Source organism: Syntrophothermus sp. (assembly GCF_013314835.1).
Lineage (GTDB): Bacteria > Bacillota > Syntrophomonadia > Syntrophomonadales > Syntrophothermaceae > Syntrophothermus > Syntrophothermus lipocalidus.
The window spans coordinates 1-53633 of the sequence record NZ_JABUEX010000011.1 but is presented as its reverse complement, the minus strand read 5'-3'; the positions used below and the strand labels follow the sequence as shown (position 1 = coordinate 53633).

The following is a 53633-nucleotide window of genomic DNA, read 5'->3' as shown; positions in this document are numbered from 1 at the left end:
GCGGGGGCAGGGTCAAGGACCTGCCAGGAGTTAGGTATCATATAATCCGCGGAGCCTTGGACAGTTCCGGGGTCCAGAACCGGAACCAGGGGCGTTCTAAATATGGTACCAAGAGGCCAAAAGTCAAGAAATAGAAGGGAGGTAAACCATGCCTAGAAAAGGGCCGGTCCCCAAACGGGATGTCCTGCCTGACCCTATTTATCACAGTAAGGTTTTCACAAAGCTGGTAAACCAGGTTATGTGGGATGGAAAAAAGAGTCTAGCAGAAAAAACTTGTTATGGCGCCTTCGAGATAATAGAGAAGAAGACCGGTAAACCGGCTATCGAAGTCTTTGAAGAAGCACTGAAGAATTTGATGCCGGTCTTGGAGGTTCGCCCTCGGCGGGTAGGAGGTGCCAACTACCAGGTGCCGGTAGAAGTCCGACCGGAACGCCGTCAGACCCTGGCTATCAGGTGGCTGGTTAACTATGCGCGTAACCGGGGAGAAAAGACCATGATGCAGCGGCTGGCGGGTGAAATCTTAGACGCTTACAACAATACAGGTGGAGCTATAAAGAAGAAAGAAGACACCCACAAGATGGCGGAAGCCAACAAGGCATTTGCCCATTACCGCTGGTAGAGCTTTTCCCGTTTATGGGAGGTAGCAGCGTGAGCGATGCACATGAGTTAGAGAACACTCGCAATATAGGTATAATGGCCCATATCGATGCTGGCAAGACCACAACCACCGAGCGTATCCTTTTTTACACGGGAAGGGTGCACCGGATGGGAGAAGTGGACAAGGGAACCGCGACCATGGATTGGATGATTCAAGAACAGGAACGCGGCATTACCATAACATCAGCGGCCACCTCCTGTTATTGGAAAGGGCGGCGGATCAACATTATTGACACGCCAGGCCATGTGGACTTTACGGTTGAGGTAGAACGCTCGCTCAGAATACTGGATGGGGCAATAGCCATATTCTGCGCCGTAGCGGGGGTGCAACCCCAGTCGGAAACCGTGTGGCGGCAGGCGGACAGGTATAGGGTGCCTCGAATAGCCTACATCAACAAAATGGACCGGATCGGAGCCGATTTTTTTCGGGTGCTCGAAATGATCAACCGCAACCTAGGGCAAAAAGCGTGTGCGATTCAACTGCCTATTGGTGTTGAAGACAGCTTTATTGGGATTATCGACCTGGTCCGAATGAAGGCTTACACCTACCATGACGAAATGGGTTTGGATATCAGAGAGAGGGAGTTAACCGGCGAAGAGAAAGACCAGGCGCTGCAATGGCGAACGCGTCTAATAGAATTCTTGGCTGAGAAAGACGAGAATGTCTTAGAAAGATATTTAGAAGGGCAAGAAATTTCCGAGGTCGAACTCGTTACAGCCATACGTCAGCAGACTTTGGTTAATGAATTGGTGCCGGTATTGTGCGGATCTTCCTTTAGAAACAGGGGAGTCCAGTTTCTGCTGGACGCAGTCGTAGAATATTTACCGTCTCCTCTTGACATCCCGCCGGTGTCAGGTGTAGACCCGGTAACGGGAGAAAAGGCTGTGCGAGCGGCCAGTACAGAAGAACCTTTTAGTGCTCTCAGCTTTAAGATTACAGTGGATCCTTATGTAGGTAAACTGACGTATTTTCGTGTATACTCGGGGGTGGTGAAGACAGGGAGCCTGGTATATAATGTTAGGAAAGGCCGAAAAGAACGTTTAAGTCGCATTTTGAGAATGCACGCTAACCATCGAGAAGAGGTGGCTGAGGCCTCAGCCGGTGATATAGTGGCTGGGGTAGGGCTGAAGGAAACGACTACCGGAGATACGCTGAGCGATGAAAAGTGTCCTATACTTCTAGAAGCCATGACTTTTCCGGAACCGGTCATTTCTGTGGCCATTGAACCAAAGACCAAAGCAGACGAAGAGAGAATCAGCGAAGCTCTCCAGCGCCTAGCCGAAGAAGACCCTACTTTTAAGACCTTCATAGACCCGGAAACAGGGCAAAGCATTATTTCTGGTATGGGCGAACTGCATCTGGAGGTAATCGTTGACAGGTTGGTAAGGGAGTTCAAGGTAAATGCCAACGTAGGCAGGCCCCAAGTGTCCTATAAGGAGACTATTAAGGGGACAGGCAGAGGGGAAGGCAAATTTATCAGGCAATCCGGTGGCCGTGGGCAGTACGGGCACGTATTGCTACAGGTAAGCCCGCTGGCTCAGGGTGAGGGATTCAGATTTATCGATGCTACCAGTGGAGGGGTTGTACCCAAGGAATTTATTCCGGCGATTGAGGCCGGAATAAGAGAGGCCATGGAGGCTGGAATAATGGCGGGTTATCCGGTGGTAGATGTCGAAGTCAAACTCATCGGGGGTTCATACCATGAGGTGGATTCGAGCGAGATAGCCTTTAAGGTTGCGGCGTCGATGGCGTTCAAAGATTCTTTGGATAAGGCCGGGCCTGTTCTACTCGAACCTGTAATGGATATTGAGATAGTTGTTCCCGAGGAACATACTGGCGATGCTATTAGCGACCTCAATGCCAGGAGAGGCAGGGTGTTAGGACTCGAGGAGAACAAGGGAATCAGAACCATTAGGGGATATGTACCCCTGTCCGAGATGTTCGGATATGCGACCGATCTCAGATCCCTGACCCAGGGTCGGGGGACTTTCACCATGCAGTTTTCGCACTACGAGGAAGTTCCAGAGTATAAGACCAAGGAGATTATAGCCAGGCGATACGGCTTGCCTAATTAAATTTAAAAACACTTTAAGAAAGGAAAGGTGAACAAACCAATGGCTAAAGCGAAGTTTGAAAGGACAAAACCTCATGTTAACGTCGGTACTATTGGGCACATTGACCATGGGAAAACGACTTTAACGGCGGCTATTACTGTGTGTCTTTCCAAAGTCGGTAAGGCAAAAGCTACTAGCTATGAAGAAATCGATAAAGCTCCGGAAGAAAGGGAAAGAGGCATCACCATCAACACCGCTCACGTCGAGTACGAAACCGACAAGCGGCACTATGCTCACGTGGATTGTCCTGGGCATGCCGACTACATCAAGAACATGATTACAGGAGCTGCCCAGATGGACGGGGCTATTCTAGTAGTATCGGCGGCCGATGGACCCATGCCGCAGACCCGGGAGCATATTATTTTGGCTAGGCAGGTACAGGTGCCGTATATCGTAGTATTCATGAACAAGGTCGATATGGTAGACGATGAAGAGCTGCTTGAACTGGTGGAAATGGAAGTTCGCGACCTGCTTAACGAATACGGTTTTCCCGGCGATGATATACCGGTAGTCAAAGGGTCTGCTTTGAAAGCCCTGGAATGCGGGTGCGGCAGTCGGGAATGCGAGTGGTGCTCCAAGATATGGGAGTTGATGGACGCGGTAGACGATTATGTACCGCTGCCTGAAAGAGACATTGACAAGCCTTTCTTGATGCCGATTGAGGACGTATTCACGATTACCGGAAGAGGTACAGTGACGACCGGCAGAGTGGAGAGAGGTACTGTTAAAGTGGGCGACGAAGTCGAGATAATCGGTTTGAGAGACGAGACTCGCAAGACCGTCGTTACCGGTGTAGAAATGTTCCGCAAGATACTGGACTTTGCTCAAGCCGGTGACAACATCGGGACTTTGCTCAGGGGTGTTGACCGGAAAGAAGTGGAGCGGGGGATGGTTCTGGCGAAGCCGGGTTCCATTAAGCCGCATACCAAGTTTAACGCCGAGGTTTATGTTTTGACCAAAGAAGAAGGTGGCAGACATACCCCGTTCTTTGACGGGTACCGCCCGCAGTTTTATTTCCGTACTACCGACGTTACCGGTAGCATTCGGTTGCCCGAAGGGGTAGAAATGGTTATGCCGGGCGATAATGTTCAGATGACCATAGAGTTGATCACACCCATCGCTATCGAAGAAGGGCTCCGTTTCGCGATTAGAGAAGGCGGTCGTACCGTAGGCGCTGGTGTGGTAACTTCTGTTATCGAATAACTGGGTTCAAAGGTCTGGTCGGAAATCTAACCAGGAGCATGTCCCCGGTTAGGAGAAGGTAAGGCTTTTGCCGTATAGCGGGGGATGTGCTGCCTGGTAGCAAACCAGGCCGAAGGGTGTTTGTGACGTTTGCCTATTAACACGCCCGGATGCGTGGAATGGGAGTTACCTGTATAAGGAGGTAAAGCAAGAAGTGAAAGGCCAGCAGAAGGTCAGAATAAGGTTAAAAGCATTCGACCACAAACTTTTAGACCAATCCGCCAGCAAGATAGTCGAAACAGCAAAAAAGAACGGGGCTAAGGTTTCAGGGCCGATACCATTACCGACCGAGAAGAGTATTTATACGATTCTCAGGTCTCCACACGTTAACAAAGATTCGCGGGAACAGTTTGAAATGCGTACCCACAAACGTCTAATAGATATACTGGATCCTAATCCGAAGACTATCGATGCCCTGATGCATCTAGATCTGCCGTCCGGGGTGGACATAGAGATCAAGCTTTGAAGTCTTTAACAGACTCGGACATCGAACAAGGGCTACCGGGATTAGAAGGGCACCATCTAGTGGGAACTGAAGCCATGCCCCATCAACATGGGAGGTAAACGAAAGTGAGCAAGCATGTCGAGAAGGGTCTCTTAGGCGTAAAGCTAGGGATGACACAGCTTTTTGATGAAAATGACCGGGCTACCGCGGTTACAGTGGTAGAAGCGGGTCCATGCATAGTATTACAGAAAAAAACGGTGGCTACTGACGGCTACAATGCCATCCAAGTCGGTTTTGGTAGTGTAAAAGAAAGTAAGATAACAAAGCCTTTGAAAGGACACTTGGCTAACGCCAACGTGAAACCAGTTCGCTTTATCAGGGAATTCCGAGTGGAAAATATCGATGATTACCAGGTAGGACAGGAGATACGGGTTGATATCTTTAAGGAAGGCGACATAATTGACGTCACCGGCATTTCCAAAGGGAAAGGCTTTGCTGGGGGCATCAAGCGTCACAACTTCCAACGGGGAGCTATGGCCCATGGTTCAAAGTATCACCGCAGACCTGGAGCCTTGGGGGCGAAAGGACCGGCTCGGGTTTTTAAGGGACGTAAACTGCCAGGACGTTTAGGTGGGGAGAAGGTTACAGTACAACGTTTACGGGTGGTTAAAGTCTATCCCGAAAAAAACATCCTCTTGATAAAAGGTGCGATTCCAGGCCCGAGGCGGGGATTAGTCACGATTAAGAATTCCGCCAAGGCTTAAAGAGGTCGGGCGAAGGAGGTTAAAAAGATGCCAAAAGTGCCACTTTATAACATGAACGGAACTCAGGTAGGAGAAATTGAGCTCAGCGATGAGGTTTTCGGGATAGAGCCTAATCAGGCCGCAATGCATCAGGTGGTAAAGATGCAGTTGGCTAACCATCGGGTAGGCACCGCAGCTACTAAGACCCGAGGAGAAGTCAGAGGAGGAGGGCGTAAGCCCTATCGCCAGAAAGGAACCGGACGCGCCAGAGCGGGAAGTATCCGTTCTCCTCTATGGCGTAAAGGAGGAGTAGTGTTCGGCCCGCAACCCCGTGACTACTCATATACTCTTCCCAAGAAAATCAGGCGGCTGGCCTTAAAGTCTGCCCTTTCCAGCAAAGTCAAAGGGCGGAACATGATTGTGATGGATGAACTTACTTTAGAAGCTCCGAAGACCAAAAGAATGGTGGAAATCCTGAATGCTCTGCAGGTTGATCGAAAAGCCCTGATAGTTACGGCTGACGGGGATGTGAACGTGTATAAATCAGCGCGCAACATCCCTGGAATTAAGCCGGTCAGGGCCGACTTCATGAGCGTGTATGACATACTGAATCACGACAAACTGGTTATAACCAAGGATGCTGTCGCCAAGGTAGAGGAGGTATTGGCCCGATGAAGGATGCCAGAGACATTATCGTGCGACCGGTTATTACTGAGAAATCCATGAATCTCATGGCAGAAAACAAGTACACGTTCATCGTTGACAAACAGGCCAACAAGACGGAAATACGCAAAGCTATAGAAGAGATATTTCACGTAAAAGTAGACAACGTTAGAACAATAAACGTAAAAGGCAAGAAGCGGCGTATGGGAAGGTTTGAAGGGTACAAACCAGACCGAAAAAAAGCCATCGTGACACTAAAAGCGGGACACAAAATACCCCTGTTTGAGGGGATGTAAGAGTAGTCCATCCTAATAAGGAGGCAGTTTTGATGGGTATAAAAAAGTTCAAGCCTACCTCACCGGGAAGGCGGCAAATGACAGTACTGACATTTGAAGAAATAACTAAAGTTGAGCCAGAAAAAGCCCTGACCGTGTCCCTTAAAAAGACCGGGGGCAGGAACGCCGTGGGGCGCCAAACGGTCCGTCACCGGGGCGGCGGTCATAAGCGATTATACCGCATCATCGATTTCAAGCGCAATAAGGACGGCGTGCCGGCCAAGGTTGCGGCCATCGAATACGACCCCAACCGGTCGGCAAATATAGCGCTTTTGCACTACGCTGATGGAGAAAAACGTTATATTGTTGCTCCTAATGGGCTCAAGGTTGGGGACAAAGTGGTATCGGGGCCGGATGCCGATATCAAAGTAGGCAATGCCCTCCCCCTGAGGAACATTCCTGTAGGTACTACTATTCATAACATCGAACTGAGGCCGGGCAAAGGAGCGCAGATCGTCAGATCAGCTGGGGCTTCCGCCCAGCTGATGGCCAAAGAAGGAGATTACGCTCACGTAAGGCTACCTTCAGGAGAAGTGAGGTTAATTCATTTGAGTTGCCGGGCCACCATAGGGCAGGTAGGCAACCTAGACCACGAGAACATTACCCTGGGAAAGGCTGGACGTTCTCGCTGGTTGGGGATTCGTCCCACAGTTAGAGGAACGGCAATGAACCCCGTAGATCACCCGCACGGGGGCGGGGAAGGAAGGGCCCCTGTGGGAAGAAAATACCCGGTATCGCCTTGGGGTAAAATCGCCATTGGCGGAAAAACCAGGAAAAAGAAGCCGTCTGATAAGATGATAGTAAAGAAGAGGAAGTAGTTTGAAGGAGGTACGGACATGGGCAGGTCTCTAAAAAAGGGCCCTTACTGTGACGAGAAACTGCTAAAGAAGATCGAGAAAATGAATGAAACTGGCGAAAAAAGGGTTATCAAAACCTGGTCCCGCCGGTCGACGATACTACCTGAAATGGTGGGACACACGCTGGCCGTATATGAAGGAAGAAAGCACGTTCCCATCTATATAACTGAAGACATGGTAGGCCATAAGCTGGGTGAATTTGCCCCTACTCGGACTTACCGGGGTCACGCCGACAAGTCGGAGAAGACGAGCAAGCGCAGATAACAAAAAGGGGGGAGACCAGTGGAAGCAAGAGCAGTGGCAAAATACTTAAGGGTATCACCATTTAAGGCACGACAAGTGGCAGACCTTGTACGGGGCAAGAATGCGCAAGAGGCTATGGCTATCCTTAGGTACACCAACAAAAAGGGGGCACCGTTGATAGCCAAGGTTTTGAAGTCAGCTATGGCCAATGCCGAGAACAATTTCGACATGGACGTAGATGCCCTGTATGTGGCCGAGATCTATGTTAATGAAGGCCCGAGCTTGAAACGGCTTAAGCCCAGAGCCTATGGGCGGGCTGATGTGATGAAGCGGAGAACCAGCCATATAACGGTGGTAGTTAAGGAAAAGGAGGTTAGATAGTGGGTCAAAAGGTTCATCCCAAAGGGCTAAGGATAGGAATTATCAGGGATTGGGATTCCAAGTGGTATGCAGATCGGGACTACACTGACCTGCTCCATGAAGATTACCATATTCGAAAATATATCAAGGAAAATTTCTTCGCTGCAGGGATATCGAAGGTCGAAATCGAGCGTACGGGCAATCGGGTGCGCGTGTCAATTCACACGGCGAAACCCGGAATTATCATAGGCCGTGGAGGAACAGAGGTTGAACGGTTGCGTCAGGACCTGGGCAAGCTAACCGGCAAGACTGTAAATATCAATATAGTGGAGATTAAGAAACCGGAGCTAGACGCTCAGATAGTTGCTGAAAACGTAGCGGCTCAGATTGAACGACGGGTAGCTTACCGCCGAGCTATGAAACAGGCAGTCCAACGTACAATGAGAGCCGGAGCCGAGGGCATCAAGATAGCGGTATCGGGACGGCTGGCAGGGGCAGAAATTGCCAGAACTGAATGGTACGCTGAGGGTAGAGTACCGCTCCACACCTTGCGGGCTGATATCGACTATGGGTTTGCCGAGGCTATGACCACGTATGGCAAGATCGGAATAAAGATATGGATAAACCGGGGCGAAGTGTTACCAGCGGCCAAGCAACCAGCGAAGAAGACGGGGGAGGAAGATAAGTAATGCTGGTACCTAAACGTGTTAAATACAGAAAACAGCATAGGCCGAGTCTTAAGGGCAAGGCTACTAAGGGTAACTCCGTCACTTACGGGGAATACGGCCTACAAGCACTGGAGGCAGCATGGATAACTAACCGCCAGATTGAAGCAGCACGCGTGGCCATTACCAGGCATGTGAAACGCGGAGGGAAGGTATGGATAAAGATTTTCCCGGACCGACCCATTACAGCGAAGCCCGCAGAAACCCGAATGGGAAAGGGCAAAGGCTCGCCTGAATACTGGGTTGCAGTGGTCAAACCAGGGCGGGTCATGTTCGAGCTAGCTGGCGTGAGCGAAGAAGTGGCGAAAGAAGCGATGAGATTGGCCTCGCACAAGCTGCCGATCAAGTGCAGGTTTGTAAAACGAGAAGAATTGGGTGGTGAGGCTGGTGAAAGCTAATAAGCTGCGGGAACTGACTGATGAAGAATTGAGTAAGCGGGCAAATGATTTCAAGGAAGAATTGTTTAATCTCAGGTTTCAACTGGCAACGGGGCAACTGGACAACCCGATGAGAATACGTGAGGTCAAGAAGAACATCGCCAGGATTAAGACCATACAGAGAGAACGCGAGATTAAGCGGCTCAAACTGACCTAAAGGGGGCCTAAATGGTGTCAGAGACAAGAGGACAACGGAAAGTGAGAATCGGCACGGTTGTAAGCGACAAGATGGATAAGACAGTCACTGTCAAAGTAGAGAGAGTAATGCAACATCCCTTGTACCGGAAAGTTGTTAGAAGGAGCAAAAAATATATGGCCCACGACGAAAACAACGAGTGCAAGACAGGTGACGTGGTAAGGATTATGGAAACCAGGCCGTTAAGCAAAAGAAAGCGCTGGCGGGTAGTTGAAATTATCGAAAGGGCCAAGACCTTGCAGTAAACTTATCTGGAAGGAGGTAGCTGACATGATACAGCCCCAAACCATGCTCCGGGTTGGTGACAATACTGGTGCCAAACGGGCAATGTGTATAAAGGTGCTCGGTGGCTCCCACCGGAAGTACGCCACAGTTGGAGACATTATAGTGGTATCGATCAAAGAGGCAAGTCCGGGAGGGGTAGTGAAGAAAGGCGATGTGGTTAAAGCGGTGGTTGTTCGAACCACCAAGGAAATTCGGCGGCCGGACGGGTCTTACATCAAATTCGGAGAAAACGCAGCGGTGATCATAGACGACAACAACAATCCGAAAGGTACCCGGATCTTCGGTCCGGTGGCGAGAGAGCTTCGGGAAAAGAACTTCATGAAGATTATTTCACTCGCACCCGAAGTCCTATAGGATGGAGGTAAGGTTGATGGGTAAGTTAAAGATAAGAAAAGGGGATACGGTACAGGTCATCGCCGGTAAGGACGTGGGCAAGAAAGGCAAAGTGTTGAAAGTCGAACCAGCCAAGAACAGGATAGTAGTAGAAGGCGTAAACCGGGTGAAGAAGCATCAGAAGCCTACCCGCGCCTTGCCGCAGGGCGGGATTCTACAGATAGAATCACCTATTCACGTTTCGAACGTGATGCTGCTATGTAATAAATGTAACAAGCCCACTCGTATCGGTCGAAAGGTACTGGAAAGCGGGGAAAAAGTGCGCGTTTGCAAGAAGTGCGGGGAAATCGTGGACTGACGTTGTTACTAAAGGCAAACGGAGAGCGAAGGCGATAACTAATACCTCCCAGCCCTGTATCCGGTAGAGCACGCCTGACCCAATACCTGTACGTAATTTGGCAAAGAACCTGCCTGATGTAGGGAGAACCTGGGAGAAGGAGGAAAGAATACATGGTCAGACTAAAAGAAATATACAAGACTGAGATAGTCGATAAAATGATGGAAAAGTTCAATTACCGTAACCGAATGCAGGTACCGAAATTAGAGAAGGTTGTGCTCAACATCGGGGTCGGAGAAGCGATTCAGAATCCCAAGTCTTTGGACGGGGCGGTCAACGATTTGATGGCCATATCCGGGCAGAAGCCCGTTGTGACCAAGGCCAAAAAATCCATAGCCGGCTTTAAGCTCAGGCAAGGCATGTCTATAGGTTGCAAGGTTACCTTGCGCGGGGATAGAATGTACGATTTCCTCGATAAGCTTATTAACGTGGCTTTGCCTCGGGTCCGGGACTTCAGAGGAGTATCACCCACAGCATTTGACGGGCGCGGGAATTACACCTTGGGGATCAGGGAGCAGGTTATTTTCCCGGAAATAGACTACGACAAGATCGACAAGATTCGGGGATTGGAGGTTATCATAGTTACAACCGCTAAGACCGACGAAGAAGCGAGAGAGCTGCTCCGCCTGATGGGTATGCCATTCCGCGAACAATAAGGAGGGAAAAGCAATGGCCAAGAAGTCTTTGATCGCGAAGCAAAAACGTCCCGGCAAGTTTTCCACCAGACATTACAATCGCTGCAAAATATGTGGCCGGCCTAGGGCCTATATGAGAAAATTTGGCATGTGCCGTATATGCTTCCGCACCTTGGCGCATCGGGGCGAGATTCCTGGCATAACCAAGGCGAGTTGGTAAATGTAACTAGAAGAGGAGGTTTAAACTATGGTCATGACTGATCCAATCGCCGATTTGTTAACTCGCATCCGGAATGCTAATACCGTAATGCACAAAAGCGTAGAAGTACCGGCTTCCAAAATGAAGCTCGGAATCGTTGAGATACTGAAAGAAGAAGGCTATATCAAAGATTACGAGTTTATCGCTGACGGTAAGCAAGGGATCATCCGTATTTATTTGAAATACGGCCCCAACAAGGAAAAGGTTATAACTGGGATCAAACGTATTAGTAAACCAGGCTTGCGGGTGTACGTAGGTAAGAATGAAATACCGAAGGTTTTGGGCGGGCTGGGAACGGCTGTGATATCGACGCCCAAAGGATTGATGACCGATAAGAAGGCCCGTAAACAAGGACTGGGCGGTGAAGTGGTTTGTTACATCTGGTAGTCGTAGTCAAAGGGGGTAAATCAGAGTGTCTAGAATAGGCAAAAAACCGATCGAAAAGCCAGAAGGGGTTACAGTTACAGTGCAGGAAAATACCGTTTCAGTCCAGGGCCCAAAAGGCGGGTTGACATTAGGGATTCCGGCCGGGATAGAGGTTCAGGTGGAAGATAATCAGGTGTTGGTTACCCGGGCCAGCGATGAGAAGGAGCACAGGGCCTTACACGGACTGACGAGGGCCCTTCTTGCTAACATGGTTGAAGGGGTCACCAAGGGATTTGAAAAGCGCCTGGATCTGGTAGGAGTAGGTTACCGCGCTCAGGTGCAGGGTAGGAAACTGGTGCTCAGCGTGGGCTACTCACATCCCGTAGAGGTAGATCCCCCACAAGGCATCGAGATAGAAGTGCCGGCACCTACCAAGATTGTAGTCAAAGGTATTGACAAACAGCAGGTGGGAGAAATGGCCGCAAGGATAAGGGCTATCAGAAGACCTGAGCCTTACAAAGGCAAGGGCATCAAGTATGAAAACGAAGTAGTCAGACGCAAGGCCGGCAAGGCAGGCGGACGCTAAGACGATAAATTCTAGGAAGGGAGTGAACACCCGTGATTAAGAAACCTAGCCGTGCTAGCCTGAGACAGAAGAGACACAAGCGGGTAAGAGTTCGGGTTTCGGGAACAGCAGAGAAACCTCGGCTCTGTATTTATCGGAGTCTCAAGCATATATATGCTCAACTCATAGATGATTCTACTCACCGTACCCTGTTGACATGTTCGACTCTGGAAGGCGAGTTTAAAGACCTGCCGGGGAAGGACACAGTAGAAGGGGCCCGGGCCGTCGGAACGGCTTTGGCTAAGAAGGCTTTAGAAAAAGGTATATCCGAAGCAGTTTTTGATCGAAACGGTTACAAGTATCATGGCCGAGTTGCCGCTCTGGCCGATGCAGCCAGGGAAGCTGGCTTAAAGTTCTAGGCTGATATGAGGAGGGAAACGATGATCGAAAAAGAGCAGGAAGGCCGGGAGATTTCGGAGCGGGTCGTGGCTATACGGAGGGTTGCCAAAGTAGTAAAGGGCGGCCGGCGATTTAGCTTCAGTGCTGTAGTGGTAGTTGGAGATGGGAAGGGCAACGTGGGGGCCGGGCTGGGCAAAGCCGGAGAGGTACCAGAGGCCATAAGGAAAGGCATCGAAGATGCCAAGAAGAATATGATAGCGGTTCCCCTAATCGACGAGAGGACCATCCCGCATCCAATCATTGGCAGGTTCGGAGCTGGAGAAGTGTTGCTCAAACCGGCAGCACCTGGTACTGGAGTAATCGCTGGGGGACCGGTTAGAGCAGTTCTGGAGTTGGCTGGAATCAAAGATATTCTGACCAAATCCTTAGGTTCATCCAATGCTAACAACATGGTTAGGGCGACTATTGAGGCTCTGAAAAACTTGAAGAAAGCAGAAGAAGTAGCTAGGCTGAGAGGAAAGGCTGTTGAAGAAATCATCAAGTAGGAGGGAGTCAATTGGGCAAGAAGCTGAAGATTACATGGAAGAGGAGTACCATTGGCTGCCCTAAGACTCAGCGAGCCATCATCGCAAGCCTCGGGCTGCGAAAATTGAACCAGAGTGTGGTCAGGGAAGATACTCCGACGGTTAGAGGGATGATTGCCCGGGTTGGGCACCTTTTAGAGGTAGAAGATATCGACTAGCGAGGAGGATTAGCATGAGATTGCACGAACTAAAAGCGCCTCCTGGGACCAATAAGCGGGTCAAGAGGGTGGGCCGGGGCATAGGTTCCGGACATGGAAAAACCTCTACGCGCGGGCACAAAGGACAGAAAGCGCGTTCCGGGGGCGGGGTCAGGCCGGGCTTTGAAGGCGGGCAAATGCCCTTGCAAAGACGCTTGCCTAAGCGGGGATTTACTAATATATTTAAAAAGGAATTTGCCATTGTGAATGTCAGGGATTTGAATCGGTTTCCGGATGGAACCGAGATCACACCGGAATTGCTCTTAGAAAGTGGTTTGATCAAGAGGATAAAAGATGGAGTCAAGATTTTGGGAGAAGGCGAATTAGAGCGGACCCTGGTTGTTAAAGCTCACAAGGTCAGCCAGCAGGCGGCCGAGAAGATAGCGGCCCGGGGTGGCAAGGTAGAGGTGATTTAGTTTGTTCGGTTCGTTCCAACAGGCCTTAAAAGGAGGGGACCTCCGCAACAAGTTATTATTCACCCTGGGAATGTTGCTGGTGTTCAGACTGGGAGCACATATCCCGGTTCCCGGCATTAACGCCGATGTCTTCGCCAAACTACTCACTAACCAATTGTTTGGCTTCTATGACATAATTTCCGGAGGAGCGTTCAAGCGGTTTAGTATTTTCGCTATGAGTATAACCCCTTATATAAACGCTTCCATTATCATGCAGCTCTTGACCGTAGTAATACCTAAATTAGAACAGCTGCAAAAGGAAGGAGAAGAAGGACGTAAGAAAATAACGCAGTACGTCCGGTACGGCACGGTTATACTCGGATTTATCCAGGCCATAGGGATGGCCATTGCGATGGGGAGGTATCCTGGCGTTTTGCACAAGCCGGGCATCGGTGCTTACCTCATAATAGCTATCAGTCTTACTGCTGGTACTGCTCTCCTGATGTGGATAGGTGAAATGATCACCGAAAAAGGCATAGGGAATGGTATTTCTCTAATAATCTTCGCCGGAATTGTTGCCCGCATACCCAGCGGTTTAGACACCATGGTTCAACTGCTAAAGGCTGGAACCATCGGGTTTTTTAACATTCTTTCCTTTGTGGTTATCGCATTGGTCATCATTAGCGCGCTGGTAGCCGTTAACGAAGGACAACGACGAATCCCGATACAGTACGCGAAGCGCGTCGTCGGAAGACGGGTTTATGGAGGCCAGAGCACATTCTTGCCCTTGCGGGTGAACATGGGCGGGGTTATTCCCATAATCTTCGGAATGTCAATCATGATGTTTCCGGCTACCATTGCTTCCTGGTTTCCCAAGTCAGGCGTGAGCACCTTCATAAACACTTATTTCCATTTTGGTACCGTCTTGTACAATATACTGTACGCCTTGCTAATATTCTTTTTTACCTACTTTTACGTAGCTATAATCTTCAATCCCGCCGACGTGGCGGACAACATCAAGAAATACGGGGGATTTATCCCTGGTATTAGACCGGGGCGTCCCACTGCCGATTACATTGACAGGGTACTCTCTCGGTTGACTTTTGCAGGCGGAATCTTCCTGGCGTTCATAGCTATCTTGCCCAACTTTGTTATCAAAGTAACCGGGATTACTAGCCTATATTTTGGCGGTACTGCCTTGCTCATTGTGGTAGGGGTAGCTTTGGACACCATGAAGCAGCTGGAAGCTCATCTGTTGCTCAGGAGTTATGAAGGTTTTGTCAAGTAGGAGATGATAAGATGAACGTAGTATTGATGGGCCCTCCCGGGGCAGGCAAGGGAACGCAGGCAGAGATGATTGTACAGACCTTCGGTATACCTCATATCTCTACCGGGGATATGTTCAGGGAGGCGGTAGCCAAGGGAACCGAACTGGGGAAAAAGGCGAAGGAGTATATGGACGCCGGGAAATTGGTGCCGGACGAGGTCACTATAGGCATCATAGCAGAAAGGCTAAAGCAGGCAGATTGTGCACAGGGATTTTTGATGGACGGGTTTCCTCGCACTGTAAAACAGGCCGATGCGCTCGCAGACATTTTGAACCAGATGGGTCGCAGGTTAGACCTGGTGATAAACATTGATGTCCCGACCGATGTTCTGATTGAACGCATGACCGGCCGCCTGACTTGTCCTAACTGCAAAACAGTTTATCACAAGGTTTTTAACCCACCGCAAATAGAAGGAGTCTGTGATAAATGCGGTACCCTTTTACAGCAACGTAGTGACGATACCGCAACCGATACAGTAATCAAGCGACTCCAGGTCTATGCAGAGGAAACCAACCCTCTGCTCCAATACTATGAGCAGCGTGGCTTATTAGTCAACGTGGACGGACAGCGAGACCGTAGTGAGGTCTTCAGTGAAATCTCGGTTTACTTGGAGAAGTTAAAATGATATTGCTTAAGACCGAACGCGAACTGGCCCTCATGCGGAGAGCAGGACGCGCGGTTGCCATAACCTTAGAAGAGATAAGGATGTCAGTCAAACCCGGGATTACTACTGGCTACCTGGATGGACTTGCAGAGAAAACGTTGCGCAAATTAGGGGCCACCCCTGCGTTTAAAGGGTATCAAGGCTTTCCCGCAGTTATATGTGCCTCCATCAACGAGGAGGTAGTGCATGGGATTCCAGGTCCGAGAAAGCTTAAAAACGGGGATATTATCAAAATCGACATGGGTGCAGTGGTCGAAGGGTATTTCGGAGACGCTGCCATTACAGTCCCAGTGGGGGAAGCATCACTTGAGGCAGCAGAGCTCATTCGTGTTACAGAGGAGTGCCTTTACAAAGGTATCGAGCAGGCGAGAGTGGGTAAGCGTCTAGGTGACATCTCACACGCTGTTCAAAGAACAGCCGAGTCTCATGGGTATTCGGTAGTCCGGGACTACGTGGGGCACGGTATCGGCAGCAGAATGCATGAAGATCCTCCCGTTCCCAATTACGGACGGCCGTCACGAGGACCGCTACTGCGAGCTGGCATGACCCTGGCGATAGAGCCCATGGTGAACCTGGGTACGTACGAGGTATATGTCAAGGAGGATCAGTGGACAGTCGTTACACGCGATGGCAAGCTATCAGCTCATTTCGAGCATACGGTGGCTATAACTCCGGAAGGTCCTCTTATTCTCACCGTGGGTTAATGGGGGTGAAGTATGTCCGAAGAAAACCTGGTAGGCAGGTTGGTATATTCCAAGGCTGGTAGGGACCAAGGGCGGCCCTTGTTAGTAATAAGAGTCATCGACAACAGACTGGTTTTGGTGGTGGATGGCGATTTGCGACCGGTAGAAAAACCTAAGATTAAGAACCTGAGGCACCTGCAAACAACTAATCGCGTTGCATCAGCCATTGTAGAAAAGATGGCGCGGGGTGATCCGTTGAGTAACTCTGAGGTTAGGAAAGCCATCGAAGATTTACTCTATCGAGACTCAGGGGGGGGAGGACTGGAGGATGGCTAAAGAAGATGTAATCGAGGTCGAGGGCAAAGTGGTAGAGTCACTGCCCAACGCCATGTTCAGGGTTGAGTTGGACAACGGCCACAAGGTCCTCGCTCATATCTCGGGAAAAATGAGAATGAACTTTATCCGCATACTCCCAGGGGATCGGGTCATGGTGGAGCTATCGCCCTACGATTTAAACCGGGGAAGAATCATATACAGGTTTAAATAAGGGATTGTCAGAATTGCGGATTAAGGTAAAGTGACTTGTTCAAGGAGGTTTGAATTGGTGAAAATTAAACCCTCAGTTAAACCCATATGTGAAAAGTGCAAGGTTATAAAGAGAAAAGGCAAAGTAATGGTTATCTGCGAAAACCCAAAACACAAACAGAAGCAAGGCTAAATCCGGAGGTGAATTGATTTGGCGAGAGTAGCAGGGGTAGACTTACCCAGGGATAAGCGAGTAGTTGTGGCCCTTACCTATATATTCGGAATAGGACGGTCTTCGGCAGAGAAGATAGTGAAAGAAACGGGTATAAATCCGGACACCAGGGTAAAAGATCTAACTGAGGAAGAAATAGCCAAAATAAGGGAAGCCATTGACCGGGGTTACAAGGTCGAGGGTGAATTGCGTAGAGAAATAAGTATGAACATCAAAAGACTCATAGATATCGGGTGTTACCGTGGAATACGGCATCGCCGTGGGCTACCGGTCAGGGGACAGAGGACCAGGACCAACGCGCGCACCCGAAAGGGTCCACGTCGCACGGTAGGGACTAAACGGAAGAAGTAAGGGGGAATTGGCTAGATGGCGCGTAAGACTACGACTAGGGTTAAGAGAAAAGAAAGGAAGAACATCGATTACGGAATTGCCCATATCAAATCGACGTTTAACAATACTATAGTTACGATTACTGATCGCCAGGGAAACGTCATTTCGTGGGCCAGCGCGGGTACAGTGGGGTTCAAAGGCTCGCGTAAAAGCACTCCGTTTGCCGCGCAGCAAGCGGCGGAAAACGCGGCCAAGGCAGCTATGGAACACGGGGTGCGGGAAGTGGAGTGCTATGTTAAAGGTCCAGGAGCAGGAAGAGAAGCGGCCATAAGGAGTCTCCAGGCTGCAGGACTTGATGTCAGCGTGATTAAAGATGTCACTCCAATTCCTCATAACGGGTGCCGCCCTCCCAAGAGAAGAAGAGTTTAAGGAGGTAATCGACGAGTGGGAAGATACACAGGACCAGCCTGTCGGCTATGTCGTAGAGAAGGGATAAAGCTTTATCTAAAGGCCGAAAGGTGTTATTCAGAAAAATGTGCGCTTGAAAGGAAACCTTATATTCCCGGCCAGCACGGGCGAGGTCGCCGTGGCAAACCGAGCGAGTATGGGTCGCAGCTGCGCGAAAAGCAAAAGGCAAAGCGGATTTATGGAATACTCGAGCGCCAGTTCCGCAACTATTTTGAAAAGGCAGAAAGACAGCCGGGCATTACGGGGGAAAACCTGCTCGCTTTGCTGGAGAGAAGGCTGGATAACGTCGTATACCGTTTGGGATTTGCCGGGTCGCGCCCTGAGGCACGGCAGCTGATTACCCATGGGCATTTCTTGCTGAACGGCAGAAAAGTTAACATTCCTTCGATCCTGGTTAAGGTCGGGGACGTCATTCAGGTAAAAGAAAAGAGCATGGAATCTGCGAAATTCAAGGAATTGCAGGCCCAAGCAGCCTACAAAACCCCTCCCGAGTGGTTGGAAGTCAATGCCGATAACCTCTCTGGAAGAGTGCTGGCCCTACCCAGGAGAGACCAGATCGATGCTCCTATCGATGAACACCTGATCGTAGAGCTGTACTCTAGATAAGAGACCAGGGGATCCAGCCCGGGTCAAAAAGGAGGGTGAGGCATCGATGCTTGAGATTGAAAGACCGAGAATAGAGTGCGTGGAGAGGACCCCGGACAACCGTTATGGCAAGTTTGTGATAGAGCCCTTGGAGCGCGGGTTCGGAATAACCTTGGGCAATTCCCTGCGCAGGGTACTACTTTCGTCCTTGCCTGGAGCGGCTATCAGCACCATAAAGATTGACGGGGTTTTACATGAGTTTTCAACCATACCTGGTGTAGTTGAGGATACTACCGAGATTATTCTTAATCTCAAACAGGTAGTTCTCAGGTACGACTATGATCAACCTAAGACCGTATTTGTGGAACAGCGAGGCCCTAAAGAGGTAAAAGCAGGGGACATTATCCGCGATGCTGAAATCGAAATACTTAATCCAGAGCTGCATATCGCTACTCTAAATGAAGACGGGCGCCTGGCCATGGAAATGACGGTTGAACGCGGCCGCGGATATGTGAGTGCCGATCAGAAAAAGAAGGATGAAAACGTTATCGGGCTGATTCCTATCGATTCGATTTTTACCCCGATAAACAAGGTCAATTTTACGGTTGAGAACGCCCGCGTAGGTCGAGTTACCGACTATGATCGCCTGATGCTAGAGGTTTGGACAAACGGAAGCATAAGCCCAGAAGAGGCAGTCAGCCTGTCTGCCCATATACTTATCGATCACTTGAAATTATTCACCGAGATCAATGATTCTTACTCCCCGGTCGAGATCTTGGTAGAAAAAGAAGAGGACCAGAAGGACAAGATACTGGATATGTCCATCGAGGAATTGGAGTTATCAGTGCGGGCTTCCAACGGGCTCAAGCGGGCTAACATTAATACGGTTGGTGATTTAGTCGAGAAAACCCGCGAAGAAATGAGCAAGATAAGAAACCTGGGGCAGAAGTCCCTGGACGAAATCGAAAGGAAATTAAAAGAACTGGGCCTATCGTTCAAGAAGCCTGAAGAGTAGAGGAGGATACAGACATGGGATATCGCAAACTTGGAAGGAGGACCAGTCATCGCAGGGCAATGCTTGCCAACATGGTGGCTGCAGTGATTAGCAATGAAAGGATAACCACTACCGAAACCAGGGCCAAAGAAGTGAAGCGGCTCACCGACAAGATGATTACTCTCGGCAAGCGAGGCGATCTGCATGCGCGCAGACAAGCCTTGGCTTTTATCCAGGACGAGGGGGTTGTGCACAAGCTCTTCAGCGAGCTGGCGGATAAATACAGCGAACGTCAGGGCGGGTACACCAGGATAGTTAAAGCTGGCTTTCGCCGGGGTGACGGGTCGCCTTTGGTTATTCTAGAGCTGGTCTAGGAGGCTTATGCTAGAACTGAACAACGTGCATTTCGTTTACGAAGCCGGTCAACCCCCCGCGGTAACCGGCATAACTTTTTCTGTCGAACCCGGAGATTTTGTGGTGATACTAGGTAGAAACGGCTCGGGTAAATCGACTCTGGCTAAACTGATGAGCGGAGTGATAGTTCCTATCCGGGGAACAGTTCAAATAATGGGACTGGACACCAGGGAAAGGTCCCATAAGAGGACCATTCGCCGGTTTGTAAGCCTGATGTTATCTGACCCGGAAAACCAGATTGTCTCAACCCTGGTCGAAGAGGACGTGGCGTTTGGGCCGGAAAACCTGGGGGTGCCTCTAGAGGAAATTGAGCACCGGGTGCAGGAAGCACTGGCAAGTGTGGGGCTAACGGGCTACCGGAATAGCTCTCCCCGGTTCTTGTCGGGCGGAGAAAAACAGAGATTAGCTATTGCCGGCCTTTTGGCTATACGGACCAGGTACCTTGTCTTAGACGAGCCCACCGCCATGCTGGATGCTAGGGGTCGTAGAGAAGTGTTAGCGGTCCTCGCTCAGCTCAATGAGACCGAAGGGATCGGCGTTGTGATGACATCGCACCGGGCAGAAGAGATGATTTGGGCCAAGAGAGTAGTCATCCTAGACGAAGGACAGGTGCGGGCGATAGGATACCCGAAGGACATAATGGGAGACGAAGAACTCCTGATAGCATCGGGGATAGGGCCTCCCCCTTTGTCCCGGTTGGCAGATGCACTAAGACGCCGCGGATTCCAGCTTCCAAAGCCGATTCTAACCGTAGAAGAGATGGTAAAAACACTATGTCAATCCGTTTAGAAGAGGTAAGCTTAATCTACCACCCGGGCACTCCTTTCCAAACTGCGGCACTTGAGTGCATTACCTGCACCATGACCAAAGGCGACATCACGGGAATCACCGGACCGACCGGCTCGGGAAAGTCGACCCTTCTACAGCTTTTGAACGGCCTGCTCAAACCGAGCTTGGGACAGGTTTTCATCGACGGCGAGCGCATCGACCAATTAGGTGGAGAAAAGCTGACTCAATTGCGCAGGAAGGTGGCTCTTGCCTTTCAGTTTCCGGAAAAGCAGGTCTTCGAGTTGACCGTTAGAGAAGATATAGCCTTCGGTCCGCGGCAGTTGGGATTGAGGGGAGAAGAATTGGAAAATCGGGTATGCTGGGCCATGGAACAGGTGGGGCTACCACCGGCAAGATACGCTGAACGGACCTGCGCTTCTTTAAGCGGAGGGCAAAAACGGCTGGTGGCCTTGGCCGGGATCGTGGCGATGAGGCCTGATTATGTTCTCTTAGATGAGCCATGGGCAGGGCTTGACGCTGTTGCTCGCCAGCACCTGAAGCAGTTTATACTTCGTCTGAAAGGTGAAGGCACCACGGTTGTATTAGTATCCCATGACCTGGAAGACCTGGTCGAGATAAGTGATAGGTTGTTGCTTTTAAAAGAAGGGCGTCTGATTATGCAAGGGCCGACCAGAACTGTGCTGAATCATTGCAGCGAATTGGTGGCGTCCGGTATTGAGGTTCCCGTGTGGCATCGGGTATTGTTGGAGATTAAAAAGCAGTGTCCGGAGGTTAACCTTGCGGTGAGTGATGTGGAAGAAGCCGCCGACGAACTGGAAAGGTTACTCAGGTCTGCACACCTGCGCTGCTGCAGCCGAAAGCAAGAGCATTCGGGCACTCGAGAAAGCGGAGCGTAAACAAGACAATGTCTGGCGGAAATGTACTTGGACAGTATATACCGGTAGAATCTCCCGTACACAGGTTAGAACCTCATACTAAACTGCTTTTGACGCTCATCTTGGCGACGGTGGCGTTCCTAGCCGGCGATTTTGTCGAGCTCAGCTTGGTAACAGGGCTGGTAATTGTTTTTACCATCTTGTCCCGAGTACCCGCTACGCAGTACGTTCAAAGCCTCAAACCGATGCTGGTGCTGGTGGCAGTGACGGTGGCTGCTCAGCTTTTCCTGAGTCAGGTGTTAAATCTCACCGCTGAACACGGCATCGCCCTTAAAGAAGAAGGGGTTAGGCAGGCCCTAACCACAGGGCTGAAACTGCTGCTGGTTTGTTGGGTAGCCCAATGGCTAACCTTTACTACTTCTCCGGTGAAACTGGCTGAAGGGATAAAGGTTTTACTGACACCTTGCCGGAGGGTAGGGGTTCCGGTGGAAGAGCTGGCCATGATAGCCACCATAGCCATCCGTTTTGTGCCCATCGTTTTTGATGAAGCAGAGGAAATGGTAAAGGCCCAGGCCTCGAGGGGCGCCGATTTTGAATCCCTTCACTTTCGCGCAAGGCTAAACAGCATAATATCGGTTTTAGTTCCTCTTGTAAGCCGGTGTTGGCGGAGGGCAGAAGACCTGGCCCTGGCTATGGAGATCAGGGGATACGGGGCCGGTGGCAAGAGAAGTCGGGTCAGGAGGTCAAAGATGACGTTGACCGATTATCTTTTCTTAGCAATTGGTGTCCTTCTATTGATAGGTATCCAATTCACCGGAGGGCGAGGATGAACAGAATCAAAGCATTAGTTGAGTACGAAGGAACCCGATACAACGGTTTCCAGAAGCAACCTCAGGGCTTAACCGTAGAAGGGGAACTGGAAGAAGCCATCCGCAAGCTGACGGGGGAGAACCTTCGACTGCTGGCAGCCGGTCGCACCGATGCCGGCGTTCATGCTCTGGGACAGGTTATCGCCTTTGACACTGAAAGCTCGATACCGCCGGAAAAGTTTGCCCGTGCTCTTAATTCCGTGTTACCTTCAGACATCAGGGTGCTCAAGAGCGAAAAAGCGAAAGAAGGTTTCCATCCCCGTTACCAAGCCCGGGCTAAGGCCTATCGGTACTTGATATACCGCCAGGAGGAGGGACGAACCTTTTACCGTAACCTTGCTTACTACTATCCTCACCCACTGGACCTACCGGAGATGACGAAGGCAGCGCGATATATGGAAGGTACCCACGACTTCATGGCGTTTTGTGCAAGTGGAAGCGGGGTCAGGAACTATGTCAGAACAGTGTTTGAAGTCAACATAAATGAAAAACCGCCATTTCTTCAAATCGACGTTTGCGGCAACGGTTTTTTGTATAACATGGTCAGGATAATGGTAGGTACCTTGTTGGAAGTCGGTAGGAAACGGCTTGACCCTGAAGAGGTTGAGCAGATATTGCTGTCTAGGTGCCGGCAACGCGCCGGACCCACGGTGCCGGCCTGCGGCCTGTACCTCAAGAGGGTATTTTATTGACAAATACGTGGTGATTTTCGTAATATTAAAAGGTACATCAGGCTAATACCCGGAGGTAGAGCCCCGCTACCGGGCAAAGCCTTTTAAGAACCAGCTATTCGAATAGGATATAGGATATAGGAGGGAACGAGTTTGAAGACCTTTATGGCCAAGCCATCCGATGTCGAACGCAAGTGGTATGTATTAGACGCGGACGGGCAGACCCTCGGAAGGTTGGCAGCCCAAGCCGCTTACCTTCTGCGGGGAAAACATAAACCGACGTACACTCCGCACATCGATACCGGCGATTTCGTTATCGTGGTGAATGCCGACAAAGTTCGCTTGACCGGTAACAAGCTTCTCAAGAAGAAATACATTCATCATACCCGTTATCCAGGTGGCTTACGCGAGATGACGTACAGGGATCTACTCGACAAGAACCCGGAAAAGGCAGTGGAGATCGCTATTAAAGGGATGCTCCCCCATAACCGGTTGGGGAAAAAGATGTTTAAGAAGCTGAAAGTCTACCGGGGGCCGGATCATCCACATCAAGCGCAGAAGCCCGAAGCCTGGATACTAAGAGGGTAAGGAGGCGAGAGAATGGCTAAGGTCCAGTACTGGGGGACAGGCAGGAGAAAAACGGCAGTAGCTCGGGTTAGGCTTATCCCAGGAGAAGGCAACATAATCATAAACGGGCGGCGAATGGAAGAATACTTTCCCAACCTGACCCGGAGGCTCTTGGTTATGCAGCCCTTGGAATTGACCGGTATGACCGGACGTTTTGACGTGATTTCAAGGGTGGACGGAGGAGGAATAACCGGGCAAGCGGGAGCCGTCCGGTTGGGGATTGCCAGGGCTTTGGTGCAGGCTAACCCTGATCTCCGTCCTCAGTTGAGGAGAGCCGGTTTCTTGACCAGAGACCCGCGCATGAAGGAACGCAAAAAATACGGCTTACACAAAGCTAGAAAAGCTCCGCAATACTCCAAACGCTAAAAAGGAAGGCAAAGAACCTTCCTTTTTTGCTTTCTAAATGGGGCCCAACACCCATCGCCACTCGCGCTCTCACACCAAGCGGGGTTTTAATTTTTCAATAGCCGCATATAAGTTTACGAGAGGGGGTATGTAAGCTTCCAGGCTTGGGGGGATAGCAGCTGGGTCGGTTGTGGCTATTGGTTATTCAGCTGAAGAGGGTGCAGTCCATTATGGCGGTGGTATTTGCCGCTGTTTTGTTCATCGCCAGTTTACAAGTCGGGGCAGAGGAAGATTACAGCGTGCTATCTTATGCGGTTACGAATAAGATCATCGTTATCGACCCCGGACATGGTGGTATCGATCCGGGAGCGATTGGCCGTAACGGCACCTTGGAGAAAGATGTGAATCTGGAGATTTCAAGGCGTTTAGCTACCTATCTCGGCCAGGCAGGAGCAGTAGTGGTGATGACCCGGGAAACAGACAATGACCTGGCAGACCCAGGATTTGAGGGGAGCCTTATCGAAAGGAAGAGACAGGATCTAGCCCGTCGAGCAGCCAAGGCCCAAGAGGTAAAAGCCGATATGTTCATCAGCATACACTGCAATGCCGACTTCTCCCCCCGGTGGAGCGGAGCCCAGGTTTTTTACTGTCCTACCAGCGAAGAAAGCAGGCACATAGCTATCTCTATCCAGCAGGAATTGAGGAGGATTCTGGGGAATACTAACCGTGAAGCTAAGCCGGCGGTGTACTTCATAACCGAAAAAACATCTATGCCTGCAGTCATCTTGGAAGTCGGATTCCTGTCTAATCCGCAAGAAGAGTTCTTGCTCGCCGATAAAGCATACCAAGCTCGCCTAGCTTATGCCATCTTTTCTGGGATCGTCAAATACCACGTTGAGGAGGCGGGAGAATGATAGTTTACGGGGCCTTGATGCCACACCCCCCAATTATCGTTCCGGAAATCGGAGGGGCCGATCTACTTGAGGCCCAAGCCACGGTGCAGGGAATGAGAGAACTCGCTCAGGAGGTATGCCGACATAACCCGGAAACCCTTGTATTTATCACTCCTCACGGCAATGTTTTCAGCGATACCCTTTCTTTGCTTTGTGGACAGGCCGTTCTCAAAGGAGACCTCGGTGCTTTCGGGCATCCGGAGGTCAGATACCAGCACCCATCAGATCCGGAGTTTGAGCGCCTGCTTCTAAAAGAGGCGTCAGCGAACAAGGTAGAACTCGTCGGCATAACCGAAATCCTGGCCCGGGCTCATGGGTTGAACCCGGATTTGGATCACGGCATCCTGGTACCGCTTTACTACCTGGAACAAGCGGGACTCAAAAAGACTAAGGTGGTGGCAATTTCCATCGGCTTCCTGTCCCGTGAGCGCTTGTACACCTTTGGAACCATTATTGCCAAGGTAGCCCAGTCCCTGGGCCGGAGAGTGGCCATGATCGCATCTGGAGATATGTCCCACCGCCTGAAACATAAGGGTCCGTATTCTTACCATCCCGACGGACAAGTCTTCGACCTGAAGGTAAAGGAGCTCCTAGCGCAAGGAGATGTCAAGGGGGTACTGGAACTACCATCCCAGTTAGTCGAGAATGCAGGAGAATGTGGTTACCGCTCCATAATAGTGCTAATGGGTGCTTTGGAAGGCAGGTCTTTTTCCAGCCTGGTCTTTTCTTACGAAGGCCCGTTTGGGGTCGGTTATCTTGTCGCCGGTTTTATTCCCGGATCCTCTGACCAGTCCAGGACGTTTTTATCCCGTCTTAGAGAGGATAACAGGCGCCAGATCGAGTCCCGGCGCCAGCAGGAGTCCCCCATAGTCAGGTGGGCTCGCGAATGCTTGGAGACGTACGTACGTCAGGGTAAAAAGGCGGAGCTACCTCCCGAACTCCCACAGGAATTAAAGAAGCCAGCCGGTGCATTTGTTTCTCTGAAAAAGGAAGGGCAACTCCGCGGTTGTATAGGTACCATTTTGCCCACGCAAAAAAACCTGGCCTTAGAAATCAGAGAGAATGCCATCAGCTCCGGTACCAGGGATTACCGCTTTTCTCCGGTTACAGAAGAGGAACTGGATGAACTGGTTTACTCGGTCGATGTACTGGGCCAGCCGGAAGCTGTGTCGGGCAGAGATCAGCTGGACCCCAAGAAGTATGGGGTTATCGTCAGGTGCGAAGGCCGGACCGGGGTGCTGCTGCCAGACTTGGAGGGGGTTGATACGGTAGACCAGCAGATCAATATTGCTCTCCAAAAAGCCGGTATTAGACCAGACGAGCCTTACCAGATAGAGCGTTTTAAGGTAACGAGGTACAAGTAACATGGACAGACACGAGGCGAGATTTTGGGAGAAACAAGAACAAAGCAAAGTGCGGTGTTTGCTCTGCCCCCACCGATGTGTCCTAGATAACGGCAAAAACGGGATTTGCCGGGTCAGGGTTAATCAAAACGGCGTGCTTTACACCCTCAACTACGGCGAGATAGGGGCCATTGCCCTTGATCCCATCGAAAAGAAACCCTTATACCATTTTTATCCGGGCATGGCAATACTGTCGGTTGGGACGGTGGGCTGCAACTTGTCTTGCGGCTTTTGCCAGAATTACGAACTGGTTGTGGGGGATGTTCCTCGGCGAAGAATGGAACCCGAAGAAGTAGTCCAACTGGCCGAAGAAGTAAGGAGCCGGGGAAACATCGGTATCGCATACACATACTCAGAACCCCTGGTGTGGTACGAGTTTGTGGCCGATACGGCTCGTCTGGCAAGGAAAAGAGCTTTGAAGAATGTTCTAGTAACTAACGGGTTCGTTGAAGAAGAGCCGCTACTCAATCTGCTACCATATGTAGACGCCATGAATATAGATCTAAAATCTTTTAAGGACGAGTTTTATCGTAAAACCTGTAAAGGCCGGTTGGCCCCTGTTATGCGCACCATAGAGATTTGTAGCCGCAGAACTCATGTCGAAGTGACGACTCTCTTAATTCCGGGATTGAACGATAGCCCAGAGGAGATTAGCCAGCTGGCGGGGTGGTTGGCGTCTATCAGTCCCGATATAGTCCTGCATTTGTCGCGCTATCACCCGGCCCGCGAATTCAACCTTCCGCCTACTCCTGCCACCACTATGCACCAGACACGGGAAACCGCCAGGCAGTACTTGAAGCACGTTTACCTTGGCAATCTGGGATCCGTCGACAATAATACCTATTGTCGAGATTGCGGAAACTTGCTGGTGGAGCGTTCGGGCTATTATACAGGTATCAAAGGCGTTCGGGAAGGAAAATGTTCTGGTTGTGGAGGATCGGTGCCTATAGTTGGGGACCAAAACGTCTAGTCCTATTAAGCCTGCAGAATTTTATCTAATTTTATTCTTAGCAGGAGAAGGATTTTGAAAGAATAGCTAGAATAGAAATCTAAATAAAGGGGACTAGCAACTTTTGCAGCCATTAGCGACGTTGGAACAGCCGATCTTTAACTTGAAGGTATAATGCTGGTCTCACGTAGATAAAAATATAATACGAGGAGGTATCTGTAAGGTGGAACTGGCGAATGTATTGTACGAGAAAGAAGGAGACATAGCAATAGTAACCGTGAACCGGCCTAAAGCCCTGAATGCTCTTAATGCAGAAACGTTAGCCGATATCGAAAAAGCTATGGATGCAGCTGCGGCCGATCCGGAAGTAAAGGTCGTTATACTTACAGGAGCAGGGCGTGCTTTTGTGGCCGGCGCGGATATTACTTTCATGCAGAACATGAAACCTCTGGAAGGCAGGGCTTTTGCCATGTTAGGACAGGCCGTTTTCCGGAAGATCGAAACGATGGAAAAGCCTGTCATAGCTGCGGTGAACGGGTTTGCGCTTGGTGGTGGCTGTGAGCTGGCTATGGCTTGCGACTTCCGTATAGCGTCAGACGCTGCGAAGTTCGGGCAGCCCGAAGTTGGACTGGGCATCACCCCAGGATTTGGCGGTACTCAGAGGCTGCCGAGACTAGTGGGTGAAGGCATGGCCAAAGAACTGTGCTACACCGCCGACACGATTGACGCGAATGAAGCCCTGCGTATAGGCTTGGTAAACCACGTGGTTCCGGCTGACGAACTGATGACTTATGTCAAAAACGTGGCCAAGAGGATCGCTAGCAAGGGACAACTCGCGGTTAGAGGATGCAAGAAGGCTATCAACGAAGGCATGCAGGTCGACATCGACCGGGCTATGGGCATCGAGGCCGATATCTTCGGCATCTTGTTCTCGACCGAGGAACAGAAGGAAGGCATGACCGCATTTGTAGAAAAGAGAAAGCCGGCGTTCACCGGGAAATAGGGATTAGATCACTGGCTAAGCGTGCGGCAGGCGGGTCAGCCCTGAAGAGATACACAAAAGGGCTGACCCCATTTTAACCCGGGATAGGAGCCGTAAGGTGGCAAAGAGGTAATAGCTGCCTCTTTACCATAAGTCGTCAGCAGGGGGGGTGAGCTTTTAGACTTTATCCCGAGGTGTCTGTGTTATTTATTGAATTAATTCTTTGGAGGAGGGGTTTTTAATGTCAGGACATGGTGGAGGATGGGCAAATCCTGCCCCGGCAGGACTGGTAGCACTGGCAGTAGCGTGTTTCACTTTCTTCGCAGTATTGTGCGGCAAAGTTGAACACACCTGTATTCCTCTGTTAGGTATCTGGTTGATCGGCGGCGGCATTGTACAGCTGATAGTCGGCTTGATTGAGCTGAACGAGGGCGCAGTTACTGGCGGCAACGTGTTCACTTTCTTCGCTGCTTTCTTCATGTTTGTCGGTGCTTTTGAATTCTTATTCAAGTATTTTGCTGCATTGAACGGATGGCAGATAGATGCTAGGATCGATGGTTGGGCCTGGTTAGTCCTGTGGATAGCGCTCTGGCTGTGGACTCCCGCATACTTCAAGTCTACACTCGTGATGACACTTCTTTTGCTATGCTTAGACGTGGCTGTTCCACTGGTAGCTTTGAGAGATCTCGGCCTTGTGGGAGCTTCTGCTAGCCCGATAGCTGGGTATTTGCTGCTCTTCACTGGGATTTTCGGCCTGTGGCAAGCTACTGCTATAGTTCTTAACACAACGTACGGAAAGACCATTATCCCGACCGGCGGTCCGCTGGTTAAGTAAAGGGTAGCGTAGGAGCTTAACATTAGGATAAAGTATTTTGCACTTGTCTAAAGAAAGACAGTTGACATTTGTGAAAAAGAGCTAAACAATAGCAGGTCGCGCGACCTGCATTTTTTTGGTAGGACAGGATATACTTAGTCTCAATAGATTGCTTCAATCAGGCTGTAAAATTGAATAAGTAGCCGACAACTGTAGCGATACCAAAGAGGGTGACGATGTATGCTATCATCAGTTTCCGCTTAAATATCGATGACAAGAGGGTGAGTTCGGGTATGCTGGCTCCGGCTCCTCCGATCAGCAAGGCCATGACAGTGCCGACCGAAATGCCTTTCTTTACAAATGCAGAGGCAATAGGAATCATAGTCTCGGTTCTGACGTACATGGGAACACCTATCGCGGCTGCCAGCGGCACAGCGAAAGGATTACCTGCTCCCGCGTACTTGATGAAAAAGCCTTCCGGAACGAATCCGTAAATGAAAGCGCCGATACCTACCCCGACCAGAAGATAAGGGATCATCTGTCGGTAAAGGTTTTGGGCGAATCCCCAGGCAACAGCCAGTCTTGGTTTCAGGGCTTCCCACCCAGAGGCATCCTCAACCGTTGTTATAGCTACCTCTTCTTGAGCTCCAACGATCCTCACCGCTCTAACCTCGCGCTCGAGGTTCAAGCCGCCGAGGATGATGCCCGCGAGAACCGCGGCTACGAAAGTGGCGGCAACATAGAGCACAGCCACTCTGAATCCAAAGATCACGGCGAAAAGCGAAATCACGGCTATGTTTAAAACCCCCAGCGGTGAAGCGATCAGGAAGGACATGGCAGTGCGAAACGGAACACCGACATTTAGCAATCCTACCAATGCTGGAATAGTGGAGCAGGAGCAGAACGGAAGAAGGCCTCCGAAAACCGCACCCAAAATGTTTCCAGCAATTCCTCGACCATATCGGGAGAGGATGCCCTCCACTTTCTTAGGTGAAACGTAGGTCGTTATCAACCCGATGATGAAGGTAATCCCGACAAAAAGGATGGTTAGCTCTAGTGAGATATACACAAACCAATAAGCAGCTTCTCGCAGGCTGTTCAGACCGTCCATTACTATCCTCCTCAGTGGCGTTTATATGCCATTAATACCCTGCGGCAGGATCTTTATAGACGACTCGAGCCGCGGTTTCATGGTGGTTATACCCAGGTATTGCGGTATTACCCTTGCTAGTTTTTCTGTGTTTCCTGCTGCGCGCTATCCCCGGCGGAGGCGTCTACATTGGCTTCCTTGACAGCATCAGATGCTTCGTCTACAGGAATAATCTGGACTCCACAACAACCGCCGCTGCTCTTTCCGAAGATTCGGGATAGAATACCGCCTTTCTTCTCATCTTTCTCACCTTTGGTGTTGGCCACTGTTGCCTCACCTCCTTTCCAAGCATAATCGTTGAAACCAGAAGTGCGTACGAGGCGGGATGACCGCTCAGACATGAGATTCCTCTGCTACCGCTTCCAGCACGTACCTGGCGGCTTCGCCCCAGGCCTGAGCAGCAACTTGATATGCCTGTTCGCCTTTTTCGGTCAGGGTGTACACCTTGCGCTCGCGCCCCGACACCACCTGCACTGCCACCGACAGAATCCCCGACTCTTCCATGTCTCTCAGTAAGGGATACAGGCTGCCCTCGGTCGGCGCGCAGCGACCGTTGGTAAAAGACGCCACCTGTCGGCTAATCTCGTACCCGTGCAGTGGTCTCAGATGGAGGGCATGAAGTATAAAAAAACGGGAAAGACTCATCCTTATAAGGCTGACCCAATATTCCCTCGAGTCGTACCTAATCATAACCGCCACCCCCTATACCTATTGAGGATATACATAGCCTATAGAGGCATTGTAGAGATACACATTGAAGTTGTCAATATCCGTAGCCGGACTGATTCGCAAAAAGTTGCCAAGAATGTTGACACGATTTAATAAACCAATTATTATAAAACTACACAATAATATAAGGAATTGCTTATATATAGAGGTGAACTGCGATGATAAACGAACTTGAGATTTTCTTTAAAGCACTAGGTGAACCGACCAGGCTAAAGATTGTCAAACTACTTTCCTTGCAAGAGCTGTGCGTGTGCGAGCTGGTGGCTGTTTTAGACATGAGCCAGCCGCGGGTGTCACAGCACCTGAAGGTCTTGAAGAAAGCCGGCCTGATCAAAGAAAGGAAAGAACGGCAGAGGTGTTTTTACAGCCTGGACCCGGTTATAGGTTCTGGGGTAATAGAGCTGTTTGCCGATTACATGAAGAGGAACCTGGAGGACATACAAGAGTTGGCGCCGGAAAAAGAACGCCTGGCCGTCTTGGACGAAGACGTTAGGGTGAGACAGTGTAAGGCGGGAGAAAAGCCGGTTCCAATCTCTTGAGCGAAAAGTACCAGTAACGGCCGCCGAAAAGCGTGGTAATGCTTTTTAAAAACGGTTGAGAGTGCATGGGCACAAAATTTGCGCTGCTGCGCGAGGCTGTTTCTAGTTTTCCCCCTATTGTCGACTTTTTGCTCAGAGGGTTTTAGAACGGGCAGGGTGCCATGAAGCTTGGAAGGGGGTGGACATAGGACCGAAGCCAAAGATGATGATGAAGTAAATGGTTGGTTGACGAACGGTCAATGACGGTGGAAGAGTCCATTGGAGGAGGGAGATTAGTGACTTATCTTGTTTTCTTTATAGTGGGTATTCTGGAGGGAGTGATTGGCGGGCTGTTGGGAACAGGTGGTTGTGCCTTGATCATGCCGGTTATCAGGTTCGGGTTTGATTTTGCCCCGGCCTTAGCAGTAGGTACGACTTTGACCGCCGTGGTCTTTACTGCGAGCTCGGGGGCTATCCAGCACATCAAGATGGGTAATGTCGACAAAAAGAAACCGCTATGCTTACAGCTTACAGCGGTATTCTGGGGGTTATCATAGGGTCCATCGTCTTCGGATATATCAAGCCTTACGGTTCGCTGATCGACTTGATTATCGGTATCGCTTTTATTGTGGTTACTCTCCGCATGCTGTACGAGGGTATAACCGGGTTAATAGCGGCGGCACCGCCTCAGCCTGCTCCAGCCAGCGGTCAAGGGCTGCCGGGAACTCCTTTGAGCAAGAGCATATTGGGTTCAGCCATCGGTTTTCTCACCGGGATAATTGGGCTCGGAGGCGGGTACGCCTGGTACCTTCTTTCCTCTACCTGTTTAAAGCGCCCATGCGGTTCGCTATCGGAACTTCTATGGCTTCCTTTGTATGGATGGCTTTGGTGGGAGCTATTTTCAAGCTGTACCAGCACGTGGTAAATATTCCAGTGGCCATTACCCTCGGTTTGGGAGCAGTCATCGGTGCCATCTATGGAGCAAAACTGGTGGCCCGGTTCAAGCCTGCGGCTCTGAAGACCTTGTTTGGCCTCTTGTTCTTGTACGTTTCTCTGAAGTACATCCTGATATACTTCGGCATAACCATTTAAACGGCAGCCGTGCCGGCTAAAAGACCTTGTTTCGGAAGCATGACCTGGGCTTTTCTGGGTGTCACTGGCAGTTATAGAAGGAAAGGAGGTGAAAAAAATGGGGGACGAAAAGATACTGGTAGAGGTGTTTGACGGCAAGGCAGTAGCCATAGGATGCGGGTGTTCTGCTCCCTGTGGGAGTGATGACGGCTGCGGGGCAGAAATCTCCTGGAAGGAAGCAACCGAAAAGCTGGCTGAGGATCTCGGCCGGACTTATGGAGAAAAGGTTGAAGTCAAGTATGTGGACACGAGAGAAAAGGGGATCAAGGCATACCCTATGATTCAGCGTTTGGCTGACGTCGGCTACCCCTTCCCCATCATAAGCATAGGAGGCAAGCCGCGTTTGGCGGGAGCGATCGATGTGGAGCAGATACAGTCCATGCTCGACGAGTTTCTGAGTGCCTAGATAAACCCATAAAGCTACAAGCGATTCATAGAGAAGGGAGTGGAGGGTAAGAGAATGAGTGAATCGGTTAGTGCCAAACTGTCCTTTTTGGACCGCTACCTTACCTTGTGGATATTCCTGGCGATGGTTGTAGGGGTAGGGGCTGGCTACTTCTACCCCTCGATAGCCAACTTTTGGGGCAAGTTTCAAATCGGCACCACCAACATGGCCATAGCTATCGGCCTGATACTGATGATGTACCCGCCCTTGGCCAAGGTTAGGTATGATGAACTCCCCACCGTTTTCAGGGATAGGAAGCTCCTGTCTCTTTCCCTAATCCAGAACTGGATCGTAGGTCCCATAGTGATGTTTGTTCTGGCAGTGCTGCTTTTGCCCGACAAGCCCGAGCTTATGCAGGGCGTCATCCTGGTTGGGTTGGCCCGCTGCATCGCCATGGTATTGGTATGGAACGACTTGGCAGAAGGCAGTCCCGAGTATGCGGCCGGCTTGGTGGCATTCAACGCCATATTTCAGGTTCTGACCTACTCTATTTATGCCTACATCTTTTTGACCATAGTACCCAAGTGGCTGGGATTAACCAGCGCGGCGGTCGATGTCTCGATGGCCGAGATCGCCAAGAGCGTTTTCATTTACCTGGGCATTCCTTTTATCGCGGGCTTTCTCACCCGCACTACCATGGTGCGGTCAAAAGGCCGGGAGTGGTATGAAGGACAGTTCATCCCCCGCATCAGCAAGCTTACCTTGATCGCCCTTCTTTTCACCATCTTGGTAATGTTTTCGTTAAAAGGGAATGTAATCGTAACCCTGCCGCTCGATGTTTTGAGGGTAGTAATTCCTCTGACCTGTTACTTCGCCTTTATGTGGCTGGTGACTTTCTTTATAGGGAAATGGATAGGTGCCGACTATCCGAAGACTACTACCATAGCCTTCACCGCCGCCAGCAACGATTTCGAGCTTGCTATCGCGGTGGCGGTAGCTGTTTTCGGCATCCATTCCAGTCAGGCCTTTGCCACTGTTATCGGGCCTTTGGTGGAAGTGCCGGTGCTTATCAGTTTGGTTAACTTGGCCTTGCATTTCAAACGCAAGTACTTTACTCATGAAATGGTCGGAGCGCGCTGAGCGGATTCCGGTTAAACAGGGATTGTGAGGGATGCTGGGGAAGCGGTAACAACCAACGCACAACTACTGGGTATGCTAGCTGAATAAGAGGAGGGAGTTTAGAGTGAGCCAGGAATACATGGAGGTTACCTATGACAAGTTTACATTTAGGGTAATGAAGGGTTACCTGTATCACCCTGAAGAGTGCTGGGTCAAGCGGGAAGGAGACCTGGTGGTGGTAGGCGTCACCGATTTTCTCCAGACCAACGCGGGTGATGTGGCGTTCATCGAACTGCCGGAAGCGGGGAAAGAAGTAAAGCAGGGGGACGAAGCAGGGGTAATAGAGACCATCAAGACTACTGTGACCCTTATATCACCGGTAAGCGGCGAGATCGTGGAGGTGAACACTGCTTTGGAGGACGATCCCCAACTCATAAACTCCGATGCCTACGGCGAGGGTTGGATCTTCAAGATCAGACCTACCGCCTGGGACCAGGATGCCGAGAAACTGATGGCAGCCGAAGCGTACTTTCCGGTAATGGAAAAGAAAATCAAGGCAGCCTTGGAAAAGTAACAGGGAGGGGTTCGGGTTGACGAAAAAGATAATGGTTTTACCTTGCAGCGGCATCGGTAAGGCCTACGGCGAGATTAGCCGGCAGGCGGCCTACGAGCTAATAGACGACATCCGTCCCGAGGACGTTACTACTGCTTGTCTCGGCCGCTTTATGATTCGCGATTCTGAGGTGGTGGAACAGGCCAAAAACAGCTTCATCATCACGGTGGACGGGTGCGCCAAGGAGTGCGCACTCAAGAATGTCGAGGCCGCCGGGCTAAAGGTAGATAAAGCGGTCAGAACTATAGAGGTCTTCAAAGAACACCGGGATCTCAAACCGGAAGGGGTCTTGCAGTTGGGCGAGCCTGGTTTTAAGCTGGCCCATATCCTGGCTCAAAAACTAGCGGGCGAAGTCGATTGCCTTATGAAGGAGGAGGGGTAGGCATGGCTCAAGCTATCAAGCTGGACAAAAAGCCGAAAGCTTTAAAGGTAGGCATAGTTCCCTGTAACGGAGAAGAGATCTGCGAAGGCACCTTGACCCGGTTTGCCTGCCGCAAGGTGCTCGATGAACTGCGCCCGGGCCAGACCGTTACTCTTTGCCTGCCTCTCTTCATAGCCGGTGACGAGAAGGAACGGAATTTTGCCAACCGTTTTCCTACCATCACCGTCGACGGGTGCGAAAAGCGCTGCAGCCAGATCTCTACCGAGAAGCTGAGCGGCAAGCCCGCTTATTCGCTGGTAGTGTCTGATGTGCTCCAAAAACATGGCATTTCCCTGTCCGATACGCGCCGTGTCTTAACCGACGAGGGCCAGGAAGCTGTTAACGTCCTGGCACAAGAAATAGCCAAGAGAGTGGACGAAATCTTGGCCGGATAGGGGGGGTAATGATGCCGGTCTATACAAACAAGGTGGTCTGGAAAGGAGGACACTTCGGATATACCTACTGCGAAAACGGAACCGAGATGGAGTTTTCGGCTCCTCCGGCCCTGTACGGCCACCCCAACATGATGACGCCGGAAGACGCTTTCGTGATGGCGGTAAACACCTGTGTGCACATGATGGTCATCTGGGCAGCGGAACGACTGCAACTGGATCTGGTGGCCTTTGAATGCGTGGCTGAGGGCGAGGTGGAGGAATTCTTAGACAGGACTTCTTGGTTCAAGAAGTTGGTTCTCCGGCCTAAGCTCACGGTCCGAAGTGCTTCCAGAAAGAAAGTGGAAAGAGCTCTAGAGATGGCTCGCAAGTATTCGACTATAGCCGAATCCGTGAAAAGTGAGGTAATTATCGATCCGGAGATAGAGATAGTCGAGTGAGGAGTGATTAAGGTGGGCGAGCGAGTATTCGATGTGGTGTTTATTGGGGGTGGGCCTGCCGGTTACCAGGGCGCGATTCGTGCCGCCCAGCTGGGGATGAAGGTGGCTGTAGTCGAGTCGCGGGAATTGGGTGGAGTGTGTCTTAACCGGGGCTGCATTCCGACCAAGGCTATTCGAGCGTCGGCTGAACTTCTTTCCCGAGCGCGGCGGGCCAGGAATTACGGTATCGAGATCGACACGGTTCGCCCCGATGTTAAAGCCATTATCGCTCGAAAGAATAAAGTGGTGAGCCTCTTACGCGGGGGCATAGCTCAGCTTTTCCGAAGCCGCAGGATACAGCACCTGGAAGGGACCGGGCGCCTGCTTTCCCCGCGCGAGGTCGAGGTTGAAACCTCAACCGGTTTGATCAGGTTAAGGACGGAAAAGATAGTTATTGCCACAGGATCCAGACCTTCAATCCCTCCTCCATTTGACGGATTGACCGGCGAAATAAAGGGGGTGCTGACTACCGACGATATCCTAGAGATATCCGAGGTGCCGGCCTCCCTCTTCATCGTCGGTGCCGGTGCGGTGGGAGTGGAGATGGCTTCAATAATGGCTGAACTGGGAAGCTCGGTAACCCTGCTGGAGGCGAAAGACCGCATACTCCCAAGAGAAGACGAGGAGATGGCGACCTACATGACGCGCATGCTGAAAAGGCAGAAGGTGAAGGTGCTTACTGGACTGTCTGTAAACGAAGTGGTTCCAGGAGAAAAAGTGGCTCTGACTCTGTCGAACGGGCAAAAGTGGGAAGGGGATGCGGTCTTGCTGGCAGCAGGCCGGGTCCCCAACGTCGAATCGATTGGACTCGGTTCCGTTGGGCTGGAGGAAACTGGCAGGCCTCTGGCAGTGAACGAGCATATGGAAACGGGTGTCCCCGGAGTGTTTGCAGCCGGGGACGTTGTCGGCGGATGGCTCCTGGCCCACGTCGCTTTCGCCGAGGGAATAACGGCGGCTGAAAATGCGGCAGGGCTGAGGTCTTGCATGGACTACCGGGTTGTTCCCAGGTGTGTTTTCGCTTTCCCCGAGTATGCGGCGGTGGGGTTGACCGAAGAACAGGCTAGAGAACAGTTCCCGGCCACCGCTTTCAGCTTCCCATTTAAATCTCTGGGCATGGCTCAGGCCTTAGGGGAATGGGAAGGCATGGTGAAACTGGTGGTGCACGAGAAGAACGGCCAGATACTGGGAGGCCATGTTATAGGGCCCCACGCGGCGGATCTCATCGCCGAGATCGCACTGGCCATGCGCCACCATATCCCGGCCAAAGGTATCGTGGAAACCATACACACGCACCCCACTTTGTCCGAAGCTATCCTCGAAACAGCCCAGGCTGCCTGCGGCCAGGCCATCCACATTCTGCCTGGAGAACATACCAATAAGTAGCCACAGATGAACACCGATTAGCTCTGATTCACACAGATTTTTTAGTTTTGGACACAGACGACGGATGCTTCTAACGCTTGGTAGACAACTTCTAACATGGTGAACAAAAACAGGCTTTACTAGTGATATTTGAATTAGTGTAAATCGGTGAAAAATCTGTGTCCATCTGTGGCTGAGAAATGGACGTGGTAATATGGGGAGAACCGCAGCGCCGGAGTGGTTGCTGGAAACCGTAAGAAAAGCGAAGAGGCCGGAGAACGTCACAGTTTATAAGGATACAAGCAACGAAGTGACGGCGCACAGGCTGAACACCGTATGCGAGGAGGCCAGGTGCCCTAACCGGGGAGATTGTTTCTCGCGGGGTTCGGCTACTTTCATGATACTAGGGGATGTCTGCACCCGAAATTGCCGCTTCTGTGCGGTCAAGCACGGGCGCCCGGTGCCTCTAGATCCGGAAGAGCCGCTCCGGATAGGAAGGGCTGTTAAAAACTTGGGGCTGAGACACATAGTAATTACATCAGTCACCAGGGATGATCTCGTCGATGGCGGAGCAGGCCATTTTGCGGCGGTGATAAGGGAACTTCATGGGCTGCCGAACCCGCCCTCAGTTGAGGTTTTGGTTCCCGACTTCAAGGGTTCTTCCGAGGCTCTGAACCAGGTGTTGGACGCAGAGCCCGAGGTTTTCGCCCACAACGTAGAAATGGTGCCCCGCCTGTACCGAGAAGTGCGGCCGGGAGCCGTGTACGAGCGCTCTCTCGATGTGTTAGCTGCGGCCCAAAAAGAATCCTGCCCGGGTACGGTCACAAAATCTGGTTTTATGTTGGGCTTAGGTGAAACCGAGAGAGAAGTACTGGCGTTGCTCGAAGACCTGCGGGATGCAGGGGTAGCCCTGTTGACCATAGGTCAGTACTTAGCTCCTTCCTGGCGGCATTACCCGGTTGCCCGCTACGTTACGGCTGAAGAGTTCGCCGAGTGGGAAAAAGTGGCTTACAAAATGGGATTTCTCGGAGTAGCATCAGGACCCCTGGTGCGAAGCTCTTACCGGGCAGGTTACTACTATCGGAAGGTGACTGATGGTGTCTAAGCAATGGCGTCTGATTAGAAGCGGGTTGGGGGAACCGGCCTGGAACATGGCGGTCGATGAAGCCCTCGCTGTCCTGCACTCTGAGGAAGAAGGAAGAACGCCGGTCTTGCGGTTGTATACCTGGGAGCCGCCGGCCTTGTCGCTGGGGTATTTTCAGGATATGAGCGAGATCGACCTTGCGGCCTTGATCCGACTGGGCATAGTTCCGGTAAAGCGGATCACGGGAGGCAGGGCCGTACTGCATTACGGCGACCTGACCTATAGTGTCGTGGCAACTGCTGGAAAGGATACGCCGGAAGGAGTCGTGGCTTCCTACCGGTATTTGTGCCAGGGGCTTTTACAGGCTTTTGCCGACCTCGGAATAAAGGCTGAGTTGGGACGGGCTAAGCCGTCCGCTCCGGCTTGGTCAGAAGCCTGTTTTGCGACGGCTACAACCAGCGATATAACCTGGCAGGGCAAAAAATTCGTGGGCAGTGCCCAGAAGCGTTTAGGAAGAACACTTTTGCAGCACGGATCAATCCTGGTTTTTCCCCAGGGTCAGCTTTTGACTGAAGTTTTTGCCTGCGAGGGAGAGGCCAAGTGCCGCGCTTTGCTGGAATCGACGACCTGCTTGCAGTCGATCTTGGCAAAAACACTCACCTTAGGCGAAGTGGGGGAAGCCGTTATCCGGGGCTTCAGCCGGGCCTTGGGTATTCAGTTTGAGGAGGACGAGCTAAACGACAAAGAGAGAAACCTGGCTGCCAGCTTGGTTCCTAAATATGAGCTGCTTCCTATTCTATCAGAGTTTTGATAGAATATGCATATAATATGCGGGAGGTGGCTATCATGCCGAACATCAGACCGAGCTCTGATTTCAGAAATAAGTATAACGAGATTTCGGACTTCTGCCACAAATATTCGGAACCGGTGTTTATTACCAAGAACGGAAGAGGCGACCTGGTGGTCATGAGTATTGAAACTTATGAAAAGCTGGTCGGCAAGTTTGAACTGTACAGGCTGCTGGACGAAGGGATGGAGGCCCTGAAAAACCGCAAAGTCGTCCCTGCCCAGGACGTGTTTTCAAAAATAGAAAAAGGATTACCAGAATGAAAAAATACAAAGTTTTGATGACTGAACCGGCGGCCAATGATCTCAAGGAAGTTATGCGGTATATTGCAGGGGAACTGCGGGAGCCTGCTACCGCACAGAAACTGATTGGCAAGATCAGGGATGCCGTAATCAGCCTTGCCGAAATGGCGAGCCGCCACCCGCTGGTGGCAGACGAAGTTCTGGCAGCAAAGGGTATACGAAAGCTTCCTGTGGAAAACTATATTGTCTTTTATGTGGTTTTCGAAGAGGATAAGACGGTTACGATAGTTAGAATTTTATATGGTAGACGGAACTGGGAGCATTTGCTGTGAAGGGGGGTCTGCGTTAATCAGCGTCAAAAGATAATCTTACCTGCCTATTTCCTGGCTTTCACGTAAGCGCTGGCGAAGGCGCCGTCTAGTTCCGCTACCTCCGACTCTGACAGATTCTTCAGGCTACCCCCCGCTATGTCCTCCAGCACTTTGCCTTGGTAAACAATAACAGGCTGGACTTCGATGTCTTTAAAGCCTACTTTTTTCAAGATGTTCTCGTATTCTTTCACATCGAGTGCACCGGCGATGCAGCTTACCCAAAGAGACGCTAATTCTCTTGCCGATTCAGGCACAGGTTTCACGGAAACGATATCCGCGATGCAGAGCCTGCCTTGCGGCTTGAGCACGCGGTAGACTTCGGCTAAGGCCTTTTCTTTATCGGGCGAGAGGTTGATGACGCAGTTAGACATCACTACATCGCACGAGTCATCCGGCAGGGGAATGTCTTCGATGAACCCTTTCAGAAATTCCACGTTAGTGACGCCCATCTGCTCTTTATTCCGGTTGGCAAGGGCAAGCATTTCGTCGGTCATGTCCAAACCGTAAACTTTGCCTGAAGGTCCCACGTATTTAGAGGCTGCCAAGACATCGAGCCCGCCTCCACTGCCTAAATCGAGAACGACTTCTCCCTCTTTGAGATCTGCCAGTAACAGGGGATTGGCGCATCCTAACGAGAAATTCACCGCTTCCCGGGGCAGGTTTTCCAGCTTGTCAAGGTCGTATAAAACTATGGCATTAGCGATTGGGGTGCAACAGGAACCGCTGCTGCAGCAGCTAGCCGGAGTTCCGGCTTTTGCCTGCTCGGCCAGGCGACCATAAAATTCTCTCACTTCTTGCCTGATATCTTTCTCCAAAAGGATTCTCCTTTCTTTTCCGAATATGTAGCCGCAGATGCGCACAGATGCTGGCAGATGAACACATGATGTATACTAAAAACCAGTAGAAAGCGAAATATTTTGGACATTTTGTGATGACCCCAGAGGGGTCACGGAGTCTCTTTTCACGTTTCGAGATCGAAGCTGTTGCTACTGACAATTACTCTATTACTACACATTTTAACCGAGTTCTACCCGTTCTGTCACCTCTACGCGCGGCAAAAAATTCCAAACCGCAAGCCTTAAACTCTTGCAAGGATATACATACATATGTATAATTATAGACATGTTTGTAGGGAGAAACTATTCCTGCGGAGTCTTTATTCGTTTGTCTACTTACATCATGAGTACAGCGCTAGGGGAGGAAGACGGCGTGATACCGGTAGGAATAATTGGAGACGGATACACGGCAGCAGAGCTGATGAGGATTCTCTGCCGGCACCGGGGGATCCGGGTAGTAACCGTTTTTTCTACGGAGAACATCGGCAAAGAATTGTCCGAAGTATATCCCCACCTGATAAGGTTTGCTGAAGTCAGTTGTGAAAAAGCGGACATTGCTAAGCTGAAGCGGGAGTGCCAGGTGGTTTTCCTAGCTTTGCCCCACGGATTGTCTGCGCCCATAGTGCGGGAATTGATAGGCTCCGGCATCAGGTGCATCGACCTGGGAGCCGATTTCCGGCTGAAGGATCCTAAGATTTACGAGGAATACTATGAAGTTACGCACGAAGCTCCGGAGTTGCTTGATGTGGCCGTATACGGGTTACCTGAAATATACAGGGAAAAGATAAGGGGAACCATGATAGTAGCGAATCCGGGATGTTTTCCTACCGGGGCGATTCTGGCTTTGGCTCCTCTTTTGAAGGAGGGGTTGGTCGAGACCGAGAACATCGTTATCGATTCTAAGACCGGGGTATCCGGGGCCGGAAGAAGCCTTAAGTTGGCCAGCCATTTCTGCGAGGTGAACGAAGGGGTCAAGGCGTACAGCGTAGGCAGCCACCGCCACGCTCCAGAAATCGCGCAGGAGCTCAGCTTTGCCGCTGGGCAGGAGATCGAGATAACCTTTACACCCCACCTGATTCCCATGAGCCGGGGAATACTGACGACTGCCTACGTTAAGATTAGACCGGGAGTGACTGAAGAGCAGGTTAGAGAGGTTTTCGCTGACCAGTATGCGGGCGAGCATTTTGTGAGGGTTTTGCCAGAAGGGACGTACCCACATACCCGCTGGGTCTATGGAAGTAATTTCGTCGATATCGGCATTTTTGTGGACGACAAGAAGCGTCGGGCTATAATAATTAGCGCTATAGATAACCTGAACAAAGGGGCTTCAGGGCAGGCGGTCCAGAACTTCAATATAATGTTCGGACTTGAAGAGACTGAAGCACTGGACTTTGCAGGAATCTTTCCATAAAACAAGGGAGGGCAGGTTGGATGCAGGTAATTACAGGAGGAGTTACAGCCCCGAAGGGTTTTCTCGCCCAAGGGGTTATGGCAGAGATAAGAAAAAAAGGCAAAAAGGACGTAGCCGTAATCTATAGCGAGGGTTTGGCTAGGGCGGCCGGGGTATTTACTACTAACCTGGTGCAGGCAGCGTGCGTGAAATACACTAAGCAGGCCATCGCCGACGGGCAGGCCCAGGCCATCGTGGTCAACAGCGGCAATGCCAACGCCTGTACCGGGGCCCACGGCGAGAAAGATGCATATCTAATGGCTGAAGCCGCGGCAAGAGCGCTCAAACTTGAGCCTCGAGACGTGTTGGTGGCCTCGACCGGGGTCATGGGGGTACCGTTGCCTATGGACAGGGTTAAAGCCGGGATTGAACGGGCGTGCCAGGGATTGAGTCGGGAGGGCGGTCTGTGTGCAGCTGAAGCCATAATGACCACCGACACCGTTGTTAAAGAGACAGCGGTAGAGGTTGAGATCGAAGGCAGAGCGGTTCGCATAGGCGGAATGGCTAAAGGTTCTGGCATGATTCATCCCAACATGGCTACTATGCTGGCTTTCATAACCACCGATGCCAACATCAGCGCCGAGTGTTTGCAGAAAGCACTGCGCGATTCGGTAGACATCTCGTATAACATGATAAGCGTTGACGGCGATACCTCAACCAATGATATGGTGCTCGTTTTGGCCAACGGGCTGGCGGGTAACCCCGAGATCAGCGACGAAGCATCGGAGGCATACCTGGCTTTCAAAGAAGCCTTCAATTACGTAAATGTGGAACTCGCCAAGATGATAGCCCGGGATGGGGAAGGAGCGACGCGTCTGATCGAGGTTCAGGTGGAGCGGGCTCCCAGCCGAGAAGATGCCCGCCGCATAGCTCGTGCCATAACGGCTTCTAACCTCATTAAGGCGGCAGTGTTCGGCGAAGACGCTAACTGGGGAAGGATCATATGCGCCGCCGGTTATTCGGGGGCGGATTTTGACCCTGAATTGGTTGACATTTATCTCGGCGGAGTTCAGGTAGCCAGGGACGGAGCGGGCTTAGAGTTTGATGAGGAAGCAGCTCGTGAAGAACTGAGGAAGGATGCGGTAATCATCAGATTAGACTTGAAACAGGGCGGTTACTCGGCCCGGGCTTGGGGCTGCGATCTTACGCATGAGTACGTCGACATCAACGCCAGCTACCGTACGTGAATTTTATCGACCAGAAGACGCAGATTGACGCTGATAATAAAACTCGATAATAATGATTCCGTTTTACTAAGTAATGTCCGAAGGAATTACTGGATTGTGCTTTTAACACGAGGGACTGATAGACGTTATTATTTATATCACCATAGAATCTGCGTTAATCAGCGTCAAAAAATCTCTGTTAATCCGTACTCATCAGTGTTCACCTGTTGCTGGAAAAAATAGGGGGAGAGGTAATGATTACTGCGTGTGAGAAGGCGGCGATACTGGTGGAGGCCCTGCCGTATATAAAAGAATTCTACGGGAAAACCGTAGTCATAAAGTACGGCGGAAGCGCCATGACCGACTGTTCCTTGAAAAAGGCGGTCATGGAGGACATCGTGTTGATGAAGTACGTCGGTATGCACCCGGTAGTAGTACATGGAGGTGGCCCTGACATTACCCGCATGCTTGACCGGCTGGGCATCTCTACCTCATTCGTAAACGGGCTTAGGGTAACTGACGAGGCTACGATGGAAATCGTGGAGATGGTGCTGGTAGGCAAGATCAACAAGGAGATAGTTGCCGGCATCAACGACAGCGGTGGTTCGGCAGTCGGGCTGTCAGGCAAGGACGGCAAGTTGATTAGGGCCGAACCTATACCCGGCAAAGAAGTCCTGGGGCTGGTGGGGAGAGTCAGGGACGTCAACACGGAGTTGATCGAGACCCTGACGGAGAGAGGTTATATACCGGTAATCAGTCCGGTAGGAATCGGCGACCACGGAGAGAGTTACAACATCAACGCTGACCACGTAGCCGGAGCCGTAGCCAGTGCTCTTAAGGCAGACAAACTGGTGCTTCTCACCGATGTCCCCGGCATACTTGCCGACAAGAAGGATCCTACCAGCCGCATATCGAGGCTGAGAATCTCGGAGGTCGATGAGTATATCGACTGCGGTATCATTGAAGGCGGGATGATCCCAAAGGTAGAGTGCTGTGTAGACGCGTTAAAGGGCGGGGTAGGCCGGACCCACATCATCGATGGCCGGGTCCCGCATGCCATCTTGCTGGAGGTTTTTACCGACGAAGGTATCGGAAGCATGGTAGTTAAAGGGTAGAAGGAGGTGGGGTGATGGGCAATCAAGAAGTCATTAACGAAGGGCAACAGTACCTGATGAACAACTACGCACGATTTCCGATAGCCCTGGTCAAAGGCGACGGGGTAAGGGCTTGGGATGCGGACGGCAAAGAATACCTGGACTTTACTAGCGGGATCGCGGTGTGTGGAGTGGGCCACTCCAACACGGCTTTGAAAGAAGTCCTCGAGAACCAGGCCGGCCGGCTCTGGCACTGCTCTAACCTGTATTGGATCGAACCACAGGTGCAGCTGGCAGCCGAGCTTTGCCGTCTTTCTGGGCTCGACAAGGCTTTCTTTGCTAATAGCGGGGCAGAGGTTAACGAGGCTGCACTGAAACTAGTTCGTAAGTATTTTAGCCTTAGAGGAAAACCAGGATGCGAGATTGTAGCTTTTCACAACTCGTTTCACGGGAGGACCTTGGGCGCACTGACTGCCACCGGGCAAGAAAAGTATCATCGCGGGTTTGAACCGCTGGTTCCCGGTTTTGTTTATGCTGAGTTTAACGATCTCGGATCGGTAGAGAAAGTGATAACGGAAAAGACCGGAGCCATTATTGTCGAGCCCGTACAGGGAGAAGGCGGGATCAACCCTGCAACCAGCAAGTTCCTAACCGGGCTCAGGAGGTTGTGCTATGAATTCGACCTGCTGTTGGTCTTGGACGAGGTTCAGACCGGCTTGGGTCGTACCGGTAAGATGTTTGCTTACGAGCATTACGGTATTAAGCCTGACATAGTCACTCTAGCCAAGTCTCTGGGAGGGGGCTTTCCCATCGGGGCCATGCTGGCCCGAGCCGAGGTGGCCCAGGCCTTCGAACCAGGGGATCATGCTTCGACTTTTGGCGGGAATCCTTTGGGGTGTGCGGTGGCGAACCGGGTTTTGGACATTTTAAGTGAAGAGGAAATGCTGAACCACATCACTCGTATCGGGGATTATCTCAAGAGCCGTTTACAGTCCATGACCGGTAAGAGGAAAGATGTGAAGGAAGTCAGGGGCTTAGGACTCCTGCTGGGAGTAGAATTTACCCGGGAAGTCAAGCCCTTGGTTGACATCTGTATGCAAAAGGGACTCCTGGTTATTTCGGCTGGCCCTCGGGTGTTGCGGTTGGTACCGCCGCTTAACATAGCTCTAGATGAGGCGGACCAAGGGTTAGCCATACTAAACGAGGCCTTAAACGAATGGCAGGATGAATAGAGTTATCAAAAAGAGTATGAGCGGCGTCTTATCGTTATTACGGGAGAGGAGGGCATGGATAAAAATGACGGTAGAACTTAATCCGAAGTTCAAAGGGCGCGATTTCTTAGCCATTCGCGACTATACTTCAGAAGAGGTAATGGAGATACTTGAGCTGGCTCAGAAGCTCAAGAAGATGCAGAAGGAAGGGATACCCCATCCCCTTCTGGCGGGAAAGACCCTAGGGATGATATTCCAGAAGCCTTCGACCCGTACCCGGGTTTCCTTCGAAGTGGGCATCTACCAACTGGGAGGTTACGGACTTTTCCTGAGCCCGAACGACCTGCAGATGGGAAGGGGCGAGACCATAAAGGACACGGCTTTGACTTTGTCCCGATACCTAGATGGAATCATGATCCGCACCTTTGCCCAAGAAGAGGTTGAGGAACTGGCTTACTGGGCGAGCATCCCGGTTATCAATGGTCTTACTGACTTGCTACACCCGTGCCAGATCATGGGAGACATCTTAACCATACTTGAGAAGAAAGGGACACTTAAGGGGCTCAAATGTGCTTTTATAGGAGACGGGAATAACGTGTGTCATTCGCTGTTGGTAGGGGGAGCAAAAGTGGGCATGGACGTAGTGGTGGCTTGTCCCCCAGGCTTTGCACCCAAAGATGAGATAATGGCTCAGGCCTTGAAAGACGCTGAAGAAACCGGGGCTAAGCTTTGGGTAGTTGAGGATCCGGCCGAAGCAGTTGATGGGGCGGATGTGATCTACACGGATGTGTGGGCCAGCATGGGCCAGGAAAAAGAGGCTCACGAGAAGGAGAAGCACTTTGCCCGCTACCAGGTAAATGCTTCCCTGCTCGGCAAAGCCAAGCCGGACGTTATCGTCATGCACTGTTTGCCCGCCAAGCGAGGGCGAGAGATTACCGATGAAGTGATGGACGGCCCTAACTCGGTGGTATTCGACGAAGCCGAAAACCGCCTGCACGCGCAGAAAGCGATCATGGCCCTGGTGATGCAGTAACAGGGGTGGGGCGATGAGGGAACCGAGGTTTACGGTAAGGGAAGCCAAAGCTGAAGACGTTCATGCTATGCTCGGCCTGTGGGCTGATACTCCCGGAGTCGGGCTCGGAGTCGGTGACGACGAGGAAGACCTCAAGCGATTCATAGCACGGAATCCAAGGACCTGTCTTGTGGCGTGGAAGGGAGGTATCTTGGCAGGCGCAGTTGTGGGAGGTTTTGATGGGAGGAGGGGCTACCTGTATCATCTTGCCGTGCGAAAAGATTATCAGAGCCAGGGCATAGGCAAGGCTTTGGTGGCTGAGGTACTGGACAGGTTTAGGGAAATAGGGGCGAGGAGGGTCCACCTCCTCGTATTCACGACCAACCAGCAAGCTGTTGCTTTTTACACGCGTCTGGGGTGGAGGCTGCGCCAGGATGTTTTGGTTGCGAGCTGGGATTGTGAACAAGAAAAAGACTGTGGATGCTAGGCGCGTACCCCGGCCGCTCTTAAAAAGGATTGTTAAAGGAGAATGGGGGAGAGTTCCGATGGACAAAGTGGTGCTCGCTTACTCAGGTGGACTGGATACTTCCATTATTATTCCCTGGTTGAAAGAAAACTATGGTTATGAAGTTATCGCCATGTGTGCGGACCTCGGGCAAGGAGAAGAGCTGGCCGGGTTGGAGGAAAAAGCGCTCCGCTCTGGGGCCGGCAAAGTGTACATCGAAGACGTACGGGAAGAGTTCGTCCGCGACTATATCTTTCCGGTTTTAAGGGCCGGAGCTATCTACGAGGGCAAATACCTGCTAGGCACCTCGTTTGCCCGGCCTCTGATTGCCCGAAAACTGGTAGAGATTGCGGAAAAGGAAGGAGCGACTGCCGTAGCCCACGGGGCAACCGGCAAAGGCAATGACCAGGTGCGGTTTGAAGTGAGTGTTAAGGCTCTCAATCCGGAGCTTAAGATTATCGCCCCGTGGCGGGAGTGGGATATCAAGTCCCGGGAAGATGCCATCGAGTATGCACAGAAACATAACGTTCCCGTGCCTGTGACCAAAAAGAGCATTTACAGCCGGGACCGCAACCTTTGGCATCTCTCCCATGAGGGAGGCGAACTCGAGGACCCCATGCAGGAGCCTAAGGACGAAATGTACCTCTTAACAGTTCCTCCCGAAAAAGCCCCGGACCATCCTACCTATGTAGAAATCGAATACGAACAGGGGGTTCCAGTTGCGATAGACGGACAGATGATGGGTCCCGTAGAGCTCATCGAAAAGCTTAACCATTTGGCCGGTGCTAACGGAGTGGGAATAGTGAGCTTGGTGGAAAATCGCCTCGTCGGCATGAAGTCCCGCGGTGTATATGAATGCCCCGGCGGTACCGTGCTCTTTACCAGCCACCGGGAATTGGAGAACCTGACCCTGGATCGCAGGACCATGCACTTCAAGGAACAGGTGGCTATTCTCTATGCCGAGCTGGTCTACGACGGGCTGTGGTTTTCTCAGCTCAAGGAGGCTTTGGACGCCTTCGTGGCCAAGACCCAGGAAACAGTTACGGGCAAGGTCAGGGTCAAGCTGTACAAAGGCAACTGTACTCCGGTCGGAGCCGAATCACCGTATTCGCTTTATCGCCACGATTTGGCCACTTTTGGAGAGAGCGATTTTTATAATCAAAAAGATGCAGAAGGATTTATTAACCTTTTCGGCTTGCCGCTGAAAGTAAGGGCATTGATGGAAAGAAAGGTCGGTAAAAGATGAGCTCAAAGATGTGGGGAGGAAGGTTTCAGAAACCACCGCACCGGTTGACAGAAGAGTTCAACGCTTCTCTTTCGTTTGATAGGAGACTTTACCGCCAGGATATAAAAGGCAGCATGGCCCACGCTGCTATGCTGGCCAAGCAGGGACTGATAACCGAGGAAGAGAAAGAACTCATAATAAAAGCCCTGCAAGAAATAATGTCGGCTCTTGACCGGGGTGAGTTGCAGTTTGACCCTGGGGTAGAGGACATACACACTCAGGTGGAGCTCTGGCTTATCGAAAGGATCGGGACAACGGGCAAGAAGCTTCACACCGGACGCAGCCGCAATGACCAGGTGGCTCTGGATGTAAGGATGTACTTAAAAGAGGAAATAGGCGAAATCAGGGAACTGCTTTTGGACCTGGAAGAGACCCTGGTGAGCCTGGCTGAAGAACACCTCTACACCATCATGCCGGGGTATACTCACCTCCAGAAGGGTCAACCGGTAACGTTGGCCCACCACTTGATGGCTTATTTTGAGATGTTCTGGCGGGATCTGGGCAGGCTTGAAGATTGCAAAAAGAGACTAGATTTCATGCCTTTAGGTTCGGGAGCTCTAGCCGGGAGCGGGCTCGATCTGGACCGGGAATACGTTCGGGAACAACTGGGCTTCGCCGAGTTGACGCGGAACAGTCTGGATGCCGTCAGCGACCGGGATTTTGCCTTGGAGTTCCTGAGTTTTGCCAGCATAACCATGATGCACCTGTCCCGTTTCTGTGAAGAACTGGTGTTGTGGTCTACCGATGAATTCAAGTTTGTGGAGATGGACGACGCTTTCGCTACGGGATCGAGCCTTATGCCTCAGAAGAAGAACCCGGATGTGGCTGAACTGATAAGGGGCAAGACTGGCCGGGTATACGGGGATTTGATGTGCCTCTTTACGGTGATGAAGGGGTTGCCTTTGGCCTACAACAAGGACATGCAGGAGGATAAGGAACCGCTGTTTGACGGGATTGACACCTTGAAAAAGTGCTTGGCCGTGTTCACCCCGATGTTGCGAACAGCTAAGTTTAATCGCCAGCGGATGTCTGAGGCGGCTAGAGGCGGGTTTACCAACGCTACTGATATGGCCGACTACCTGGTTGTCAAGGGAATTCCTTTCCGGGTTGCCCATGAAATAGCGGGACGAGCTGTTTTGTACTGTATAGAGAAGAACAAGACCTTGGAGAGCATGGGCCTGGAAGAGCTGAAGCAGTTCAGCCCAGAGATCGAGGACGATGTCTACGATAGGATAAGCCTCAATGGGTGCGTGGCCAGCCGCAAGGTCAAAGGAGGGACGGCTCCAGAAGCCGTGAGGGACGCCATACTGGAGGCAAATAAGTTACTTTCCGAGTTTGGTCGCGTAAGAGTCAGTGGAGGTTCTTTGTCGGGAGACGAAGAAGGGGAAGACTGGGAACAGGACGGTGAAGAACCGTTGAAACCAAAGGAACATGAAGCCGGTTTCAGCGACGAATCCTGGAGATATGAAATCGACGAATGGGTGGAAGGGTTTTTTCACAGCCTCGTCAGCATGTTGAATGCCTTCACGGCTGAACAGCCACCGGAAGAAGTCCTTGCTACGCTGGAGATAGTCCCCTTTGGTCAACTGGTGCGGGAGCAGCTGTCGGACCGTGAAGAGGAGCTGATAGAGTACGCGGTAGAGAAGGTTAACCAATTACACCAAGCCGAACTGGAGCGTCTCAAGGCGTATCTTGGAGGTGAATAGAGGGAGGCAAGGAAACCCGTTGCTATAATACTCAACCAGCTCTCCGCATAAGGTTAGTAGAAGAGGAGCCAAACTCGGATGCAGGGAGAGTGACCGGGGTGTATAACGGCTATTACGAGGTAATCGCGATTCCGGTTATAAACGGGCTGGTTGAGATAGCGAAAAAGGCTGGACTCAGCAAGCGCTACTGTCCTGTTCTGGCCGTGAGTCTGGGAGTTTTGTTAAGGCTGGGGGTGAGGGCCCCTGGGGAACCGGTAGGCGTAGCTATACTGGATGGCCTAGTAGTCGGGCTATCGGCGGTTGGGCTGTACAGTGGTGGCAGGAGCGTCCTTCGCAGGAACAGCAGGTACTTGTAAGTTACAGTTGAGCGGTCATCGTGCCGAACGGGGTTTCAAGGAAAGCTAGAAGGAGTTAGGGCCGGCTGGAGGGTATGCGGGTTACTTGACAAAAGGGCCAGGGCTTGTTAATATGAGGTTCGAAGATGGGCTGCGCTTAGCCCGATTGGTATGCATGACTCGCGGCAGAGTCGCCATTATAGCGTGGCAATCGAGTTGGGTGCTAATAGAATCAAAAGGCGAAAGAACCATTGATAAGCTTTTGTAATCTTCGCCTATCAGTGGCTATTTTCCGAAAACGCAGGCCGGCGTAGCTCAGCGGTAGAGCAGTCGATTCGTAATCGACAGGTCGTCAGTTCGAATCTGACCGTCGGCTCCATATCGAACTTCTGCCCCGGCTGGGATGGACCGGGGTTCATTTTTTTGTCTGGAGCATTTTTGCACATCGGAGGCGGCAAAGGCGGGAGTCAGAAGTTTGGGTAAGAGGTGTTCTCGGGTGTTAAAAGAGGATATCAGGACCGAATTGCTGGAGATATTTCAAGAACTACTCGATCATTTTGGGCCCAGACATTGGTGGCCGGCAGAGACGGCCTTGGAAGTGATTGTGGGGGCTATTCTTACCCAGAACGTGGCTTGGAACAATGTAGAAAAAGCCATCAACAACTTAAAAGAAGAGGGACTGTTGTCGATAGGCGGCTTGATCAAGACACGGGTAGAAAAACTAGGAAATCTCATTCGCCCTGCCCGTTACTACAACCAGAAAGCGGCGCGGCTCAAAGCATTCGCGGAACTGGTTAACATTAAGTATGAAGGAGATCTTGAAAAACTGCTGAGCCTATCCACCCCCGAACTGAGGATGGAACTTTTGGCCTTGAAGGGGATAGGACCGGAGACAGCGGACAGTATCCTTTTATATGCTGCCAACCGGCCCATTTTCGTGGTCGACGCTTATACTAAGAGGATATTTCAACGGCTCGGGTACCTTGAGGCTGATGTTGGTTATTCAGTGGTGCAGGATTTCTTTACCTCGAACCTTCCCTGTGAAACCTACCTTTTCAACGAGTACCACGCCCTTATCGTGGCCTTGGGCAACCGCATCTGTTTGGCCCGGCGCCCTTTATGTCAGAAGTGCCCCCTACTTCACAGGTGCAAGACCTCTTCACTTGAAAAAGAGAACTCCGAAACCGCTCTAGGCACGACTATGGGCTGTACGTGAGCCAGTCTGTAATCCTTTATAAACTTTCGCCGTGCGTGACGGGTTTCCCAAGAAAAACCCTGAATTGATCCTTTAATCGAAGAACAAGTCATGGTTAATCGACATTTATTTTAGAATCGAGTGTTTTCAGTCCCTAGGGCCGTGTTCCCAGGTCTGGCGCATTTTGCGGAGAAGACAACCGCCTAGGTAAAGGCCGTTGAGAAAAGCGATGGGAACCGCCAAGTACTCGTATTTCCAATATGGTTTGCCCTTGTTATCTTCGGTACGGAAAAACACGGCTAAGCAACCTCCTCAGTTTTTTTGTTGGTATTGGTTTAGGACAAAACTTGTTTAAGAGCTAACAAATTCTATTAAGGATACAAATACTTCTCTAAGACCACGCGTTCGCTAACGACAAGGAAACGTTTCGTCCCTAAATCAGTGCAAATCTGTGTCCATCTGTGGCCCGTTTTCGAAACAGAAGGGTTACCGCCTACTGTTAACAGTGGGCAAGATCTTGCGGAAAAACACGTAAAACATGGAACCGCCTATGAAAAGAACTAAAAAACCAGCCAGGATCTTCAGGGTCATCCTCTCACCTCTGTTTATTACTAGTGTTGGTGAGCTTGAAAAATTTATTCTGGCAAGAAAAGGAAATTATTCTTGAGTTGTATCGGAAGCATCCTGAGGAACAAAGGTACCCGACTTCAGATGGATAATGTCTTGCTCGGTTAGAACCCGGGCGATGTAGACTGTAGAAAGATTGGAAAGGTCGACCTCGTGAGGGTTTTTAAGTCTCAGCAGTCTCCGATCAAAAACCACCCGCACCACAGGGCGAGTGGGGGCGTTGCGGTTCACGTCTACCACTACTCCGATTTCTCCAGTATTGAGCATTACCACGCTGCCTATCGGATAAACGGCAACATTGGAGACAAGGGCGGCTAGGATCCGGGGCTCGAAGTACAATCCTGACATGTGGTTAAGGATGGCAACGGCCTGGTTGATGCTGTAAGCCGAACGGTAGGGACGATCTGCCAGGAGCGCGTCATAAACATCGGCGACAGCCACAATCCTGGCGTATTCGTGAATTTGCTCCTGATTCAGGCCACGAGGATACCCTTTTCCATCCCAACGTTCATGGTGTTGGAAGGCGATGTGAGCGGAGAGGAGGGGAATATCTTCGTAGGTGCGGAGTATATCAAAGCCGTAGGCTGCGTGCTTCTTTATCTCAGCATACTCATTTTTGGTTAATTCCCCGCGCTTGTTCAACAGCTCTTTACTGACCCGGATCTTACCGATGTCGTGCAGAAGAGCGCCTATACCCAGTTCTTTGAGCTTGAGCTCGTTGTAACCGAGGGTGATCCCGGTCAGCAGGCTTAGCACGCACACGTTGCAAGAATGGGAAAAGGTATAATCGTCGTAAGTTCGGATGTCGCTGAGATTGATCAGCACTTCCCGGTTGGACATCAGCTCGTCCAATATGGTATCTACCATCTTTTTCACGTGGCGGGTATTGATTCGCCGGTTGGCCTCCAGGGCCTGGAAATTCTTTCTAACTTCTTTTATGGTCTCAAGCCTGGTTTGTTCGGAGATGGGCTCTTTGATTTCTCCCAGCGAATCAAAGAGATCGTCCTCAACGTATATCGAAACTATGCCCAACTCTTTTAACCTTTGAATATAATAATCCGTGAGAGTTACCCCGGCACCCAAAAGACAGTTGCCTTCACTGTCGAAAATGCTCCTTGCTACTATCATTCCTGGTTCCAGTAATTCGACTGCGACGCGACGCATAAATCCTCCGGGAAGTAATATTTTTGCTAAACATATCAATTCTGCGCGAAAAAAACAAATCCTGCTCGCTTATCCCAACAATTTCTCACATCAAAAAACTTGATTAGCAACGCATTCTAGTGAAATTTTGCTTCTGGCCCAGAACTGTCCTTGTCAATCAAAAAGTTGACCACTGTGCTCGTGAAAAAGTTGACCACCTGGGGTAAAAAAATAATACGAGTTATTCAGGGTTTGACTCACGTCGTCTTTTCAAAGTCTGTTTCAGCCGGAA

General features: G+C 51.0%; 78 protein-coding genes and 1 tRNA gene (1 of these 79 running past the window's edge). 73 read left to right on the top strand and 6 right to left on the bottom strand.

Annotation, left to right across the window (positions count from 1 at the left end):
- The 47 genes from rpsL to HPY90_RS05160 form a co-directional block, all read left to right on the top strand.
- Positions 1 to 134 carry the 3' portion of a 30S ribosomal protein S12 gene (gene rpsL / locus HPY90_RS05390; protein ID WP_273699340.1) on the top strand. It extends 247 nt beyond the left edge of the window, so 134 of the gene's 381 nt are visible here — the last part of the coding sequence; its start codon lies off the left edge, out of view; it ends in the stop codon at positions 132 to 134.
- Positions 135 to 148: 14 nt separating this feature from the next.
- On the top strand, positions 149 to 619 hold the full coding sequence (rpsG, locus tag HPY90_RS05385; RefSeq protein ID WP_273699341.1) for a 30S ribosomal protein S7: 471 nt from the start codon (positions 149 to 151) through the stop codon (positions 617 to 619).
- Between the two features lie 29 nt (positions 620 to 648).
- Positions 649 to 2733 (top strand): elongation factor G, encoded by a 2085-nt coding sequence (fusA, locus tag HPY90_RS05380; RefSeq protein WP_287192061.1) that lies wholly within the window; start codon positions 649 to 651, stop codon positions 2731 to 2733.
- Between the two features lie 39 nt (positions 2734 to 2772).
- Positions 2773 to 3975: an elongation factor Tu gene (tuf, locus tag HPY90_RS05375; protein ID WP_287192059.1), complete on the top strand. Its 1203-nt coding sequence runs from the start codon at positions 2773 to 2775 to the stop codon at positions 3973 to 3975.
- A gap of 193 nt (positions 3976 to 4168) precedes the next feature.
- On the top strand, positions 4169 to 4480 hold the full coding sequence (gene rpsJ / locus HPY90_RS05370) for a 30S ribosomal protein S10 (protein WP_013176381.1): 312 nt from the start codon (positions 4169 to 4171) through the stop codon (positions 4478 to 4480).
- A gap of 104 nt (positions 4481 to 4584) precedes the next feature.
- Positions 4585 to 5223, top strand: coding sequence for a 50S ribosomal protein L3 (rplC, locus tag HPY90_RS05365; protein WP_013176380.1), 639 nt, complete (start codon positions 4585 to 4587; stop codon positions 5221 to 5223).
- Positions 5224 to 5250: 27 nt separating this feature from the next.
- Positions 5251 to 5877 (top strand): 50S ribosomal protein L4, encoded by a 627-nt coding sequence (gene rplD, locus HPY90_RS05360; protein WP_013176379.1) that lies wholly within the window; start codon positions 5251 to 5253, stop codon positions 5875 to 5877.
- Positions 5874 to 6161 (top strand): 50S ribosomal protein L23, encoded by a 288-nt coding sequence (gene rplW, locus HPY90_RS05355; protein WP_013176378.1) that lies wholly within the window; start codon positions 5874 to 5876, stop codon positions 6159 to 6161. Before rplD ends, rplW begins: the two co-directional genes overlap by 4 nt.
- Before the next feature lie 32 nt (positions 6162 to 6193).
- A complete protein-coding gene (rplB, locus tag HPY90_RS05350; protein WP_013176377.1) occupies positions 6194 to 7018 on the top strand; it encodes a 50S ribosomal protein L2 in 825 nt (274 codons plus the stop codon).
- 18 nt (positions 7019 to 7036) lie between these two features.
- Complete coding sequence (rpsS, locus tag HPY90_RS05345; protein ID WP_013176376.1) at positions 7037 to 7321, top strand: 30S ribosomal protein S19; 285 nt, start codon at positions 7037 to 7039, stop codon at positions 7319 to 7321.
- 18 nt (positions 7322 to 7339) lie between these two features.
- Positions 7340 to 7681, top strand: a complete 342-nt coding sequence (gene rplV / locus HPY90_RS05340) for a 50S ribosomal protein L22 (RefSeq protein ID WP_013176375.1) — start codon at positions 7340 to 7342, stop codon at positions 7679 to 7681.
- Entirely contained in the window at positions 7681 to 8349 is a 669-nt protein-coding gene (gene rpsC, locus HPY90_RS05335) for a 30S ribosomal protein S3 (RefSeq protein WP_013176374.1), read from the top strand. Before rplV ends, rpsC begins: the two co-directional genes overlap by 1 nt.
- Positions 8349 to 8783 carry a 50S ribosomal protein L16 gene (gene rplP / locus HPY90_RS05330; RefSeq protein ID WP_013176373.1) on the top strand — a complete coding sequence of 145 codons (435 nt, stop codon included), beginning with the start codon at positions 8349 to 8351 and terminating at the stop codon, positions 8781 to 8783. Before rpsC ends, rplP begins: the two co-directional genes overlap by 1 nt.
- On the top strand, positions 8773 to 8979 hold the full coding sequence (rpmC, locus tag HPY90_RS05325; RefSeq protein WP_013176372.1) for a 50S ribosomal protein L29: 207 nt from the start codon (positions 8773 to 8775) through the stop codon (positions 8977 to 8979). The genes rplP and rpmC overlap by 11 nt, the downstream gene beginning before the upstream one ends.
- Before the next feature lie 11 nt (positions 8980 to 8990).
- On the top strand, positions 8991 to 9263 hold the full coding sequence (rpsQ, locus tag HPY90_RS05320; RefSeq protein ID WP_013176371.1) for a 30S ribosomal protein S17: 273 nt from the start codon (positions 8991 to 8993) through the stop codon (positions 9261 to 9263).
- Positions 9264 to 9288: 25 nt separating this feature from the next.
- Positions 9289 to 9657 (top strand): 50S ribosomal protein L14, encoded by a 369-nt coding sequence (rplN, locus tag HPY90_RS05315; protein ID WP_013176370.1) that lies wholly within the window; start codon positions 9289 to 9291, stop codon positions 9655 to 9657.
- Between the two features lie 16 nt (positions 9658 to 9673).
- The gene (gene rplX / locus HPY90_RS05310; protein WP_013176369.1) at positions 9674 to 9994 is read left to right on the top strand and encodes a 50S ribosomal protein L24; all 321 of its coding nucleotides are present in this window, start codon (positions 9674 to 9676) and stop codon (positions 9992 to 9994) included.
- A gap of 152 nt (positions 9995 to 10146) precedes the next feature.
- On the top strand, positions 10147 to 10689 hold the full coding sequence (gene rplE, locus HPY90_RS05305) for a 50S ribosomal protein L5 (protein WP_013176368.1): 543 nt from the start codon (positions 10147 to 10149) through the stop codon (positions 10687 to 10689).
- 13 nt (positions 10690 to 10702) lie between these two features.
- Positions 10703 to 10888 carry a type Z 30S ribosomal protein S14 gene (locus HPY90_RS05300; RefSeq protein WP_013176367.1) on the top strand — a complete coding sequence of 62 codons (186 nt, stop codon included), beginning with the start codon at positions 10703 to 10705 and terminating at the stop codon, positions 10886 to 10888.
- Positions 10889 to 10915: 27 nt separating this feature from the next.
- Positions 10916 to 11314 carry a 30S ribosomal protein S8 gene (gene rpsH, locus HPY90_RS05295; protein ID WP_013176366.1) on the top strand — a complete coding sequence of 133 codons (399 nt, stop codon included), beginning with the start codon at positions 10916 to 10918 and terminating at the stop codon, positions 11312 to 11314.
- A 25-nt stretch (positions 11315 to 11339) separates the two neighbouring features.
- Complete coding sequence (rplF, locus tag HPY90_RS05290; protein WP_287192051.1) at positions 11340 to 11879, top strand: 50S ribosomal protein L6; 540 nt, start codon at positions 11340 to 11342, stop codon at positions 11877 to 11879.
- Between the two features lie 32 nt (positions 11880 to 11911).
- Positions 11912 to 12277, top strand: a complete 366-nt coding sequence (gene rplR / locus HPY90_RS05285) for a 50S ribosomal protein L18 (RefSeq protein WP_013176364.1) — start codon at positions 11912 to 11914, stop codon at positions 12275 to 12277.
- 21 nt (positions 12278 to 12298) lie between these two features.
- The gene (rpsE, locus tag HPY90_RS05280) at positions 12299 to 12802 is read left to right on the top strand and encodes a 30S ribosomal protein S5 (protein WP_013176363.1); all 504 of its coding nucleotides are present in this window, start codon (positions 12299 to 12301) and stop codon (positions 12800 to 12802) included.
- An 11-nt stretch (positions 12803 to 12813) separates the two neighbouring features.
- Positions 12814 to 12999, top strand: a complete 186-nt coding sequence (gene rpmD / locus HPY90_RS05275; protein ID WP_013176362.1) for a 50S ribosomal protein L30 — start codon at positions 12814 to 12816, stop codon at positions 12997 to 12999.
- 14 nt (positions 13000 to 13013) lie between these two features.
- Positions 13014 to 13454 (top strand): 50S ribosomal protein L15, encoded by a 441-nt coding sequence (gene rplO / locus HPY90_RS05270; RefSeq protein ID WP_013176361.1) that lies wholly within the window; start codon positions 13014 to 13016, stop codon positions 13452 to 13454.
- Between the two features lies 1 nt (position 13455).
- On the top strand, positions 13456 to 14721 hold the full coding sequence (gene secY, locus HPY90_RS05265) for a preprotein translocase subunit SecY (RefSeq protein ID WP_287192048.1): 1266 nt from the start codon (positions 13456 to 13458) through the stop codon (positions 14719 to 14721).
- 11 nt (positions 14722 to 14732) lie between these two features.
- A complete protein-coding gene (locus tag HPY90_RS05260) occupies positions 14733 to 15386 on the top strand; it encodes an adenylate kinase (protein ID WP_287192046.1) in 654 nt (217 codons plus the stop codon).
- Positions 15383 to 16129 (top strand): type I methionyl aminopeptidase, encoded by a 747-nt coding sequence (gene map / locus HPY90_RS05255; RefSeq protein WP_287192044.1) that lies wholly within the window; start codon positions 15383 to 15385, stop codon positions 16127 to 16129. Before HPY90_RS05260 ends, map begins: the two co-directional genes overlap by 4 nt.
- A gap of 12 nt (positions 16130 to 16141) precedes the next feature.
- Positions 16142 to 16444: a KOW domain-containing RNA-binding protein gene (locus tag HPY90_RS05250; RefSeq protein WP_287192043.1), complete on the top strand. Its 303-nt coding sequence runs from the start codon at positions 16142 to 16144 to the stop codon at positions 16442 to 16444.
- Positions 16437 to 16655 carry a translation initiation factor IF-1 gene (gene infA, locus HPY90_RS05245; protein ID WP_013176356.1) on the top strand — a complete coding sequence of 73 codons (219 nt, stop codon included), beginning with the start codon at positions 16437 to 16439 and terminating at the stop codon, positions 16653 to 16655. The genes HPY90_RS05250 and infA overlap by 8 nt, the downstream gene beginning before the upstream one ends.
- A 57-nt stretch (positions 16656 to 16712) precedes the next feature.
- A complete protein-coding gene (gene rpmJ, locus HPY90_RS05240) occupies positions 16713 to 16826 on the top strand; it encodes a 50S ribosomal protein L36 (RefSeq protein ID WP_013176355.1) in 114 nt (37 codons plus the stop codon).
- Between the two features lie 18 nt (positions 16827 to 16844).
- Entirely contained in the window at positions 16845 to 17216 is a 372-nt protein-coding gene (gene rpsM, locus HPY90_RS05235) for a 30S ribosomal protein S13 (protein WP_013176354.1), read from the top strand.
- A 15-nt stretch (positions 17217 to 17231) separates the two neighbouring features.
- The gene (rpsK, locus tag HPY90_RS05230; RefSeq protein ID WP_013176353.1) at positions 17232 to 17624 is read left to right on the top strand and encodes a 30S ribosomal protein S11; all 393 of its coding nucleotides are present in this window, start codon (positions 17232 to 17234) and stop codon (positions 17622 to 17624) included.
- 15 nt (positions 17625 to 17639) lie between these two features.
- The gene (gene rpsD / locus HPY90_RS05225) at positions 17640 to 18269 is read left to right on the top strand and encodes a 30S ribosomal protein S4 (protein ID WP_013176352.1); all 630 of its coding nucleotides are present in this window, start codon (positions 17640 to 17642) and stop codon (positions 18267 to 18269) included.
- 46 nt (positions 18270 to 18315) lie between these two features.
- Positions 18316 to 19263, top strand: coding sequence for a DNA-directed RNA polymerase subunit alpha (locus HPY90_RS05220; RefSeq protein ID WP_013176351.1), 948 nt, complete (start codon positions 18316 to 18318; stop codon positions 19261 to 19263).
- Positions 19264 to 19277: 14 nt separating this feature from the next.
- On the top strand, positions 19278 to 19616 hold the full coding sequence (gene rplQ, locus HPY90_RS05215) for a 50S ribosomal protein L17 (protein WP_013176350.1): 339 nt from the start codon (positions 19278 to 19280) through the stop codon (positions 19614 to 19616).
- Positions 19617 to 19623: 7 nt separating this feature from the next.
- Positions 19624 to 20445 (top strand): energy-coupling factor transporter ATPase, encoded by an 822-nt coding sequence (locus tag HPY90_RS05210; protein ID WP_287192037.1) that lies wholly within the window; start codon positions 19624 to 19626, stop codon positions 20443 to 20445.
- The gene (locus HPY90_RS05205) at positions 20430 to 21341 is read left to right on the top strand and encodes an ATP-binding cassette domain-containing protein (protein ID WP_287192035.1); all 912 of its coding nucleotides are present in this window, start codon (positions 20430 to 20432) and stop codon (positions 21339 to 21341) included. Before HPY90_RS05210 ends, HPY90_RS05205 begins: the two co-directional genes overlap by 16 nt.
- Positions 21342 to 21349: 8 nt before the next feature.
- A complete protein-coding gene (locus HPY90_RS05200) occupies positions 21350 to 22150 on the top strand; it encodes an energy-coupling factor transporter transmembrane component T family protein (protein WP_287192033.1) in 801 nt (266 codons plus the stop codon).
- Positions 22147 to 22881, top strand: coding sequence for a tRNA pseudouridine(38-40) synthase TruA (gene truA / locus HPY90_RS05195; protein ID WP_287192031.1), 735 nt, complete (start codon positions 22147 to 22149; stop codon positions 22879 to 22881). The genes HPY90_RS05200 and truA overlap by 4 nt, the downstream gene beginning before the upstream one ends.
- Positions 22882 to 23025: 144 nt before the next feature.
- Positions 23026 to 23448: a 50S ribosomal protein L13 gene (rplM, locus tag HPY90_RS05190; RefSeq protein WP_287192077.1), complete on the top strand. Its 423-nt coding sequence runs from the start codon at positions 23026 to 23028 to the stop codon at positions 23446 to 23448.
- 12 nt (positions 23449 to 23460) lie between these two features.
- Entirely contained in the window at positions 23461 to 23853 is a 393-nt protein-coding gene (gene rpsI / locus HPY90_RS05185) for a 30S ribosomal protein S9 (protein WP_013176344.1), read from the top strand.
- A gap of 209 nt (positions 23854 to 24062) precedes the next feature.
- On the top strand, positions 24063 to 24746 hold the full coding sequence (gene cwlD, locus HPY90_RS05180; protein ID WP_287192028.1) for an N-acetylmuramoyl-L-alanine amidase CwlD: 684 nt from the start codon (positions 24063 to 24065) through the stop codon (positions 24744 to 24746).
- On the top strand, positions 24743 to 26149 hold the full coding sequence (amrA, locus tag HPY90_RS05175) for an AmmeMemoRadiSam system protein A (protein ID WP_287192026.1): 1407 nt from the start codon (positions 24743 to 24745) through the stop codon (positions 26147 to 26149). The genes cwlD and amrA overlap by 4 nt, the downstream gene beginning before the upstream one ends.
- A 1-nt stretch (position 26150) precedes the next feature.
- Positions 26151 to 27158, top strand: coding sequence for an AmmeMemoRadiSam system radical SAM enzyme (gene amrS / locus HPY90_RS05170; protein ID WP_287192024.1), 1008 nt, complete (start codon positions 26151 to 26153; stop codon positions 27156 to 27158).
- Between the two features lie 202 nt (positions 27159 to 27360).
- Positions 27361 to 28140, top strand: a complete 780-nt coding sequence (locus HPY90_RS05165) for a short-chain-enoyl-CoA hydratase (RefSeq protein ID WP_273699350.1) — start codon at positions 27361 to 27363, stop codon at positions 28138 to 28140.
- Positions 28141 to 28360: 220 nt separating this feature from the next.
- Positions 28361 to 28954 (top strand): acetate uptake transporter family protein, encoded by a 594-nt coding sequence (locus tag HPY90_RS05160; RefSeq protein WP_287192022.1) that lies wholly within the window; start codon positions 28361 to 28363, stop codon positions 28952 to 28954.
- A gap of 157 nt (positions 28955 to 29111) precedes the next feature.
- Here the strand turns inward: HPY90_RS05160 and HPY90_RS05155 are convergent, their stop codons facing one another.
- The 3 genes from HPY90_RS05155 to HPY90_RS05145 form a co-directional block, all read right to left on the bottom strand.
- Positions 29112 to 30044, bottom strand: a complete 933-nt coding sequence (locus HPY90_RS05155) for a permease (protein ID WP_287192020.1) — start codon at positions 30042 to 30044, stop codon at positions 29112 to 29114.
- Positions 30045 to 30160: 116 nt separating this feature from the next.
- Positions 30161 to 30349: a hypothetical protein gene (locus HPY90_RS05150; protein WP_287192018.1), complete on the bottom strand. Its 189-nt coding sequence runs from the start codon at positions 30347 to 30349 to the stop codon at positions 30161 to 30163.
- Between the two features lie 67 nt (positions 30350 to 30416).
- A complete protein-coding gene (locus HPY90_RS05145) occupies positions 30417 to 30773 on the bottom strand; it encodes a PadR family transcriptional regulator (protein ID WP_287192016.1) in 357 nt (118 codons plus the stop codon).
- 197 nt (positions 30774 to 30970) lie between these two features.
- Between HPY90_RS05145 and HPY90_RS05140 the strand changes: the two genes are divergently transcribed.
- The 15 genes from HPY90_RS05140 (at position 30971) to HPY90_RS05070 (ending at position 39737) form a co-directional block, all read left to right on the top strand.
- Complete coding sequence (locus HPY90_RS05140; protein WP_287192013.1) at positions 30971 to 31351, top strand: ArsR/SmtB family transcription factor; 381 nt, start codon at positions 30971 to 30973, stop codon at positions 31349 to 31351.
- Positions 31352 to 31626: 275 nt separating this feature from the next.
- A complete protein-coding gene (locus HPY90_RS05135; protein WP_287192011.1) occupies positions 31627 to 31887 on the top strand; it encodes a TSUP family transporter in 261 nt (86 codons plus the stop codon).
- Positions 31848 to 32255, top strand: coding sequence for a hypothetical protein (locus HPY90_RS05130; RefSeq protein ID WP_287192008.1), 408 nt, complete (start codon positions 31848 to 31850; stop codon positions 32253 to 32255). Before HPY90_RS05135 ends, HPY90_RS05130 begins: the two co-directional genes overlap by 40 nt.
- Positions 32168 to 32422: a TSUP family transporter gene (locus HPY90_RS16320; protein ID WP_502707189.1), complete on the top strand. Its 255-nt coding sequence runs from the start codon at positions 32168 to 32170 to the stop codon at positions 32420 to 32422. The genes HPY90_RS05130 and HPY90_RS16320 overlap by 88 nt, the downstream gene beginning before the upstream one ends.
- A 97-nt stretch (positions 32423 to 32519) precedes the next feature.
- Positions 32520 to 32867 carry a hypothetical protein gene (locus HPY90_RS05120; protein WP_287192002.1) on the top strand — a complete coding sequence of 116 codons (348 nt, stop codon included), beginning with the start codon at positions 32520 to 32522 and terminating at the stop codon, positions 32865 to 32867.
- 54 nt (positions 32868 to 32921) lie between these two features.
- A complete protein-coding gene (gene arsB / locus HPY90_RS05115) occupies positions 32922 to 33986 on the top strand; it encodes an ACR3 family arsenite efflux transporter (RefSeq protein WP_287191999.1) in 1065 nt (354 codons plus the stop codon).
- A 103-nt stretch (positions 33987 to 34089) separates the two neighbouring features.
- Positions 34090 to 34539: a glycine cleavage system protein GcvH gene (gene gcvH / locus HPY90_RS05110; protein ID WP_287191996.1), complete on the top strand. Its 450-nt coding sequence runs from the start codon at positions 34090 to 34092 to the stop codon at positions 34537 to 34539.
- A gap of 16 nt (positions 34540 to 34555) precedes the next feature.
- Positions 34556 to 34960: a putative zinc-binding protein gene (locus HPY90_RS05105; protein ID WP_287191993.1), complete on the top strand. Its 405-nt coding sequence runs from the start codon at positions 34556 to 34558 to the stop codon at positions 34958 to 34960.
- Between the two features lie 2 nt (positions 34961 to 34962).
- Positions 34963 to 35394 (top strand): putative zinc-binding protein, encoded by a 432-nt coding sequence (locus HPY90_RS05100; RefSeq protein ID WP_287191990.1) that lies wholly within the window; start codon positions 34963 to 34965, stop codon positions 35392 to 35394.
- 11 nt (positions 35395 to 35405) lie between these two features.
- Positions 35406 to 35831: an OsmC family protein gene (locus HPY90_RS05095; protein WP_287191987.1), complete on the top strand. Its 426-nt coding sequence runs from the start codon at positions 35406 to 35408 to the stop codon at positions 35829 to 35831.
- Positions 35832 to 35843: 12 nt separating this feature from the next.
- Entirely contained in the window at positions 35844 to 37253 is a 1410-nt protein-coding gene (gene lpdA / locus HPY90_RS05090) for a dihydrolipoyl dehydrogenase (protein WP_287191984.1), read from the top strand.
- 193 nt (positions 37254 to 37446) lie between these two features.
- A complete protein-coding gene (gene lipA / locus HPY90_RS05085; RefSeq protein ID WP_287191981.1) occupies positions 37447 to 38337 on the top strand; it encodes a lipoyl synthase in 891 nt (296 codons plus the stop codon).
- Positions 38327 to 39127, top strand: a complete 801-nt coding sequence (locus HPY90_RS05080; protein WP_287191978.1) for a lipoate--protein ligase family protein — start codon at positions 38327 to 38329, stop codon at positions 39125 to 39127. The genes lipA and HPY90_RS05080 overlap by 11 nt, the downstream gene beginning before the upstream one ends.
- Positions 39128 to 39162: 35 nt before the next feature.
- Positions 39163 to 39426: a type II toxin-antitoxin system Phd/YefM family antitoxin gene (locus HPY90_RS05075; RefSeq protein ID WP_287191975.1), complete on the top strand. Its 264-nt coding sequence runs from the start codon at positions 39163 to 39165 to the stop codon at positions 39424 to 39426.
- On the top strand, positions 39423 to 39737 hold the full coding sequence (locus HPY90_RS05070; RefSeq protein ID WP_287191972.1) for a type II toxin-antitoxin system RelE/ParE family toxin: 315 nt from the start codon (positions 39423 to 39425) through the stop codon (positions 39735 to 39737). The genes HPY90_RS05075 and HPY90_RS05070 overlap by 4 nt, the downstream gene beginning before the upstream one ends.
- Before the next feature lie 44 nt (positions 39738 to 39781).
- Here HPY90_RS05070 and arsM read toward each other — a convergent pair whose 3' ends face one another.
- Positions 39782 to 40591, bottom strand: a complete 810-nt coding sequence (gene arsM, locus HPY90_RS05065; RefSeq protein WP_287191969.1) for an arsenite methyltransferase — start codon at positions 40589 to 40591, stop codon at positions 39782 to 39784.
- Positions 40592 to 40985: 394 nt separating this feature from the next.
- Between arsM and argC the strand changes: the two genes are divergently transcribed.
- The 11 genes from argC to HPY90_RS05010 all read left to right on the top strand — a co-directional run bounded on the left by argC (position 40986) and on the right by HPY90_RS05010 (position 51592).
- On the top strand, positions 40986 to 42023 hold the full coding sequence (gene argC, locus HPY90_RS05060; RefSeq protein WP_287191966.1) for an N-acetyl-gamma-glutamyl-phosphate reductase: 1038 nt from the start codon (positions 40986 to 40988) through the stop codon (positions 42021 to 42023).
- Between the two features lie 20 nt (positions 42024 to 42043).
- Positions 42044 to 43249 (top strand): bifunctional glutamate N-acetyltransferase/amino-acid acetyltransferase ArgJ, encoded by a 1206-nt coding sequence (argJ, locus tag HPY90_RS05055; RefSeq protein WP_287191963.1) that lies wholly within the window; start codon positions 42044 to 42046, stop codon positions 43247 to 43249.
- A 233-nt stretch (positions 43250 to 43482) separates the two neighbouring features.
- Positions 43483 to 44343 (top strand): acetylglutamate kinase, encoded by an 861-nt coding sequence (gene argB, locus HPY90_RS05050; protein WP_287191960.1) that lies wholly within the window; start codon positions 43483 to 43485, stop codon positions 44341 to 44343.
- A gap of 14 nt (positions 44344 to 44357) precedes the next feature.
- Positions 44358 to 45554 carry an aspartate aminotransferase family protein gene (locus HPY90_RS05045; RefSeq protein WP_287191958.1) on the top strand — a complete coding sequence of 399 codons (1197 nt, stop codon included), beginning with the start codon at positions 44358 to 44360 and terminating at the stop codon, positions 45552 to 45554.
- A gap of 64 nt (positions 45555 to 45618) precedes the next feature.
- Positions 45619 to 46566: an ornithine carbamoyltransferase gene (argF, locus tag HPY90_RS05040; RefSeq protein WP_287191956.1), complete on the top strand. Its 948-nt coding sequence runs from the start codon at positions 45619 to 45621 to the stop codon at positions 46564 to 46566.
- Between the two features lie 13 nt (positions 46567 to 46579).
- A complete protein-coding gene (locus tag HPY90_RS05035) occupies positions 46580 to 47032 on the top strand; it encodes a GNAT family N-acetyltransferase (protein ID WP_353733639.1) in 453 nt (150 codons plus the stop codon).
- Positions 47033 to 47090: 58 nt separating this feature from the next.
- Positions 47091 to 48296 (top strand): argininosuccinate synthase, encoded by a 1206-nt coding sequence (locus tag HPY90_RS05030; RefSeq protein WP_013176316.1) that lies wholly within the window; start codon positions 47091 to 47093, stop codon positions 48294 to 48296.
- The gene (argH, locus tag HPY90_RS05025) at positions 48293 to 50041 is read left to right on the top strand and encodes an argininosuccinate lyase (RefSeq protein ID WP_353733638.1); all 1749 of its coding nucleotides are present in this window, start codon (positions 48293 to 48295) and stop codon (positions 50039 to 50041) included. Before HPY90_RS05030 ends, argH begins: the two co-directional genes overlap by 4 nt.
- A gap of 98 nt (positions 50042 to 50139) precedes the next feature.
- On the top strand, positions 50140 to 50397 hold the full coding sequence (locus HPY90_RS05020; RefSeq protein ID WP_013176314.1) for a hypothetical protein: 258 nt from the start codon (positions 50140 to 50142) through the stop codon (positions 50395 to 50397).
- A gap of 283 nt (positions 50398 to 50680) precedes the next feature.
- Positions 50681 to 50755 (top strand) — tRNA-Thr (locus HPY90_RS05015).
- A gap of 96 nt (positions 50756 to 50851) precedes the next feature.
- Positions 50852 to 51592 (top strand): endonuclease III domain-containing protein, encoded by a 741-nt coding sequence (locus tag HPY90_RS05010; protein ID WP_287191953.1) that lies wholly within the window; start codon positions 50852 to 50854, stop codon positions 51590 to 51592.
- A 126-nt stretch (positions 51593 to 51718) separates the two neighbouring features.
- Here HPY90_RS05010 and HPY90_RS05005 read toward each other — a convergent pair whose 3' ends face one another.
- Both HPY90_RS05005 and HPY90_RS05000 read right to left on the bottom strand, forming a co-directional pair.
- Complete coding sequence (locus HPY90_RS05005) at positions 51719 to 51868, bottom strand: hypothetical protein (RefSeq protein WP_013176312.1); 150 nt, start codon at positions 51866 to 51868, stop codon at positions 51719 to 51721.
- Positions 51869 to 52228: 360 nt separating this feature from the next.
- Positions 52229 to 53362, bottom strand: coding sequence for an HD-GYP domain-containing protein (locus HPY90_RS05000; RefSeq protein ID WP_013176310.1), 1134 nt, complete (start codon positions 53360 to 53362; stop codon positions 52229 to 52231).
- Between the last annotated feature and the right edge of the window lie 271 nt (positions 53363 to 53633).

Excerpts from the sequence above, each read along its gene's own strand:
- rpsH (WP_013176366.1), top strand. The coding sequence starts at position 10,916 with ATGGTCATGACTGATCCAATCGCCGATTTGTTAACTCGCATCCGGAAT.
- rplO (WP_013176361.1), top strand. The coding sequence starts at position 13,014 with ATGAGATTGCACGAACTAAAAGCGCCTCCTGGGACCAATAAGCGGGTC.
- rplP (WP_013176373.1), top strand. The coding sequence starts at position 8,349 with ATGCTGGTACCTAAACGTGTTAAATACAGAAAACAGCATAGGCCGAGT.
- rplX (WP_013176369.1), top strand. The coding sequence starts at position 9,674 with ATGGGTAAGTTAAAGATAAGAAAAGGGGATACGGTACAGGTCATCGCC.
- cwlD (WP_287192028.1), top strand. The coding sequence starts at position 24,063 with ATGGCGGTGGTATTTGCCGCTGTTTTGTTCATCGCCAGTTTACAAGTC.
- HPY90_RS05045 (WP_287191958.1), top strand. The coding sequence starts at position 44,358 with ATGGGCAATCAAGAAGTCATTAACGAAGGGCAACAGTACCTGATGAAC.
- HPY90_RS16320 (WP_502707189.1), top strand. The coding sequence starts at position 32,168 with ATGCGGTTCGCTATCGGAACTTCTATGGCTTCCTTTGTATGGATGGCT.
- HPY90_RS05095 (WP_287191987.1), top strand. The coding sequence starts at position 35,406 with ATGCCGGTCTATACAAACAAGGTGGTCTGGAAAGGAGGACACTTCGGA.
- rpsS (WP_013176376.1), top strand. The coding sequence starts at position 7,037 with ATGGGCAGGTCTCTAAAAAAGGGCCCTTACTGTGACGAGAAACTGCTA.
- HPY90_RS05070 (WP_287191972.1), top strand. The coding sequence starts at position 39,423 with ATGAAAAAATACAAAGTTTTGATGACTGAACCGGCGGCCAATGATCTC.
- HPY90_RS05075 (WP_287191975.1), top strand. The coding sequence starts at position 39,163 with ATGCCGAACATCAGACCGAGCTCTGATTTCAGAAATAAGTATAACGAG.
- rpsK (WP_013176353.1), top strand. The coding sequence starts at position 17,232 with ATGGCGCGTAAGACTACGACTAGGGTTAAGAGAAAAGAAAGGAAGAAC.
- amrA (WP_287192026.1), top strand. The coding sequence starts at position 24,743 with ATGATAGTTTACGGGGCCTTGATGCCACACCCCCCAATTATCGTTCCG.
- rpsE (WP_013176363.1), top strand. The coding sequence starts at position 12,299 with ATGATCGAAAAAGAGCAGGAAGGCCGGGAGATTTCGGAGCGGGTCGTG.
- HPY90_RS05035 (WP_353733639.1), top strand. The coding sequence starts at position 46,580 with ATGAGGGAACCGAGGTTTACGGTAAGGGAAGCCAAAGCTGAAGACGTT.
- HPY90_RS05140 (WP_287192013.1), top strand. The coding sequence starts at position 30,971 with ATGATAAACGAACTTGAGATTTTCTTTAAAGCACTAGGTGAACCGACC.
- argF (WP_287191956.1), top strand. The coding sequence starts at position 45,619 with ATGACGGTAGAACTTAATCCGAAGTTCAAAGGGCGCGATTTCTTAGCC.
- HPY90_RS05250 (WP_287192043.1), top strand. The coding sequence starts at position 16,142 with ATGTCCGAAGAAAACCTGGTAGGCAGGTTGGTATATTCCAAGGCTGGT.
- rplQ (WP_013176350.1), top strand. The coding sequence starts at position 19,278 with ATGGGATATCGCAAACTTGGAAGGAGGACCAGTCATCGCAGGGCAATG.
- HPY90_RS05000 (WP_013176310.1), bottom strand. The coding sequence starts at position 53,362 with ATGCGTCGCGTCGCAGTCGAATTACTGGAACCAGGAATGATAGTAGCA.
- argJ (WP_287191963.1), top strand. The coding sequence starts at position 42,044 with ATGCAGGTAATTACAGGAGGAGTTACAGCCCCGAAGGGTTTTCTCGCC.
- rplM (WP_287192077.1), top strand. The coding sequence starts at position 23,026 with ATGGCCAAGCCATCCGATGTCGAACGCAAGTGGTATGTATTAGACGCG.
- rplD (WP_013176379.1), top strand. The coding sequence starts at position 5,251 with ATGCCAAAAGTGCCACTTTATAACATGAACGGAACTCAGGTAGGAGAA.
- HPY90_RS05155 (WP_287192020.1), bottom strand. The coding sequence starts at position 30,044 with ATGGACGGTCTGAACAGCCTGCGAGAAGCTGCTTATTGGTTTGTGTAT.
- HPY90_RS05200 (WP_287192033.1), top strand. The coding sequence starts at position 21,350 with ATGTCTGGCGGAAATGTACTTGGACAGTATATACCGGTAGAATCTCCC.
- tuf (WP_287192059.1), top strand. The coding sequence starts at position 2,773 with ATGGCTAAAGCGAAGTTTGAAAGGACAAAACCTCATGTTAACGTCGGT.
- HPY90_RS05030 (WP_013176316.1), top strand. The coding sequence starts at position 47,091 with ATGGACAAAGTGGTGCTCGCTTACTCAGGTGGACTGGATACTTCCATT.
- map (WP_287192044.1), top strand. The coding sequence starts at position 15,383 with ATGATATTGCTTAAGACCGAACGCGAACTGGCCCTCATGCGGAGAGCA.
- HPY90_RS05260 (WP_287192046.1), top strand. The coding sequence starts at position 14,733 with ATGAACGTAGTATTGATGGGCCCTCCCGGGGCAGGCAAGGGAACGCAG.
- amrS (WP_287192024.1), top strand. The coding sequence starts at position 26,151 with ATGGACAGACACGAGGCGAGATTTTGGGAGAAACAAGAACAAAGCAAA.
- rplB (WP_013176377.1), top strand. The coding sequence starts at position 6,194 with ATGGGTATAAAAAAGTTCAAGCCTACCTCACCGGGAAGGCGGCAAATG.
- rpsG (WP_273699341.1), top strand. The coding sequence starts at position 149 with ATGCCTAGAAAAGGGCCGGTCCCCAAACGGGATGTCCTGCCTGACCCT.
- HPY90_RS05080 (WP_287191978.1), top strand. The coding sequence starts at position 38,327 with ATGGTGTCTAAGCAATGGCGTCTGATTAGAAGCGGGTTGGGGGAACCG.
- rplE (WP_013176368.1), top strand. The coding sequence starts at position 10,147 with ATGGTCAGACTAAAAGAAATATACAAGACTGAGATAGTCGATAAAATG.
- rplW (WP_013176378.1), top strand. The coding sequence starts at position 5,874 with ATGAAGGATGCCAGAGACATTATCGTGCGACCGGTTATTACTGAGAAA.
- HPY90_RS05145 (WP_287192016.1), bottom strand. The coding sequence starts at position 30,773 with ATGATTAGGTACGACTCGAGGGAATATTGGGTCAGCCTTATAAGGATG.
- HPY90_RS05120 (WP_287192002.1), top strand. The coding sequence starts at position 32,520 with ATGGGGGACGAAAAGATACTGGTAGAGGTGTTTGACGGCAAGGCAGTA.
- HPY90_RS05160 (WP_287192022.1), top strand. The coding sequence starts at position 28,361 with ATGTCAGGACATGGTGGAGGATGGGCAAATCCTGCCCCGGCAGGACTG.
- truA (WP_287192031.1), top strand. The coding sequence starts at position 22,147 with ATGAACAGAATCAAAGCATTAGTTGAGTACGAAGGAACCCGATACAAC.
- argH (WP_353733638.1), top strand. The coding sequence starts at position 48,293 with ATGAGCTCAAAGATGTGGGGAGGAAGGTTTCAGAAACCACCGCACCGG.
- HPY90_RS05100 (WP_287191990.1), top strand. The coding sequence starts at position 34,963 with ATGGCTCAAGCTATCAAGCTGGACAAAAAGCCGAAAGCTTTAAAGGTA.
- rpsI (WP_013176344.1), top strand. The coding sequence starts at position 23,461 with ATGGCTAAGGTCCAGTACTGGGGGACAGGCAGGAGAAAAACGGCAGTA.
- lipA (WP_287191981.1), top strand. The coding sequence starts at position 37,447 with ATGGGGAGAACCGCAGCGCCGGAGTGGTTGCTGGAAACCGTAAGAAAA.
- arsB (WP_287191999.1), top strand. The coding sequence starts at position 32,922 with ATGAGTGAATCGGTTAGTGCCAAACTGTCCTTTTTGGACCGCTACCTT.
- HPY90_RS05300 (WP_013176367.1), top strand. The coding sequence starts at position 10,703 with ATGGCCAAGAAGTCTTTGATCGCGAAGCAAAAACGTCCCGGCAAGTTT.
- HPY90_RS05205 (WP_287192035.1), top strand. The coding sequence starts at position 20,430 with ATGTCAATCCGTTTAGAAGAGGTAAGCTTAATCTACCACCCGGGCACT.
- HPY90_RS05210 (WP_287192037.1), top strand. The coding sequence starts at position 19,624 with ATGCTAGAACTGAACAACGTGCATTTCGTTTACGAAGCCGGTCAACCC.
- infA (WP_013176356.1), top strand. The coding sequence starts at position 16,437 with ATGGCTAAAGAAGATGTAATCGAGGTCGAGGGCAAAGTGGTAGAGTCA.
- rpsQ (WP_013176371.1), top strand. The coding sequence starts at position 8,991 with ATGGTGTCAGAGACAAGAGGACAACGGAAAGTGAGAATCGGCACGGTT.
- HPY90_RS05220 (WP_013176351.1), top strand. The coding sequence starts at position 18,316 with ATGCTTGAGATTGAAAGACCGAGAATAGAGTGCGTGGAGAGGACCCCG.
- rplN (WP_013176370.1), top strand. The coding sequence starts at position 9,289 with ATGATACAGCCCCAAACCATGCTCCGGGTTGGTGACAATACTGGTGCC.
- HPY90_RS05130 (WP_287192008.1), top strand. The coding sequence starts at position 31,848 with ATGCTTACAGCTTACAGCGGTATTCTGGGGGTTATCATAGGGTCCATC.
- argB (WP_287191960.1), top strand. The coding sequence starts at position 43,483 with ATGATTACTGCGTGTGAGAAGGCGGCGATACTGGTGGAGGCCCTGCCG.